Source organism: Cyclobacterium sp. SYSU L10401 (assembly GCF_010993705.1).
Lineage (GTDB): Bacteria > Bacteroidota > Bacteroidia > Cytophagales > Cyclobacteriaceae > Cyclobacterium.
Window position 1 is genome coordinate 659,612 of sequence record NZ_WOFO01000001.1, and the last position, 50,423, is coordinate 710,034.

General features: G+C 42.2%; 44 protein-coding genes and 1 CRISPR repeat array (1 of these 45 cut by a window edge). Of the genes, 21 read left to right on the plus strand and 23 right to left on the minus strand.

Features of this window, described 5'->3' with window-relative positions; all coding sequences use genetic code 11:
• Positions 1-1,131, plus strand: the 3' portion of a protein-coding gene (locus GL182_RS02725) for a Gfo/Idh/MocA family protein (RefSeq protein WP_163378014.1). Its footprint begins 291 nt before the window's first position; only the last 1,131 of its 1,422 coding nucleotides appear in the window; its start codon lies off the left edge, out of view; it ends in the stop codon at positions 1,129-1,131.
• Between the two features lie 252 nt (positions 1,132-1,383).
• Here the strand turns inward: GL182_RS02725 and GL182_RS02730 are convergent, their stop codons facing one another.
• The 3 genes from GL182_RS02730 to GL182_RS02740 are packed head-to-tail and all read right to left on the minus strand — an operon-like array spanning position 1,384 to position 4,190.
• Positions 1,384-2,424, minus strand: a complete 1,041-nt coding sequence (locus tag GL182_RS02730) for a vWA domain-containing protein (RefSeq protein ID WP_163378015.1) — start codon at positions 2,422-2,424, stop codon at positions 1,384-1,386.
• Complete coding sequence (locus tag GL182_RS02735; protein ID WP_163378016.1) at positions 2,417-3,319, minus strand: hypothetical protein; 903 nt, start codon at positions 3,317-3,319, stop codon at positions 2,417-2,419. Before GL182_RS02735 ends, GL182_RS02730 begins: the two co-directional genes overlap by 8 nt.
• Entirely contained in the window at positions 3,312-4,190 is an 879-nt protein-coding gene (locus tag GL182_RS02740) for a DUF58 domain-containing protein (protein ID WP_163378017.1), read from the minus strand. Before GL182_RS02740 ends, GL182_RS02735 begins: the two co-directional genes overlap by 8 nt.
• Before the next feature lie 106 nt (positions 4,191-4,296).
• Here GL182_RS02740 and GL182_RS02745 point away from each other — a divergent pair, with 106 nt between their 5' ends.
• Both GL182_RS02745 and GL182_RS02750 read left to right on the plus strand, forming a co-directional pair.
• The gene (locus GL182_RS02745) at positions 4,297-4,632 is read left to right on the plus strand and encodes a DUF4296 domain-containing protein (RefSeq protein WP_163378018.1); all 336 of its coding nucleotides are present in this window, start codon (positions 4,297-4,299) and stop codon (positions 4,630-4,632) included.
• A gap of 3 nt (positions 4,633-4,635) precedes the next feature.
• Entirely contained in the window at positions 4,636-7,029 is a 2,394-nt protein-coding gene (locus tag GL182_RS02750) for an endonuclease MutS2 (protein WP_163378019.1), read from the plus strand.
• 30 nt (positions 7,030-7,059) lie between these two features.
• Here GL182_RS02750 and GL182_RS02755 read toward each other — a convergent pair whose 3' ends face one another.
• From GL182_RS02755 to GL182_RS02785, 7 genes are read right to left on the minus strand one after another with little or no spacing between them, the layout of a single operon-like run.
• Positions 7,060-7,485: a nuclear transport factor 2 family protein gene (locus GL182_RS02755; RefSeq protein ID WP_163378020.1), complete on the minus strand. Its 426-nt coding sequence runs from the start codon at positions 7,483-7,485 to the stop codon at positions 7,060-7,062.
• Between the two features lie 27 nt (positions 7,486-7,512).
• On the minus strand, positions 7,513-7,995 hold the full coding sequence (locus GL182_RS02760) for a hypothetical protein (protein ID WP_240469539.1): 483 nt from the start codon (positions 7,993-7,995) through the stop codon (positions 7,513-7,515).
• 56 nt (positions 7,996-8,051) lie between these two features.
• The gene (locus GL182_RS02765) at positions 8,052-8,675 is read right to left on the minus strand and encodes an ATP-binding cassette domain-containing protein (protein ID WP_163378021.1); all 624 of its coding nucleotides are present in this window, start codon (positions 8,673-8,675) and stop codon (positions 8,052-8,054) included.
• Position 8,676: 1 nt separating this feature from the next.
• Positions 8,677-9,456 carry an acyl-ACP--UDP-N-acetylglucosamine O-acyltransferase gene (gene lpxA, locus GL182_RS02770; RefSeq protein WP_163378022.1) on the minus strand — a complete coding sequence of 260 codons (780 nt, stop codon included), beginning with the start codon at positions 9,454-9,456 and terminating at the stop codon, positions 8,677-8,679.
• A complete protein-coding gene (locus tag GL182_RS02775) occupies positions 9,453-10,847 on the minus strand; it encodes a bifunctional UDP-3-O-[3-hydroxymyristoyl] N-acetylglucosamine deacetylase/3-hydroxyacyl-ACP dehydratase (RefSeq protein WP_163378023.1) in 1,395 nt (464 codons plus the stop codon). The genes lpxA and GL182_RS02775 overlap by 4 nt, the downstream gene beginning before the upstream one ends.
• Positions 10,848-10,894: 47 nt before the next feature.
• Positions 10,895-11,917: a UDP-3-O-(3-hydroxymyristoyl)glucosamine N-acyltransferase gene (gene lpxD, locus GL182_RS02780; protein WP_163378024.1), complete on the minus strand. Its 1,023-nt coding sequence runs from the start codon at positions 11,915-11,917 to the stop codon at positions 10,895-10,897.
• Positions 11,918-11,933: 16 nt separating this feature from the next.
• Positions 11,934-13,175 (minus strand): HD domain-containing protein, encoded by a 1,242-nt coding sequence (locus GL182_RS02785; protein ID WP_205603566.1) that lies wholly within the window; start codon positions 13,173-13,175, stop codon positions 11,934-11,936.
• Positions 13,176-13,226: 51 nt separating this feature from the next.
• Between GL182_RS02785 and GL182_RS02790 the strand changes: the two genes are divergently transcribed.
• The 3 genes from GL182_RS02790 to GL182_RS02800 are packed head-to-tail and all read left to right on the plus strand — an operon-like array spanning position 13,227 to position 16,433.
• The gene (locus tag GL182_RS02790) at positions 13,227-14,780 is read left to right on the plus strand and encodes a bifunctional response regulator/alkaline phosphatase family protein (RefSeq protein ID WP_163378025.1); all 1,554 of its coding nucleotides are present in this window, start codon (positions 13,227-13,229) and stop codon (positions 14,778-14,780) included.
• Positions 14,781-14,787: 7 nt separating this feature from the next.
• Entirely contained in the window at positions 14,788-15,216 is a 429-nt protein-coding gene (gene tsaE / locus GL182_RS02795; RefSeq protein ID WP_163378026.1) for a tRNA (adenosine(37)-N6)-threonylcarbamoyltransferase complex ATPase subunit type 1 TsaE, read from the plus strand.
• Positions 15,213-16,433, plus strand: coding sequence for an alanine dehydrogenase (locus tag GL182_RS02800; RefSeq protein ID WP_163378027.1), 1,221 nt, complete (start codon positions 15,213-15,215; stop codon positions 16,431-16,433). The genes tsaE and GL182_RS02800 overlap by 4 nt, the downstream gene beginning before the upstream one ends.
• 11 nt (positions 16,434-16,444) lie before the next feature.
• Here the strand turns inward: GL182_RS02800 and GL182_RS02805 are convergent, their stop codons facing one another.
• Positions 16,445-16,909: a response regulator gene (locus tag GL182_RS02805; RefSeq protein ID WP_073097058.1), complete on the minus strand. Its 465-nt coding sequence runs from the start codon at positions 16,907-16,909 to the stop codon at positions 16,445-16,447.
• Positions 16,910-17,170: 261 nt separating this feature from the next.
• Here GL182_RS02805 and GL182_RS02810 point away from each other — a divergent pair, with 261 nt between their 5' ends.
• The 5 genes from GL182_RS02810 to GL182_RS02830 all read left to right on the plus strand — a co-directional run bounded on the left by GL182_RS02810 (position 17,171) and on the right by GL182_RS02830 (position 22,951).
• Positions 17,171-18,280, plus strand: coding sequence for a ThiF family adenylyltransferase (locus tag GL182_RS02810; RefSeq protein WP_163378028.1), 1,110 nt, complete (start codon positions 17,171-17,173; stop codon positions 18,278-18,280).
• Positions 18,270-18,971 carry a hypothetical protein gene (locus tag GL182_RS02815; protein ID WP_163378029.1) on the plus strand — a complete coding sequence of 234 codons (702 nt, stop codon included), beginning with the start codon at positions 18,270-18,272 and terminating at the stop codon, positions 18,969-18,971. Before GL182_RS02810 ends, GL182_RS02815 begins: the two co-directional genes overlap by 11 nt.
• Complete coding sequence (locus GL182_RS02820) at positions 18,968-21,100, plus strand: 7TM diverse intracellular signaling domain-containing protein (protein ID WP_163378030.1); 2,133 nt, start codon at positions 18,968-18,970, stop codon at positions 21,098-21,100. Before GL182_RS02815 ends, GL182_RS02820 begins: the two co-directional genes overlap by 4 nt.
• 6 nt (positions 21,101-21,106) lie before the next feature.
• The gene (locus tag GL182_RS02825; protein ID WP_163378031.1) at positions 21,107-22,195 is read left to right on the plus strand and encodes a hybrid sensor histidine kinase/response regulator; all 1,089 of its coding nucleotides are present in this window, start codon (positions 21,107-21,109) and stop codon (positions 22,193-22,195) included.
• Between the two features lie 210 nt (positions 22,196-22,405).
• Entirely contained in the window at positions 22,406-22,951 is a 546-nt protein-coding gene (locus tag GL182_RS02830) for an inorganic diphosphatase (RefSeq protein WP_163378032.1), read from the plus strand.
• A 314-nt stretch (positions 22,952-23,265) separates the two neighbouring features.
• On the opposite strand, the gene GL182_RS02835 is transcribed toward GL182_RS02830, so the two are convergent.
• From GL182_RS02835 to sppA, 3 genes are all read right to left on the minus strand, one after another.
• Positions 23,266-25,902, minus strand: a complete 2,637-nt coding sequence (locus GL182_RS02835) for a valine--tRNA ligase (protein ID WP_163378033.1) — start codon at positions 25,900-25,902, stop codon at positions 23,266-23,268.
• A 132-nt stretch (positions 25,903-26,034) separates the two neighbouring features.
• On the minus strand, positions 26,035-26,877 hold the full coding sequence (locus GL182_RS02840; protein WP_163378034.1) for an endonuclease/exonuclease/phosphatase family protein: 843 nt from the start codon (positions 26,875-26,877) through the stop codon (positions 26,035-26,037).
• A 75-nt stretch (positions 26,878-26,952) separates the two neighbouring features.
• Entirely contained in the window at positions 26,953-28,710 is a 1,758-nt protein-coding gene (sppA, locus tag GL182_RS02845; protein ID WP_163378035.1) for a signal peptide peptidase SppA, read from the minus strand.
• 79 nt (positions 28,711-28,789) lie between these two features.
• Between sppA and folK the strand changes: the two genes are divergently transcribed.
• Positions 28,790-29,275 carry a 2-amino-4-hydroxy-6-hydroxymethyldihydropteridine diphosphokinase gene (folK, locus tag GL182_RS02850; protein ID WP_163378036.1) on the plus strand — a complete coding sequence of 162 codons (486 nt, stop codon included), beginning with the start codon at positions 28,790-28,792 and terminating at the stop codon, positions 29,273-29,275.
• Positions 29,276-29,286: 11 nt separating this feature from the next.
• On the opposite strand, the gene fabD is transcribed toward folK, so the two are convergent.
• The 4 genes from fabD to GL182_RS02870 form a co-directional block, all read right to left on the minus strand.
• Positions 29,287-30,165: an ACP S-malonyltransferase gene (gene fabD / locus GL182_RS02855; protein WP_163378037.1), complete on the minus strand. Its 879-nt coding sequence runs from the start codon at positions 30,163-30,165 to the stop codon at positions 29,287-29,289.
• Positions 30,166-30,271: 106 nt separating this feature from the next.
• On the minus strand, positions 30,272-30,895 hold the full coding sequence (locus tag GL182_RS02860; RefSeq protein WP_163378038.1) for a carbonic anhydrase family protein: 624 nt from the start codon (positions 30,893-30,895) through the stop codon (positions 30,272-30,274).
• Positions 30,896-30,991: 96 nt separating this feature from the next.
• Positions 30,992-33,769: a gliding motility-associated C-terminal domain-containing protein gene (locus tag GL182_RS02865; protein ID WP_163378039.1), complete on the minus strand. Its 2,778-nt coding sequence runs from the start codon at positions 33,767-33,769 to the stop codon at positions 30,992-30,994.
• Between the two features lie 170 nt (positions 33,770-33,939).
• On the minus strand, positions 33,940-34,098 hold the full coding sequence (locus tag GL182_RS02870; protein ID WP_163378040.1) for a hypothetical protein: 159 nt from the start codon (positions 34,096-34,098) through the stop codon (positions 33,940-33,942).
• Positions 34,099-34,282: 184 nt separating this feature from the next.
• On the opposite strand from GL182_RS02870, the gene GL182_RS02875 reads away from it, so the two are divergent.
• The 7 genes from GL182_RS02875 (at position 34,283) to GL182_RS02905 (ending at position 41,598) form a co-directional block, all read left to right on the plus strand.
• Complete coding sequence (locus GL182_RS02875; RefSeq protein WP_163378041.1) at positions 34,283-34,966, plus strand: succinate dehydrogenase cytochrome b subunit; 684 nt, start codon at positions 34,283-34,285, stop codon at positions 34,964-34,966.
• A 44-nt stretch (positions 34,967-35,010) separates the two neighbouring features.
• Positions 35,011-36,945, plus strand: coding sequence for a fumarate reductase/succinate dehydrogenase flavoprotein subunit (locus GL182_RS02880; RefSeq protein ID WP_163378042.1), 1,935 nt, complete (start codon positions 35,011-35,013; stop codon positions 36,943-36,945).
• Between the two features lie 28 nt (positions 36,946-36,973).
• The gene (locus tag GL182_RS02885; RefSeq protein ID WP_163378043.1) at positions 36,974-37,723 is read left to right on the plus strand and encodes a succinate dehydrogenase/fumarate reductase iron-sulfur subunit; all 750 of its coding nucleotides are present in this window, start codon (positions 36,974-36,976) and stop codon (positions 37,721-37,723) included.
• Between the two features lie 159 nt (positions 37,724-37,882).
• Positions 37,883-39,292, plus strand: coding sequence for a sodium:solute symporter (locus GL182_RS02890; protein WP_163378044.1), 1,410 nt, complete (start codon positions 37,883-37,885; stop codon positions 39,290-39,292).
• A gap of 32 nt (positions 39,293-39,324) precedes the next feature.
• Positions 39,325-39,765, plus strand: a complete 441-nt coding sequence (locus tag GL182_RS02895; protein ID WP_163378045.1) for a GNAT family N-acetyltransferase — start codon at positions 39,325-39,327, stop codon at positions 39,763-39,765.
• Position 39,766: 1 nt separating this feature from the next.
• Positions 39,767-40,837: an alanine racemase gene (locus tag GL182_RS02900; protein ID WP_163378046.1), complete on the plus strand. Its 1,071-nt coding sequence runs from the start codon at positions 39,767-39,769 to the stop codon at positions 40,835-40,837.
• Positions 40,838-40,992: 155 nt separating this feature from the next.
• Positions 40,993-41,598 carry a porin family protein gene (locus GL182_RS02905; protein WP_163378047.1) on the plus strand — a complete coding sequence of 202 codons (606 nt, stop codon included), beginning with the start codon at positions 40,993-40,995 and terminating at the stop codon, positions 41,596-41,598.
• Between the two features lie 71 nt (positions 41,599-41,669).
• Here the strand turns inward: GL182_RS02905 and GL182_RS02910 are convergent, their stop codons facing one another.
• The 3 genes from GL182_RS02910 to GL182_RS02920 all read right to left on the minus strand — a co-directional run bounded on the left by GL182_RS02910 (position 41,670) and on the right by GL182_RS02920 (position 44,704).
• Positions 41,670-42,551 (minus strand): carbohydrate kinase family protein, encoded by an 882-nt coding sequence (locus GL182_RS02910; RefSeq protein WP_163378048.1) that lies wholly within the window; start codon positions 42,549-42,551, stop codon positions 41,670-41,672.
• Positions 42,544-43,887: a sugar porter family MFS transporter gene (locus GL182_RS02915; RefSeq protein WP_163378049.1), complete on the minus strand. Its 1,344-nt coding sequence runs from the start codon at positions 43,885-43,887 to the stop codon at positions 42,544-42,546. Before GL182_RS02915 ends, GL182_RS02910 begins: the two co-directional genes overlap by 8 nt.
• A 130-nt stretch (positions 43,888-44,017) precedes the next feature.
• Positions 44,018-44,704 (minus strand): hypothetical protein, encoded by a 687-nt coding sequence (locus GL182_RS02920; protein WP_163378050.1) that lies wholly within the window; start codon positions 44,702-44,704, stop codon positions 44,018-44,020.
• A gap of 210 nt (positions 44,705-44,914) precedes the next feature.
• Between GL182_RS02920 and moeB the strand changes: the two genes are divergently transcribed.
• Entirely contained in the window at positions 44,915-46,069 is a 1,155-nt protein-coding gene (moeB, locus tag GL182_RS02925) for a molybdopterin-synthase adenylyltransferase MoeB (RefSeq protein ID WP_240469541.1), read from the plus strand.
• A 63-nt stretch (positions 46,070-46,132) separates the two neighbouring features.
• Here the strand turns inward: moeB and GL182_RS02930 are convergent, their stop codons facing one another.
• Positions 46,133-46,648 (minus strand): DUF4494 domain-containing protein, encoded by a 516-nt coding sequence (locus GL182_RS02930; protein ID WP_163378051.1) that lies wholly within the window; start codon positions 46,646-46,648, stop codon positions 46,133-46,135.
• Between the two features lie 627 nt (positions 46,649-47,275).
• Between GL182_RS02930 and GL182_RS02935 the strand changes: the two genes are divergently transcribed.
• Positions 47,276-48,748 (plus strand): SLC13 family permease, encoded by a 1,473-nt coding sequence (locus GL182_RS02935; protein WP_163378052.1) that lies wholly within the window; start codon positions 47,276-47,278, stop codon positions 48,746-48,748.
• Between the two features lie 41 nt (positions 48,749-48,789).
• On the opposite strand, the gene truA is transcribed toward GL182_RS02935, so the two are convergent.
• A complete protein-coding gene (gene truA / locus GL182_RS02940) occupies positions 48,790-49,590 on the minus strand; it encodes a tRNA pseudouridine(38-40) synthase TruA (protein WP_163378053.1) in 801 nt (266 codons plus the stop codon).
• 143 nt (positions 49,591-49,733) lie between these two features.
• A CRISPR array of direct repeats spans positions 49,734-50,422; the repeat unit is 30 nt; unit sequence ATTTCAATTCCTGTATGGTGCGATTAAGGG.
• Position 50,423: the final 1 nt, after the last annotated feature.

Genomic DNA, 50,423 nt, shown 5'->3' on the forward strand with positions numbered 1-50,423 from the left:
GGCCCTGTAAAAAGGATGGTTGAAGATCATTATGAGGACAAGACTGCAAACTACAAACTCAACGAATACCTGGACTTCAGGGAGATGCTGGAAAAGGAGTCCAGTCTGGATGCCATATGCTGTTCTACTCCAGATAATACCCATGCCTTTGTGACCTATGCTGCGATGAAGCTGGGGAAGCATGTTTATTGCGAAAAGCCGCTTACCCATAATATCCGGGAGGCCAGGATGATAAAAAAGTTGACTGAGGAAACCGGGCTGGCCACTCAGATGGGAAATGTAGGCCATAGTACCGATGGTATCCGGCAAACGGTGGAGTACCTGAGGGCTGGAGTGATTGGTGAAGTAAGGGAAACACATTCCTGGGTACCTGCTTCCAGGTGGATTCCTGAAATGAAGGCTTTGCCCACTGCTGCTACCCCAAAACCACATGGATTTGACTGGGATCTTTGGTTGGGGCCATCAGCCAACCGGCCCTATCATGAATGGTATTCACCTGTGACCTGGAGAGACTTCTGGGATTTTGGCTGTGGAGCGTTGGGAGATTTCGGCTGCCATGATATGGATGCGGCTACCTGGGCTTTTGAATTGGGCCATCCGGAAACCATTGAAGTGTTTCCAGCGGGATTTAGCAATCAGAACATTGCTCCCTATGGAGAAATCGGCTATTATCATTTTCCTGACAACAATACCGGTAATCCCATTCAGTTGACCTGGTACTCTGGAGGAGTAAAACCACCCTTACATCCCTCTCTTCCTTCTGGTTATCAGTGGCCTTCCCGGGGAACTTTATTCATTGGGGATAAGGGTATCATTGTAAATGGTGGGGATCGTGTACCACATGTTTTTCCGGAAAGCCTGGCGGATAGCATGAGCAAACCGAACGAAATCATTCCCAGGTCGAAAGGACATTTCAGGGACTGGGTAGATGCCATTAAGGGAGGGCCGACTGCCAGTGCCAATTTTGAATATGGTGCCCATCTTACTGAAATTACGTTGCTGGGCGTTTTATCCCTGCGGATGAAAGGTCAGAAAATTCACTGGGATGCAGCAAACCTGAAAGCTAAAGGGCTGGATGAAGCTGATCCCTACATCAGTGAGCCTGTTAGGTCAGGTTGGGAGATGAGTTGAACCTGATTTAAATATGTTTTTGAAATTCTATTGTAGTCTTTAACTAGCTTAAAATCGGATTTATACTCGCAATAGTCCATTTCATCGAATTGAGGCCATTTTTCAGTTTTCAAATGGCCTTGATTTCTTTCAATAATCAAAATTCACCATAAAACCTGTTAAAAACCGGCTGAAAGGGAAGCTTGGTATAAACCAAAAAAAGTCCACATGAATGAGTGGGCTTTTTTAGTGATGCGGGACCAAAGGTTTCAGTTAATCCAATAGGAAATTGTTGAAAAAGGTACTTTTTAATATCATCCACAGGAACAAAAAAATGATTCCCCAAAATAAATAGGGGCGGTAATAATCCATGGTCTCCTTGTACCTTGATTCTATGATTTCGGCTTTTTCCAGTTCGTCAATTCTTTCAAAAATATTTTCCAAAGCCCTATCATCCGAGGCCCTGAAAAACTCGCCATTCGTAGTTTTTGCAATATTTCTCAAGGTTTCTTCATTCAGGTAACTTTCGATCATTTGGGGTCTTCCAAAAAAATCTGTTCCGTAGGGTACCATCCCATCCTTTCCAACAGCTATCGTATAGGTCTTTATTTCCATGGCTTCGGCCAATTGGGCGGCAAAAACCGGATCCACGTTTCCGGCATTGTTGTCACCATCACTCAACAGGACCATTACCTTTGATTTGGCTTCAGATTCCCGCATCCGATTTGTCGCTGTGGAAACAGCACTTCCAATTGCCGTGCCTTTGGCATCCATCATGTTAAAGGTTATGCTCTCCACCAGGTCGGTTAAAAGTTCATAGTCTGTGGTCAGCGGAGCAAGAGAGAAAGCCTCGCCCGAAAAAATAACTATTCCTATTCGATCTGCTATTCTGCCATTGATAAAATTTATGGCCGTCTCCTTAGCAGCTTCCAGGCGGTTGGGTGTAAAATCCTGTAAATCCATGGATTCGGAAATGTCCAAGACCAACATGATGTCTATTCCTTCGGTATATTGCTCTACTTTTTCATTGGTGCGTTGCGGTCTGGCAAGAGCAATGACCACCATCCACAAGGATAGTAAAAAGAAAAAAGAGGGTATCAACCTCAAATACGTCCATGGGTTATTTCTGGAGATCATTTTGGGTAGCGAAAGTTCAAGTACTGGTTTTTTCAGTAATTTGATAAACTTTCTTATCAATAAAATGAGTGGTATGGCCCAAATAAGGTGCAGCAGAAAGAAATTCTCCCATTCATAAGAACGGAAAGTTTCCTGTGTAAACCAGGTCCATGAGATATAGGAAGAGATGTCATCCATGCTGTCGAATTTTTTCTATTTTTTCTTCCAGTTGCTGTTTTGAAACCTGAAGCAAGCTATCACAAGCTTCCCGGATATGCTCATCAATCCTATTGGCATAGATGATCAGCTCGATTTTTCTAAAATCTTTGACAATTTCCGGATTTCCCAGGTATTCCGAGATTTCAGTTGCCGTCCATTCCTTGTAAGGTAATCCGGTGATGTTTTCAAGGTATCCTTTCCATAGTCCCAGAAGTTCGTCAGCCTCTTGAATTTCAGGTTTGTTTACCAAAGTTTGCATGGAGTGATCCCAATTTTTCAGGAAATGCTTCCATTTCTTTTTTTCCCGATAGATCTTCCAGCGTTTCCTGAGCCCTCCCCCAAAGAAATAAATGGCCAAAGCAAGTATAATCACCAAAGCCAGTAATCCCAAAATCAGATAAGGGTAATTGAACGCAGTAGGAATGTTCAGGTAACTGTCATTTTGCTGAAATGCCAGGTCTTCTGGCATTTCGTCTATGGTGAGGTTCAGTATCAGGGGTGCCGCCTCTGCAAAATGGCTGATACTGTCGTAGCGCAAGACTTCAAAAACCGGCAGTCGGAGAAGTTGAACGGAATCCAGCGAAAAATTGGATAGCCAATACACGGCACTATCCAATGTGGTACTGTCTGTGGTAAAAGACTCGAAGGCTTGTTTTTCCAGAAGCTCAAATGACCCGAAATTATAAGTCGAGTCAGGGAATAGTACGGGAAGTTCGCTAGGGTAATTTGCCTTCAGCACATAGCCCACTCTTTCCCCCAACATGGCAGAATCCTGTAAAAAGTAGCCTTCCACAGCCACATCCTGACCTTTTACTCCGGCAGAAAGCGAAAGCAAAAAACTCATAAACAAAAATAGTTTTGCTATTCTATCCACGCTTCATGGTTTTATTTCTCAACTTAAATAACTCCATTAAAGGTAGAACAATGTCCTGTTGGGTGTCTATTTTTAAGTAATTAATTTGGTTTTTTTTGCAAAAATCTTTTAATTTAACACGGTCACTGGAAAAAGAGGTCGATATTTTTCTTGAAAACCCACCAAATGCAGTGTTTACCCAGGTTGTTTTTCCGCCTTCTTTATCAAATACAGGAATGATACCAAGAGAAGGGAGAGCAGATTCAATGGGATCTGTCATTTGAAGTACGACCAGATCGTGCTTATTGGCCAAAGCTTTCAAGGGTTTTTCGTAATTTTCGTCTATAAAGTCAGAAATGACAATGATGACGCTTCTCTTTTTAATCAGATTGAGACAAAAAGTAAACATGCCATACAGGTCAGTACCTAAGGATTTATTTTTATGATTAAAAATTCCTTTGATGATTTTCACAGCCTGCCTGCTTCCTTTTCCGGGAAGAATAATTTTTTCCTTTTCATCTGAGTAGCTCACCAAGCCTACTTGTGAGCCTTCATGTATGCCAGCCAGTGTTAAAACCCCTGCTATTTCTCTGCCAAGATCTATTTTTTTTCTGTCTTTGCTGCCGATATCCTGGGATCCACTGATATCCAATAGAAAATAAACGGCCTGGTCTTTGTCTTCTTTGAAGGTTTTGACGAAGGTTCCATGTCCCTTTGCAGATACTTTCCATTCGATGGTCCGGATATCGTCCCCGTATTGGTAGGGGCGAAGGTCGTCAAATTCCAACCCAGCTCCTTTAAAAATGGATTGGTGATCACCCTGAAGGTGGCTGTTGGCCACTTTTCTCATCGTGATTTCATACCTTCTGAGTTTTTTTATTAGCTGGTTCATTTTTCAGTCTCAATGAGAGGCCTAATTTAGCAGTCTCTATTGAATAATAAAACGACTTTGCCTTTACTTATTGTCAATTTTCAAATGAAATAGGTAATTTTGGATCGTGAAATATATTTATGTAGCATTTGCTTTTATTTTTGCCTTCGCTTCCTGCCACGAAAAGGATGAACCCGAAAACGTTTTATCAGAAGATCAAATGGTTGAAATTTTGGTAGAGATTCATTTGGCAGAAGGCTTTGTCCAATCCCTTTCCATCCCATACGACTCCTCGAAGGTATTGTATCCGATTTTGGAGAAACAAATCTTTGATAAATATGGTATTCCTGACAGTGTTTACATCCAAAGTCTGGAATACTATTTGAGAGATGTGGCAAAAATGGAGTATCTATATGGGCGGACCATTGATTCATTGACCTTAAGAGAGAAAAATGTACAGTAGTAAATGAGTTTGTATCCTTCAAACATGGAAGAAAAGATCAATTTTGATAAAATCAAGGAATTGATCAGGGCAGAATGTACCAGTAGTCTGGGAGTAGATTTCGTCAGAAAGGTAAGCTTTTCCAAAGACAGAAAGTTGTTGGTCAAACTTTTGGAGCAAACCGATGAGTTCAGGCAGATACTGGTGTCCGGGGAGCCCTTTCCTGCATCCAATTTTATTAACATTTACCCATTCCTGGACAAAGCGAAAATAGAGGGCACTTTTCTTTTTGAGGATGAATTTCATGAGCTCAGATTGGGATTGAAAACCCTGGATGGCTGTGTTTCCTTTTTCCACAAGTTCCATGAAAATTATCCGCAATTGCACCAGCTGCTCGGCATGGTGGAAGAAAATACCCCGCTGGAAAAAAGTATTGGCAGGGTGCTGGATGAAAAGGGGAAAATAAAAAACAATGCATCTCAGGAGTTGAACCTTATCCGTACCCAACTTGCCTATGAAGAAAACAGGATAAGGAAGGTTCTGGATCACATATACCGCTCGGTCAAAGCTCAGGGATTTACCCCGGAAGATGCCTCTGTTACGGTTAGGGGAGGCAGGATGGTAATCCCTGTTTTAGCAGAATACAAAAGGCGCATCAAAGGCTTCATTCACGACGAATCAGCCACAGGACAGACAGTGTACCTGGAGCCGGCAGAGGTTTTGGATATCAACAATGAAATCAAGGACCTGGAATATATGGAAAGGAGGGAGGTGCAGAAAATCCTCACCAAGTTAACAGATGAACTCAGGGAATATATTCCGGTACTCCGGAGGGCATTTTATTTTTTGGGCATGATAGATTTTATTCGTGCCAAGGCCAGGTTTGCATTGAAAATCAACGCAGTTAACCCGGGAATGGGTAAAGGCAAGGAGTTGTCCTGGGTAAAAGCACGGCACCCTCTCCTGGAAATGGCCCTGTCTCAGCAGCAAAAGTCCATAGTTCCGGTGACCCTACAGCTCGATCCCAATCACCGGCTGTTGGTGATCTCAGGACCCAATGCCGGTGGTAAATCTGTAACGCTAAAAACGGTAGCCCTGGTGCAGTACATGTACCAATGCGGACTTCTCGTACCCATGGAGCCCAATTCCAAATGCTGTATTTTTGATCAGGTTTTTATCGATATAGGAGACGAGCAAAACATAGAAAATGACCTGAGTACCTATAGTTCCCACCTGATGAACATGAAGTATTTCACGCTTCATGCCAATAAAAACACCTTGTTTTTTATTGATGAGTTTGGAACGGGCACCGAACCCCAATTTGGTGGGGCCATTGCAGAAGCCATCCTGATTGCCCTGAATAAGTCAGGTGCCTTTGGAATTGTCACTACCCATTACGGAAACCTCAAGCAGTTGGCTTCAAAAAGCCAGGGGATGGTAAACGGGGCCATGCGGTATGATGTGGACCGGTTGGAACCCTTGTATGAATTAGAAATCGGCAAACCCGGAAGCTCATTTGCGTTTGAAATAGCCGGTAAAATAGGAATTCCAAAAGAAATAATCCTTCATGCAAAGGCACAGGTCGGAGATACCAGGGTAAGGTATGAAAAACTCCTGCTAAAGGTCGAGAGCGAAAAGAATAAATATGAAAGCCTGATGGCAGAGACCCAAAGAAAAGACCGGCTGTTGGGCCAAAGACTTCAGGAATACAATTCTCTGAAGGCCACCTTGGATGAGCAGCAAAAAAACATCATCAACGAGGCAAAAACCCAGGCGAGACTTTTGATGGATGATGCCAATAAAAAAATCGAAAATACCATTCGTTCCATCAAGGAATCTCAGGCGGACCAGGCAGCCACCCGGCAATTGAGAAAGGATCTTGATGCGCACAAGGCGGCTATCAAGCCAGAAAAGCCTGCAGTTCCACAGCAAAAAACAATTCAAGTGGTAGATGGGGCTATCGCTATTGGGGATCAGGTAAGGCTGAAAGACAACGGAGCGCTGGCCGAGGTTATGGATATCAAGGGCAAACAGGCCAGCATCCTTATTGGAGACCTTAAATCCAATGTGAAGCTAAGCCGCCTTGAGAAAATTTCAAATACCTCTCTGAAGAAGGAAAAAAAGGCCATAGGTAAGCGAATGACCTATGATACGACCCATAAAATGGCAGCATTCTCACCCAATCTGGATATCCGTGGAAAAAGGGGCGAAGAGGTCATTCAGCTGATCCAGAATTTTATAGATGAGGGGTATATGCTTGGGATGAATGACCTAAAAGTCATCCATGGCAAAGGGGATGGTATATTGAGGGAACTTACCAGAAACCTTATCAGGAAGATGTCTTCCGTGACCAGCTTCTCCGATGAACATGCAGATAGGGGTGGATCTGGGGTGACCCTTGTGCAGCTCAAACAATAAGGTACTCGCAAAACCAGAAGGTTAAGGTGCCTATCTTTTGTAGGCCTGACGAGCCAGAAGTAACCAGTTTTTTCCTTTTTTTTGCCAAACCGTTAATACGCCAAGGTTGACCGGGGCAGGCTCACTGTCTTTATTGTGCGTTTGACCGATCAGAAAATGCCTGACCAGCGCAATATTGCCTGAAATATCTACCGTCTGATTTTCTATATTGATTTCAGTAAAGTTGGATATGCCTGAAGTAAGGGCCTGGATGAATGCGGTTTGATTTTCGATTAAACCATTTGAATGTCCATAGGTCAACTGAGGATCGGTAAGTTTTCTGAGTTGCTTTTCATCAGCAGCCACCATGGCTGAAGTCAGTTCTTTAACGGCATTTTCTACGGCGGAAACCTGTTTGTTCTGAGCAAACAATACTGTAGTGGATAAAAAGCAAATGATAAACAGGTATTTGAGCATGGGTTTATGGGGTTAATTGAAACTTTTTTATTCCATTAATATCAGATCGAAAACATAAAATCCTGCTAAAGCCTTCACTCTGGCATTCTGCGGAGCTGGCACCACCCATTCCAATCTCAGGTTATTTTGATTTCTGGTAAAGGAAATTTCTTTATTGGCAGCAGGTTGGATGCCGGAGAGAATGATTTTGTCAAAGTTATCTCCTTCAAATGCCCAATTACCATTGGTGTCAAACAAGAGGTTGCTGTTTTCGGTAATGTACGTTTTACCGGTATTGTTGGACATAAACCGGATTTCAAAATCTGCAAATTCGGCTGTCTGAGGTGTTCCGTCTTTGGTGACCGAACCACCATTGTTTACCGTCCAGGTCTGGCTACCTGATGGTCCGGAAAGTCTTTCTATGGCTTGCTCTTCAGGTGTTTTTTCTGGTTCCCCATTTTCTCCTCCATTACAAGCTGAAAAGCCCAGCAGGAGCAGGCAGGCCCAAAAATAATTCATTAATACTTTCATACTTTTCAAACTAGGGCAGTAAAATTAATCAATTCCAATGTTTATCAAATAAATCTTCACAATTTATAATCCTCCAGGCGGAGTATTTGTTCACAAAAATTATATTCTCTTGGGTCATTGGAAGCTATTACGATGCATTTATTTTTTCCAAAACGGTATATCATTTCCCTGTACCAACCTATGCCTTTCTCGTCGAGATTCGAAGTGGGTTCGTCCAGAAGTACAAAAGGGGATTGAGAAAAAAAACATATGCCTAGTTTTAATCGCTGCTTCATTCCTGAGGAAAAGAAGGAAATGGGTTTGTTGATGGCGTTTTCCAGGTATAACAACTTCAAAAGAGTTGCGGTATTGATATTGTCTTCCGGTTTTTTGAATTGAAAATGGAATTCCAAAAACTCTTTGAGGGTGAATTCTTCTGGCAGTTCTACGTAGGGAGCACTGATGACCAGGTGCTTGTAAATTTCTTCTGGAGATACCATTTTCTGGTCCAGGAAAAATGTCATTTCCCCTTCCGTAAGGGGCATTTGAGCAGACAAACATTTGATGAGGGTAGACTTACCGGAGCCATTATTTCCGGTAATGGCCATTTTTATACCGTTTTCAAGGTTGAGGTCCAGTTTTTTAAAGATCCAATCTCTTTGAAACCTTTTTCCTGCGCCTTTTAACTTAACGGCCAGCATATCACTGAATATAACCTTTCATTACTCCTCTTTCAGACGAACGGATAAAGTTGACTATTTCATCCCGCTCTCGTGTGGCAGGAAGGTTGATTTCAATCTCTTCCAGGGCTTTGCTGTTGTTCCAGCTGTTTAAAAATAAATACCGGTATACTTCCTGGATTTCACTAATGGTTTTGCCTTCAAACCCTCTTCTTCTCAAACCAAGAGAATTCACCCCGGCATAGCTCAATGGCTCTCGGGCGGCTTTGGTAAATGGGGGAACATCCTTTCTGACCAGAGATCCGCCTGAAATCATGCTGTGCATGCCTATTTTGACAAATTGGTGTATGGCACTGCTACCACCTACAAATGCCCAGTCATCGATGGTGACATGTCCGGCCACCTGAACCGAATTGGCGATGATCACGCGATCATGGATCAAACAATCGTGAGCAATATGTACATAAGCCATCAAAAGACAATCATTGCCTATTTTTGTGGTCTTTTTATCTGCCGTTCCTCTGTTAATGGTTACAAATTCCCTGATAGTTGTATTGTTTCCTATCTCTACCAAAGAGTCTTCTCCTTTAAATTTCAGATCCTGAGGAATGGCTGATATAACAGCTCCCGGAAAAATCCTGCAGTTTTTTCCAATTCTTGCTCCTGGATAAATGGTAACATTCGAGCCTATCCATGTACCTGCTCCGATTTCCACATCAGAATGGATGGAGGTGAATGCTTCAACTGAAACATTTTCCCCCAATCGGGCTTTTTCATTTATTTCGGATAATTTGCTGATCATGTGTCTTTTCTTACAATGCTGGCAGTCATTATGGCTTCACAAACCAAGGCATTTCCTACAAAAGCCTCCCCCTTCATTTTTGCGATTCCTCTCCGGATGGGATTGAGAAGTTCACATTTGAAAATCAATGTGTCACCAGGTAACACCATTTTTCTAAACTTGCAGTTTTCTATGCTAAGGAAATAGGTCCAGTAATTTTCAGGATCTTCCACCGTGCTTAGAACCAATATTCCTCCCGTTTGGGCCATCGCCTCTACCTGTAATACTCCAGGCATCACAGGATTGTTGGGAAAGTGCCCCATAAAAAAGGGCTCGTTGATAGTAACATTTTTTACGCCAGCCACTAATTTGTCATCAAGATAGATGATTTTGTCCAGTAGCTGAAACGGATACCTGTGGGGAAGGATGTTGCTGATTTGGTTGATATCCAAAACAGGAGGCAGCTTGGGATCATAGTAAGGGATATTCATTGAACCCGACTTTTCCATTGCCCTCTTTATTTTTTTTGCAAAGGCTACATTGGCAGCATGCCCGGGCCTGGCTGCAAGTATCTGTGCTTTCAAGGGTCTGCCCACAAGGGCAAGGTCTCCAATGACATCCAATAATTTGTGTCGGGCCGGTTCGTTTTTGTACCTAAGCTCCACATTGTTCAGAATGCCTTCTTTTTGTACTTCCACCTTTTGTTTATTAAACATTTTGGCCAGACTGGACAACTCAGCTTCTTCTACAACCCGGTCTACCACGACTATGGCGTTATTCAGGTCTCCCCCTTTTATCAGGTTGTTTTTGTAAAGCATTTCCAGCTCGTGAAGAAAACAAAATGTCCTGCAGGAGGCAATTTCATGCCTGAATTGACTGATATCTGTGATGGAGGCATGCTGGCTTCCAAGTACAGGGGAGTTGTAATCCACCATGACGGTTACTCTGAAGTCGTCCAGGGGGAGGGCAGCCATCTCGACTTCTCTGCCACTGTCTTTGTAATGAATGCTTTCAGGTACTTCAAAAAACCTGCGTAGTGCATTTTGTTCCTCCAAACCCGCATCCTCCAGGATCTCAATGAATTGAATGCTACTTCCATCCAGAATAGGAGGCTCAGGTCCACTCAGTTGTATCAGAACATTATCTATTTCCATACCTACCAGTGCTGCCAAAACATGTTCGACCGTAAATACCCTGGCACCGCTCTGTTCCAGCGTAGTGCCCCTGGATACATCCACCACATTGTCTACATCCGCATCGATGATGGGCTGGCCTTCCAAATCCATTCTTTGAAATTTATAACCATGGTTTGGGTTGGCAGGCAAAAATGTCATATTGGCTTCTATACCTGTATGTAATCCGACTCCGGATAGGGTGACCTGTTTTTTTATGGTATGTTGTTTTACTTTCATTAAAATAAATAACTAAATAGCTGTGAAGTCCTGATCAACTGACAAATTTATAGTTTTTTTTCCAGCTCTCTCAATTTGTTATGAAGTAAAGGTAATTTTCTAAATATAGAGTAGGATTTTAAAAAATCTTTTATGTCAAATCCAATGTATCCAAAAATTGTTTTTCCCGGTTCGGTTACCGATTTCATAATGCCGGTATTTGCGCCCACGGTGGTGTTGTCAGCTATGTCAATATGGCCCACTATCCCACATTTACCAGCCAATACGCAGTTTTTGCCCACACTGGTGGAGCCGGAAATTCCTGCCTGGGAAGCAACTACCGTGTTTTCTCCTAAAATAACATTGTGGGCTATCTGAACCTGGTTGTCAATTTTAACCCCCCTTCCTATATGGGTAGACCCCATTGTAGCGCAATCAATGGTGGTATTGGCTCCTATACTTACACCGTCTTCCAATACCACGTTGCCTAATTGCGGGATGTTTTTGTAGGTTCCATCAGCCTGGGGGGCAAAGCCAAATCCATCAGCACCAAGTATACTACCGGAATGAATTTCACAGTCATTACCAATAATGGTCCTTGAATAGATTTTGACACCCGGGTAGAAGGTGCAATCATCCCCTATGATTACATCGTCCCCAATATAGACTTGTGGATAAATCTTTACATTATTACCAATCTTGCAATTTTTTCCTACATAGGAAAATGCACCCCTGTAGCAGTTTGGGCCGATGGTACTGCTTTCATGAAAGTAAGTGGGCTCTTCTATACCAGAAATATCGGATTTTACCATCTTGGAATAAGCTTCCAAAAGTTTGGTGAAACCTGTATAGGGGTCTTTCACCCTGATTAGAGTGGTTTTGAATGCCTTCTGAGGTTTAAAATCTTCTCCTACAATGATCGCTGAACAGGCGGTGTCGTAGAGGTATTTTTCATACTTGAGGTTAGATAGAAATCCAATGCTTCCAGCTTTTCCCTCCTGTATTTTTTCAAGGCGATTGATTTTCTGAGAACCATCTCCTTCCACGCTTCCATCCAAAAGTAGTGCAATTTCATCGATGGTAAATTCCATTTATTTCTTAGTTGTTTTACCGTAAAGTTAAATTTTTAGCATGACAAGCATAATATTTTTTTACTATTTTGCTCATGGCTTTGATATTTGGAAGGTCAGCAGCCATGGCCACATCCATGACTTCCCCTTTTTTAGTCAGGATCCAAATCTTGTCCCTGGCCAGGTAACCATAATTACTTATTTCACCGCAGGAAAAGAAATACTGCAAATCCCGAGTGGACAAGGAATGTTTGCTTTGTACCTTTTGCTTCATTTTTTTTATCTCCTCAATGGAAAACGGCTGATTGACCAAATGGATTTTAAACAAGTTGCGCATCAAAAACATGTGGGAAATTTGTCGAAGCACAAAGTCATCTTCATTTTTCCAGAGCTTGATGGCACCCCAGACATCAAAGTCGTCCAATTGAGAAAATTCGTCGAGCCATTCAGGTTGGCCATGCAGCATACCTGTAGGAGGATCTTTTTTCAGAAAAAGTAGGAGTTCAGCAGAGCCGGGTAAATTTATGCCAGCATTTTCCAGTTCTTTGGCCCTTAAAATCAGATTGATCAACATTTTTTCAGCGCAGACGGTCGTTTTATGAAGGTATACCTGCCAATACATCAATCTTCTGGCGCTCAGAAAATTCTCAATACTGTAAATGCCCTTTTCTTCGATGACCACCTGGTCATTCACGATGGTCATCATTTTAATTATTCGGTCTGCCCCAATAGTTCCTTCTGATACACCTGTGAAAAAACAATCCCGCTGCAAGTAATCCAGACGATCAATATCTAGTTGACTGGAGACCAGTTGGTGAAAGAAATTTCTTTCGTAACTTCCCACAAAAATTTGCCTGGCCAAAGAAAGTTGGCCGTGAAATTGCTTATTTAAAGCATCAAAGAACAGCAGGGAAATGGTTTCATGATGCAGACCTTTGAGAAGAATAGATTCAAGCGCATGAGAAAAAGGCCCATGACCAATGTCATGCAGTAATATTGCCAGCAGTGCCGCTTCATATTCCTGTTCAGATATTTCAATGCCTTTATTGCGCAAGTGGTCTAAGGTAATGCTCATCAGGTGCATGGCTCCTATGGCATGGTGAAACCGGGTATGTAGGGCTCCCGGGTAGACCATATCTGTCAAACCTAATTGTTTGATTCTGCGTAACCTTTGGAAATAGGGGTGATCTATTACGGCAAAAATCAATTCACTGGGAATATTGATGAACCCATACACGGGGTCATTGATAATTTTATGGCTTTTCAATGTCCTGTTCATAAAGGCGACTTGCCAAAAGTAATTAATCTAAAAAGAATTAAACCAATTGATATGGAAAATTTCAAAATATTATGGGCTGATGACGAGATCGATCTCCTGAAACCGCATATACTGTTTTTAGAACAAAAGGGATACGATATAGTGACCGTAAACAGTGGGCTCGATGCGGTAGAAAAGGTAGAAGAGGAAAACTATGATGTAATATTCCTGGATGAGATGATGCCGGGGATGACGGGTTTGGAAACCCTGCAGCAGATCAAAAGTCTGAAACCTCAAATTCCTGTGGTCATGATTACCAAGAGTGAGGAGGAGCATATCATGGACGATGCCATTGGGGGAAAGATTGCCGATTACCTGATCAAGCCCATAAATCCAAATCAGATTTTGCTTTCCGTAAAAAAAATTCTTCAAAACAAACAATTGATCAGCGAAAAGACAAACCTCTCTTATCAACAGGATTTCAGAAACATCAGCATGGCATATAATGATGCCATAGATCATGAGGAATGGGCAGATATTTTCAAGAAACTAACCTACTGGGAATTGGAGATCGATGAAACTGAAAATAAAAGCATGCAGGAGGTATTGGAAACGCAGAAAGTGGAAGCCAATGCTAACTTTGCCAGGTTCATCAAGGAAAATTACCTTGATTGGCTGAACATTCCCAATATAAGTAAGCCAGTAATGTCTCACCAGGTGATGAAGGAACATGTTTTTCCAAAGTTGAAAGAGGGAAAACCCTTGTTTTTTATAGTGATTGACAACCTGCGACTCGATCAATGGGAAATGATTGAGAATCAGTTGAGAGATTATTTTGTGGTAAATGAAGACAAAACGTATTATAGTATTTTACCCACGACCACCGCTTTTTCAAGAAATGCCCTGTTTAGCGGAATGATGCCCATGGATATGGCCCGGCACCATCCTGACCTTTGGGAAGGAGAAGAAACGGATGAAGGTAAAAACAACCATGAGGCGGAATTTTTGAAAATAAATCTAAAGAAAAACAGGCTCTCCATCCGGTCGAGCTATCATAAAATTTTGCAGACCAATCAGGGCAAGGCCATACTGGAACAATTCCCTAATTTGATGAAAAATGATCTGAATGTTTTGGTTTATAATTTTGTAGACATGATGTCACATGCCAGAACCGACATGAAAATGATACGTGAACTTGCTCCGGATGAGTCCGCTTATCGTTCTTTGACGACCAGTTGGTTTTTACATAGCTCCCTTTTTGAACTTTTCAAAAAAATCAGTTTGGCCGGTGCGGATGTGATTGTGACCACCGATCATGGTACAAAGCGGGTAAACAAGCCATACAAGATTGTTGGAGACCGGAATGTGACCACCAACCTAAGGTACAAACAAGGGAAAAATCTTAATTTTGAATCGGGTAAAGTTTTTGAAATCAAAAAGCCAGATGAAGCCAAACTTCCCCAGATGAACATCTCTTCAAGTTATGTTTTTGCTGTAGAAGATTATTTCTTCGCCTATCCCAACAACTACAATTATTATGTAAACTTCTACAAAGATACCTTCCAACATGGTGGAGTTTCGTTGGAGGAAATGATCATTCCTATTGTACATTTGCAGCCAAAATAATCCATTTTTGAAAACGATACATTGCAATCACTTAAATCAAATTTCAAATTCCGCAGAATTAATCATAGATTTATGCAGGGATTTAGATGTGTGGGTGTTTAAGGGAGAGATGGGAGCTGGAAAAACCACCCTGATCAAGGCCATCTGTAACTTACTTGAAGTCAGGGACCCGGTAAGTAGCCCTACATTTTCAATAGTCAATGAATATGCTACTGACAAGGCTGGTATCATTTATCACTTTGACTTTTACAGGCTGGAAGACCCTGTGGAAGCCATTGAAATAGGGGTTGAAGAGTATTTTCATAGTGGGAATTATTGTTTTGTAGAATGGGCAGAAAAAATCCCCTCATTTTTGCCCGAGGATTTTGCCTTGATTGAAATTGAAAAGAGGGAAGAAGAAATTAGACATATAAGCGTAAAATTAATCCATCAATGATAGGGGGATCAGGATTTTCTGAAATTGCCAAGGAAACAGGAGTATTCACACAGGAAGCTGTGGCCAGGGTGAAAAAAAAAGGTTCGCAGGTGTTGATTGGTATACCTCGGGAAACAGCCGAGCAGGAAAAAAGAGTGTTATTGACACCTGAAGCGGTTGCTCTTCTGGTGAATAATGGGCAGCGTGTCAAGATAGAATCCAATGCAGGTACCCTATCCAAATTTTCTGACAGGGACTATTCTGATGCGGGTGCATCGGTGGTTTATTCCAGTAAGGAGGTTTTTGATGCAGATGTGATTTTAAAGGTGGAGCCACCTGTGGCTGAAGAGATTGGTTACATGCGCCAGGGATCCTGTCTGATATCAGCTCTCCAACTGGGCAAACAGAAAGCTGCTTTTATTCAGCAGTTGAATCAAAAAAAAATTACAGCAGTTGCTTTCGAACACCTGGAAGACAAAGTAGGAGGGATGCCTGTGGTAAGGGCAATGAGCGAAATAGCAGGTAGTACGGTGATGCTGATTGCTGCTGAATACCTGAGCAGTGTGAATGAGGGGAAGGGTATGATCCTGGGTGGGATCACAGGAGTGCCTCCCACTCAGGTAGTAATTATCGGCGCAGGGACGGTTGCAGAGTATGCGGCAAGAACAGCCATAGGTTTAGGCGCTACCATCAAGATTTTTGACAACCATATTTATAAGTTAAGGAGAATTAAACAAGTGCTGGGACAGCAGGTTTTTACTTCAACGATTGATAATTATGTGTTGGGGCAAGCCCTGAAGGAAGCAGATGTGGTTATTGGAGCCCTTAGAGCAGAAAAAGGGAGGCCGAAGGTGGTAGTTACTGAGGAAATGGTTTCCCAAATGATGGAAGACAGTATCGTGATTGATGTAAGCATTGATCAGGGAGGCTGTATAGAAACAGCGGAAATGACGAGTCACAGTGAACCGGTTTATAAAAAGCACGGAGTGATTCATTACTGTGTACCCAATATTGCTTCCAGAGTATCCAGAACCGCCTCCTATTCATTAAGCAATATTTTCACACCTATATTGTTGCAGATGGCAGATCTGGGAGGAGCGGAAGAGATGATTTTCAATTACAAATGGTTTATGAAAGGGGTTTATACCTATAGGGGCAGCCTGACCAATGCCCACCTGGGCAGGAAGTTTCAAATGGCCCACAAAGAATTACAGCTTTTATTGGCAGCAAGGTACTGACAGGAAAAATATCAGGAAAGCAGATTTTGCCTAAGCAGAAATTCCAATTGGTCATTGGCTTTCAGCAAACTATCGGTTAGCTGTTTGTTCTCTCTTCTTAAGGAATACACTTCAAAAGCATTTTTTACTACTGTTCTCAGGTAATCTTCCTCCCAGGGCTTAGTCAGGTAATGGTATACCTTTCCCTTATTGATGGCATCAATTACGGCCTGAATATCCGTATAACCTGTCAATAAAATTCTCATTGGGTCAGGATGCATGGGAATGATAGACTCTAAAAAATCCACCCCATTTTCCTTGGGCATCCTTTGGTCGGTAATGATGATATCTATGTCCTCCTGAAGCAAAATATCTCTCCCTTCATCGGCAGACTCAGCCAGAAATATTTTGTAATCTCTCCTAAAAGTAGCTTTAAAAGCTTTAAGGTTATTGACTTCATCATCTACATAAAGTATCCTAATCTTATCTTTTTCCATGCCTTAAATATCGTAATAACCTTTTGATTTGTTAAGAATAAGAAATTGAATTTTAATTTTAAATAAAATATCGTTCTTTTTCAATTAATATTCATTAGTTTAATCGTATTATATTTATATTCAAAAGTTTATTTTATAAATTAAAGAATTAAACCTTAAATACAAAAAAAAATATAACAAATTAATTCTGTATTTTTGATTGTTTATTACTACAAAAATATAACTTTACCAATATTATCACCTTTTTTAGGCAGTAAAATTATGGAAAACTCAAATAACAAATCTGAGTTTAAGCATTCTTATAAACCCTTGATCTTTTCTCCTCAACTTCAGGAGGATAGGGATGTCATGGGAAAATTGAAGGAAACAGGTAAAGTTTTGTTTTTTGACACCTTTGAACTCCAGTTGACGGAACTCATTAAAATGGAGAATCCGAAAAGAAAACTAACTTTGGAGGAGTTGTCAGAAAAAAAAGCAGATTATTACGCAGCTTCAGAAAAAAATTCCTCAGAAAATGGCAATTGGATTTATTATCCCTGGAGAAATACGGTAGTCCGGATTTTGGAGGAGAAAGAGTTTATCAGGTTGCGCACGGTGAGGAACCGGTACAAAATTACCGAAAAAGAGCAGGAGCAGCTACAAAAGCAAATCATCGGGGTTATTGGTCTTTCTGTTGGGCAAAGCGTAGCGCTGAGCCTGGCGATGGAAAGATGCTTTGGGGAGCTTAGGATAGCTGATTTTGACACCTTGGATTTAAGTAACATGAACAGGATCAGGACGGGATTATATAATCTCGGCATAAAAAAATCATGGATTGTTGCGAGAGAGATAGCAGAAATTGACCCTTACCTGAAAGTCACCTTGTATGATGAGGGGGTTACTGAATCCAATATGGATGATTTTTTAATGAAAGGTGGAAAGATGGATCTTTTGATTGAAGAATGTGATAGTTTGCCGATTAAGATTTTGAGTAGACTTAAGGCCAGGAGCTTGGGCATCCCGGTGATGATGGATACTAGTGACAGGGGAATGATGGACATTGAGAGGTTTGACCTGGAACCTGGGAGACCAATTTTTCACGGATTATTGTCAGATTATGGTGAAGAAAAAGAATTGTTAAATATACTCCCTGAAAAAGGAAGAGAAATAATGATTTCTCTTTTACAGTTTGAAAATTTGTCCGATAGGGTTAAATACAGTTTTGGAGAATTAGGTAAAACCATTACCTCATGGCCACAACTCGCATCTTCTGTTTTGCTGGGAGGAGCCGCCTGTTGCCATTATGCCAGAATGTTACTTCTAGGGCAGGAAGTCAATTCAGGTAGATTTTATGTTGATTTGGACAAGATACTCAATTTGAATGAAGGTTAGAGTTAGGATAGTTAGGGCTATCGATGATATTGATGCCACAGAAAAGTATATTTTTGGGCACCATAAGGTACTTGAATCTTATGGCATTACGAAAGTGACTTCTGCGGACCGTTCCTGGGCCCTTAATCCACATGTTTACTTGATTTTATTTGAGTCAGTAGAGGATTTAAGGATTTTAGGGGGAGGAAGAATACAGCTCAGAACCGAAAACTTTCCTCTTCCTTTTGAGTTAGCCATCAAGGAAATAGATCCCAAAATCATAGATTACATGGCTGATTTCAAGGACCTGGAAGTAGCCGAATATTGTGGACTTTGGAATAGCAGGGAGGTAGCAGGTTATGGGATAGGTAGTATTTATCTGGTAAGGGTAGGAATCGCTATACTTCCACAGTTGAATTTGAAGAAACTTTTCGGTTTAAGTTCTCCGGTGACTTTGAGTATTTCCAAAAGCGTAGGGTACCAGGTAATCTCGATTTTAGGAGACAACGGTTCATTCTACTATCCGAAGGAGGGGCTCATAGCCACGGCTTTGGAAATAAATGATATCAATGACCTTTCTCATGCCCAGACAGCTGAGAGAGATTATATTTTTGATTTAAGAAAGAAAATCAATTTCAATACCGTTGAAAGTGGACCAAAGGGAGAGATGGAACTTCAGTTTGAACTTCAAATACCAAAACCGGATAAATGAAAAACCTGTACATGTACTTAAGAAGCATAGGCTTGTCCCTGTTTTTGATTTTATTTGTTACCCTGCCCATCATTTACTATTTGGGTGTTTTCAGTCAGGATGAAGGTTTAAGGTTTGATACATATGATTATTTTATTTCCGAAGAAGCACTGCCTGTCGGAAATTTGAATCCCAGTCATTTTAAAAATGAATCGCTTCAAAAGATTGATCTAGGTGTTATTGACGAGGATTTGTACGTCAAGGTGGATTTGAATGACTTGGAGGGCTTGGGTAAGGATAGCCTGTTTATTGTCGAATTGAGCAACCCTTCTTTTAGGGAGGTAGACCTGATGCGCTTCAATAAAGCAGGAGATTTAGTTTCCAAACAAACCTCAGGAACTGCATTTTCAAAGACCAACCCCCTGAAGAACCCTAATCCCTTCTTCAGGATCCAGGTAGGTGATGAATTCAACTCCATTTTGGTGTTCAGAATAAAATCAAAAGTTCCGATTGAATTTGATGCCGCTATCTCTCCTTCCAATTCTTTTTTTCAAAACTACAGCCTGAGACTGATTATTATCAGTGCCTATTTTGGTATCATGATTGCGCTGTTTTTATACAATTTCATACTTTATTTTTCCGTAAAAGATAAAGTGTATCTTTTTTATTGTTTTTACATTCTTTTTATTGCCCTGGCTCAACTTTCTCTTTCGGGCTATTCCTATTTTTTCCTGATGGAAAATGCCTATCTGTATGAGGTAAGTATCATTGGTTTCACCACCCTTTCAAGCATCTTTGTAATTCCGTTTATTCAACTATTCTTAAAGACCAAGGTCTACGTACCAAAATATGACCAATGGCTATACCTCATACCCGTTTCCTATGTGATTACCCTGATTTTTAGAGTTTCAGGATTTGTGGAGTTGAGTTACTCCCTGACAGATTTAAATGGAATGGTTTTGGCCATTTGCTTTTTCACCATAGGGATCATTGCTGCAAAAAAAGGATATAGATCAGCCTATTTTTTCCTTTTGGCATGGAGTTTTTTACTGTTTGGCTTGGTAGTCTACATTTTACACAATCAGCGGATTATCGACCTGGGTTCCTATGCAAATTTTCCTTTATTGGCAGGAACGGCCATTGAAGCCTTGTTACTTTCTTTTGCATTGGCTGATAAAATCAATATATTGAAGCGGGAAAAAGAAAGGGAGCAACTGGATAAACTGGATGCCCTAAAGGAAAATGAAAGGTTGATAAAGGAGCAGAATCTCCATTTGGAAGATATGGTCAGGTCAAGGACTGAGGAACTTGAAATGACCTTGAAAAATCTTCAAAACACGCAAACCCAGTTGGTCAATCAGGAAAAAATGGCTTCCCTGGGTCAACTGACAGCGGGAATTGCCCATGAGATCAATAACCCCATCAATTTTGTCAGTTCTAATATTTCTCCTCTCAAAAGAGATCTGAAGGATATTCTTGAGTTGATGGAGGTATATAGAGAAAAAGGCAAGGAGGAATTCACTGAAGATAGCCTGTCAGAAATTGAGGAGATGGAGGAGGATATTGAAATTGATTATTTGTTGGAAGAGGTAGAACAGCTGCTGAATGGAATGGAAGATGGAGCCAAAAGAACTGTTGAGATTGTCCGTGGGTTGAAATTATTTTCGAGGGTAGATGAGCAGGATGTCAAAAAAGTAGATATCCATGATGGCATTGACAGTACATTAATTCTGCTCAATAGTACCATGTCGGGTAGAATAAAATTGACCAAAAATTATGGATCCATTCCCCAAGTGGAATGTTTGGCAGGTAAGATGAATCAGGTGTTTATGAATATCATCAGCAACGCCATTCATGCACTTATCGATCACCCTATAGAAGGAAGGGAGCCTGAATTGACGATAGCCACATTTTTACAAAATGAGCGCGTTGTCGTTAAAATTGGGGATAACGGTCCGGGCATGCCAACTTCGGTCAGGGAAAAGATTTTTGAGCCCTTTTTTACCACCAAACCGGTAGGTAAAGGTACCGGGTTAGGTTTATCTATAGTTTATACCATCATTGAAAATCATAAAGGGACAATTGAAGTGGATTCGGAGGATCAAAAGGGTACCACTTTTACCATTGATTTACCGATCAATCAAAATTAACAGCTAATGACTAAGAAAATCAATGTGCTGTATATTGATGATGAGGATAATAACCTCAACTCATTTAAGGCAGCATTGCGGAGGGATTTCAAGGTGTATACCGCCTTGGATGCTGAGGAAGGATTAAGTATTGCGAAAACCAGGGAATTTGAAGTTGTCATTGCCGACCAGAGAATGCCGGGAATTACTGGAGTGGAGTTTTTTGAAAGGTTGGTAAAAATCAACCCTGATCCTATCCGCATTTTGCTTACCGGATATTCTGATATTTCCAGCGTGATAGATGCGATTAACAGGGGGGAGGTATACCGCTTTATTGATAAACCCTGGAACCTGGAGCAAATCAAAAATGCGATCATCAATGCCGCAGAAATATATTATGCCAGAAAAGAACTAAAGGAGAAAAACGAGCGCCTGGAAAAACTGCATACGGAGATGAACCAGTTTGTATACAGTTTATCGCACGAACTCAGAGGGCCATTGATGAGCATTTCAGGAATTTCTAAGTTGGCCAAGATGGAGGTGAGTGAACCCGGAATCGTTGAGTATTTTGATATGATAGATTCAGCTACCCTGAAACTCGACGATTTTATTTACAAAATGCTTGATTTTTACCGATCTACCAAAATTGAAAATAAAGTTGTAGCGATTGATTTCCAGGGAATCTTTGACCAGTTAATTAAAGACTATAAGCTCAAATGGGATTTGAGTACAATTGACCTGAGTTTTGACGTTTCCCAGGACGAACCATTTTTTTCTGATGAATCAAAGATTCGGGTGATTATCAATAACCTTTTCAGTAATGCATATAAGTTTCAGAAGGAGGCAGGAAGCCGTTGGATCCGCATTTGCATAAAGACCAATGGCAATAAGGCCTATTTGGAAATCGCTGATAATGGCATTGGAATAGAAGAAAAACACCAGTCTGACGTGTTTAATCTTTTTCACAGGGCCACCCAAAGGAATGTAGGTTCGGGCCTTGGACTGTACATGGTGAAGGAATCAGTAGAACAGTTGAAAGGCAATGTGGTGTTAAAATCGGATGTAGGGATAGGAACTACCATTCAGGTAAATCTCCCTGATCTAAGTAGTAATTGACTGTTTTTTCATTTTTTTGAAAGCAATGGTATTCCCAATGTGGACATGTTGGTTTTACCTTTTCGCCGGCTATGCACGCATCTACCCCATTTGGCAGGCCAAAGACCTAGACAGTTATACCTGATCCAAAAATTTCCTTTAATTACTTTGTTGAGATATAAAATGGAGGTAATTTGCACTTCAATTAATGGTAATTAAAATGTTTTTTATATGATTAATCCTTGGCATGATGTGAGCATTGGGGATAATTTACCTGATTATGTAATGGGGATAATAGAAATCCCCAAAGGAAGTAAGGGTAAATATGAACTTGACAAGAAATCCGGTATGCTACTCCTGGACAGGGTGCTGTTTTCCGCTGTACATTATCCGGCAAATTATGGGTTTATTCCCCAAACTTTTTGTGAAGACCACGATCCATTGGATATATTGATCATATCCCAAATAGACATCCCCTCCATGACTTTGGTAAAAGCCAAAGTGATTGGTGTAATGAGGATGGTAGACGGAGGGGAGGCTGATGACAAAATCATTGCAGTAGCAGCAGATGATCAATCCGTCAATTATATTGAAGATATAGCCGAACTTCCTCCTCACCTGATGAAAGAAACCCACCGTTTTTTTGAGGACTACAAAAAGCTCGAGAACAAAGAAGTTAAAGTGGAGGATTTTTTGGGAAAAGAAGATGCCATTAGAATCATAAACGAGGCAATTGAACTCTATGACAAAACCTTCCGAACTTTAAAGCAAAAATAAGGAGGTTCAGCAAATCTGATTTAATCCAATATAAGGGGTTAAATGATGCCTTCTGGAAGCTTTGACCTGAGCAGCTGTTTTTTCGAAAAAGGAGAGATCCTGGGGAAAGGGGTTTTGCTTCAAAAAGGGATATGACCTGTCTCGACTTTGGAGCCTGGATGAAGTTGCCATATAACCAGGAAGTCTATAGAAACCGGTGAAGTCGATCACCAGCACTAACTCCCCGATTTTATTACCTCCAGAATCTGGGGGCAATTAAATCAGTGTAGCTTGTTATGAATTAAATACCTAAGGGATGATCATACACCTTCAGATTATGAGGATTGATCAAGCTTTTTTAGGTTTTCTTCAAGGGCATTCATTTTTGCCTGAGCGTCAGCCATTTTTTTCTTTTCCAGGAGCACAACTGCTTCTGGGGCATTGCTTACAAATCTTTCATTTTCCAGCTTTTTCGATACTGCCTTTAAAAAGCCTCTGGTATATTCCAATTCCTTTCTTAGGGTTTCTTTTTCCTGTTCTGGATCAATTTTCTCTTCAATAGGAATAAAAACTTCATCAGCCTTTGCCACAAAGCTCAGGGCGTTGTCTTCTTTTTCACCAAAGCGTATCGACTCGATATTGGCCAGCTTTTTAATGACTCCATCAAATTTGATGTAAATTCCCTGATTTTGAGTATTGATGGTCATGTCCAGGCTTTCCTTTGGCGAAATACCTTTTGATGCCCTGATGTTTCTGATTTGTGAGACCACTTCAAATACCTGTTGTGCTTCAGAGATGATGCTTGCGTCAAATGCTTTCATTTTAGGCCAATCTGCAAGCATCAATGCATCGCCCTCGGCTCTTTTTTGGACTTGCTGCCACAATTCTTCGGTGATGAAAGGCATGAAAGGATGAAGTATTTTCATCAATTCTTCAAAAAATCGGGTGGTCCGCATCTTGGTCAACTGGTCTACAGGTTTTTGATAGTCAGGTTTGACCATTTCCAGGTACCAGGAGCAAAAGTCATCCCATATCAATTTGTAGAGCGTCATCAATGCGTCTGAAATCCGGAATTTCTCAAAATGGTCCGTTAGTTCTGACAGCGATTGGTGGAACCTGCTTTCAAACCAGGCAATGGCGGTTTTATTAGCTTCCTCAGTGCTTTCTTTTACTTCCCAGCTTTCTATTAACCGATAAGCATTCCATATTTTATTACTAAAATTACGGCCCTGTTCGACCAGTTTTTCATCAAAGGGGAGGTCATTTCCGGCGGGACTACTGAAGAGCATACCTGTCCTTACCCCGTCTGCACCGTAGGTTTCAATTAAAGCCAGCGGGTCAGGGGAGTTGCCAAGGGATTTGGACATTTTCCTACCCAGTTTATCTCTTACAATACCGGTTAGGTAAACATTTCTGAAGGGCTTTTCACCAGTATATTCATAGCCTGCGATGATCATTCTTGCTACCCAGAAAAAAAGAATCTCCGGGGCAGTTACCAAATCATTGGTGGGATAATAATAGCTCAAGTCTTTGTTTTTCTTTCCAGTTTTAAAAAAATCCGGATCGAAAACAGAAATGGGCCAGAGCCAGGATGAAAACCAGGTGTCCAAAACATCTTCGTCTTGTTTCAGGTCCTTAGCCGTGTATTGTTCGTTGTGCTGCCGGTTAGCCAGCTGGACGGCCTCATCCAGGGAAGCTGCCACAACATGGGCACCATTGGGTAGATAATAAGCAGGAATACGGTGGCCCCACCAAAGTTGCCGGGAAATGCACCAGTCGCGTACATTTTCCATCCAGCTTCTGTACATGTTTTTAAACTTGGGAGGAAATAGCCGAACGGTGTCATCCATTACAGCCCGGAGTGCTGGTTGGGTAATATCCTCCATTTTTAAAAACCATTGCATGGACAGCCTTGGCTCAATGATGGCGTCGGTTCTTTCGGAATGCCCCACATTGGAGGCATATTCCTCTTCCTTTGGTAGTTGCCCCGCTTCCCTGAGCAGTTTTGCTATTTTTTTTCTGGCAATGAAGCGGTCTTCACCTATCAGGATTTCGGCTTTTTCGTTTAAGGTACCATCATCGTTCAGAATATCGATTACCTCAAGTTGGTGTCTTTGACCGATTTCGTAATCGTTGATGTCATGCGCAGGAGTGATCTTCAGGCAGCCTGTACCAAAGCTCATATCTACGTAGCTATCCGCAATAATAGGGATGGATTTATTGATCAAAGGGATTAATGCCTTTTTACCCTTCAGATGAGCATATCTGGGGTCCTCCGGGTGCACGCATATGGCAACATCTGCCATGATGGTTTCCGGCCTGGTAGTAGCAATGGTAAGCGTTTCTTCAGTTCCTTCAATTTTGTAGGCAATGTGATAAAGTTTGGATGCCACTTCCTTAAAGACAACCTCATCATCTGAAAGGGCTGTTTTCCCTTTGGGGTCCCAGTTGACCATGCGAATGCCCCGGTATATTTTACCTTTATTGTGTAGGTCCACAAAAACCTGAATCACAGCTTCACTCAAGTCTTTGTCCATGGTAAACCTGGTCCTGTCCCAGTCGCAGGAGGCCCCCAGTTTTTTGAGTTGTTCCAGGATGATGCCCCCATATTTTTCTTTCCATTCCCAGGAGTATTCCAGAAAGGCCTCCCGGCTAATGGATTTTTTATCTATGCCTTTTTCTTTCAGCATAGCGACCACCTTGGCCTCTGTAGCAATGGACGCATGATCAGTACCAGGTACCCAGCAGGCATTTTTGCCCTCCATCCTCGCTTTTCTTACCAGAATATCCTGAATGGTATTGTTCAACATGTGTCCCATGTGCAGGACGCCGGTGACATTGGGTGGAGGAATGACGATAGAGTAGGCTTCCTTTTGATCATCAGGTTCTGAATGGAACATGCCATGTTTCATCCAATATTGGTACCATTTGGATTCAGTGATTTGGGGGTTGTATTTGGTAGAGCGTGCCATGCTATTTTTAAATTTGAAGGGCAAAATTAATACAATATGGCTGAAGGTATACTTTTTGAGCCACGGAATTAGAAAAATTATCCATTCTCCCACCAAAGCGGGCAGTTGCAAGTAGAAGAGGTCAAAAATTTACTACTGGAACATCAATCGAACCATTACCGGAAAATGATCTGAAGGATATTTTTTTCCGTAATTGTCGGTAAGGGTAGCGTGATGGCTAATCGCAAGACCATCACTGACAAAAATATAATCAATTCTCCTGTCAGGAAACAAATCCCAATTAAATGCATTAAAAGTACCAGGAGTACCATGAGAGGGTGTTTTGGAAGCATCTTTACTGTCTTTCAGTCTACCATCTTTCAGGAGTTCCTTGTAGGCCGGGTTATCATTTTCCACATTAAAGTCCCCGGTAACTATACAGGGCAGGTTTTCTGTATTGATTTCTTTGATTTTCTGCAAAAGTAATTTACTGCTTTCTTCTCTGGCCTTTTGTCCAATATGGTCATAATGCACATTGAAAACATAAAATTCTTTTCCATCTGCGGTTTGAAGTTTTCCCCAGGAACAAATGCGGTTAAGGGCAGCATCCCAACCTTTGGATGGTTTTTCAGGGGTAGGAGAAAGCCAAAAAGTATTTTTATCCAGAAGTTGAAATTTTTCAGGATTGTAAAATACGGCACTGAATTCCCCTTCATTTCCTCCTGTGTCCCTGCCCACTCCGATATAGGGATATTGCAGGTCCTTACTGATATCTTCCAATTGGGTGTATAAACCTTCCTGAGTCCCGATAATATCCATTTCATGAAAACGAATCAGGTTAATCAAATGAGGGGACCGGTCTTTCCAAAGGTTGCCCTCATCTCCCGGGTTATCAAACCGGATATTATAGGTGGCGATATTGTAGGAGTCCTGGGCGAACAGCTCGGTTTTTAAGGGGAAAATAAAAAAAGAGAATATAATTAAGTACCGTTTCATTAATGCATCCATTGAGCAATATTTGTAATAAATTCCGATATAAAATTCGTGAATTTTATATTTATTTTCAAATCATTAATCAATTTCCAACTGAAAGGGTAAAATGGCCATTTTCCCTTGAAGCCTTTGGAGTTTTTCCAAGGTTTTATATAGCTCATAGGAATGCCCCATTTTAATCCGTTGGTAGCTGCCTTCTACATCGGCCCCAAAGTCTGATAGCAATTGTTCCAGCATACTTTTCTGCTTGGGGTACATGACCACCCGGTAATCCTCTTCCACGCCTGCTTTTATGGCAGCAATACTGATGGCATCTTCAAAATCCCCCAGGACATCTACCAGACCCACTTCCTTTGCCCGTTTTCCTGACCAAACCCTGCCTCCAGCAATTTCTATTACCGCATCCCGACTCATTCCCCTTCCTGCTGCAACCCGGCTGATGAAGGTGTCGTACACTTCTTCTACTTTACCTTGCATGATGGCTTTTTCGCTTTCAGGCATGTCCCTGGTGGGATTCAGAAAATCAGAATAGGTGCCCGTGCTGACAGCATCTGTGGTGATGCCCAATTTATTGTTCAATAAGCCACGGGTATTAAACATGAGACCAAACACGCCTATTGAACCAGTGATCGTATTGGGTTGAGCCACAATGGTATCTGCCGGAGCAGCGATATAATAGCCTCCGGAGGCGGCATAATTGGACATGGAGGCGATCAATGGCTTTTCTTTTTGGGCCTCTAAAAGCTCTCTCCAGATGACCTCGGATGCAACCGCCGATCCTCCAGGGGAATTGATCCGAAGTACGATAGCTTTGACAGATTCATTTTTTCTGGCTTTTCGTATTTCTTTTAAGAAGACGTCAGAACTGATTTGGTTAGGTGAATTACCTCCAACGATTTCCCCATCAGCCATGATCACGGCGATTTGATTTCGGGATAATCGGTTCTTTTCGCTGGTTGTTTTGTTGAGGCCCGTGACATTGATGCTATTGATGTCCTCATCCTCATCCAACCCCAATTTCTCCCTTAGTTTATCCTTCACCTGATCATCATACCAGAGGGCATCTATCAATCCTAAATCTACGGCATCCTGATTGGTCCTGACCAGCATATTGTCATTTATTTCCTGGACTTTTTCCTCCGGTATTGACCTGCTCCTGGCTACCTCTGAAATCAAAATCTGATTCAGGTCTTCCAGATAAACCCTGGTTTGAAGCCGGTTTTCTTCACTCATTTTGTCCAGGATAAAGGGCTCAATGGCACTTTTAAACTCCCCAACCCGAAAAATTATTGGCTCGACTTCGATTTTTTCGAATAGACCTTTTAAAAAAACACTGTTCGCAACAAAACCATTGAATTCCAGGTCACCAATTGGATTAAGATAAATTTCGTCGGCTACTGAACATAGAAAATAACCGGATTCGGTGAAATACTCCCCGTAAGCCAGTATGAATTTCCCACTTTCTTTAAAATCTTCCAGGGCCATTCTGATTTCAAGAATATGTGACTGACCGGCAGCAATCAAGCCACTCTCCAGATAAATGCCCTTAATATCCTCATTTTCTTTTGCTGCTTGTATGGCTTTTATGATTTGGTTTAGCCCCACATTGGACACTTCACCTAAAAAAGGTAAAGGTGGCAAGGATAAATCATCTTCAGGAGCCCTTTCTACGATATTAACGCCATTTAAATTAATGTGCAGGAGGGAGTTTTCCTTTACTGTCACTTCCTGAGATCCGGCACTGATAGCAATAATTCCTGCAATCAGAAAAAATGCAAGCACCCAGAAAACGAGTAATCCTACAATTACCGCCAAAACGTTGCTCAAAAATTTCATAAATAATATCAGTTTTATTAAGTTTCAAAATTAACCTATTTTTAATAAAACCGTTGGATTCGGTACAATAAAATTAGCTATGCACAGGGTTGTATTAAGTTTGGGGGGAAATGTTGGGGACAGGCTCGCTTTGTTGAAGCAGGCATTGAATTTATTGGTACCGCAAATGCAACTGATCCATGCTTCGGGAATTTATGAAACAGCAGCCTGGGGAGGGAATTCCCAGGCACCCTTTCTCAACCAGGTGCTGGTGATGCAAACTACCATGGAAGCAGAACAAACCCTGGATTTTATTCAAAACATAGAAGATGTACTGGGAAGAAAAAGGGTTTTGAAATGGGGTGACAGGACCATGGATATTGATATCTTATATTTTGACCGCAGTATCATACATACTGACCGGCTCCAGGTACCGCATGGACAAATGCTTTCGAGAAATTTTATTTTGATTCCATTAACAGAGGTTTTGCCTGAAGAGAAACATCCCCAAATACCATTAACGCATCGTGAATTACTAAAAAGATGTGAAGACAGATTATCCGTCAGACCCTGGTCTGACGGATAATTGGCAGGTAATCAGTTCAACGATTGTACTTCTGCTTCCCTGTTTATTTTTTTAACCAAACCCTGAAGCACTTTGCCTGGCCCGCATTCTATAAATGTTACCGCTCCAGCTTTTGACATATTCTGGACCGACTGTGTCCATTTTACTGGAGCAGTCAATTGGGCTTTCAGGTTTTTTTTGATTGTTTCTACATCTACGACTGCTTCACTGCTGACGTTTTGATAAATCGGACAAATGGGTGAGCCGAATGAAGTGCTGTTGATGGCGGCTTCCAGTTTTACCCTGGCAGGTTCCATGAGCGGAGAATGGAAGGCACCACCCACTGGTAAGGGGAGAGCTCTTTTTGCTCCTGCGGCTATCATTTTGTCACAGGCGATTTGTATGCCTTCCAGGCTTCCCGATATGACCAATTGTCCCGGACAATTGTAATTGGCGGGGACCACTATCTGATCCTGGATGGAAGCACAAATGGTTTCCACCTGTCCATCTTCCAGTCCCAGGATCGCTGCCATGGTAGAAGGGTTGATTTCACATGCCTCCTGCATGGCCAGGGCCCTTTGGTGCACCAATTGCAAAGCATCTTCAAATTTCAATACCCCATTGGCTACCAAGGCAGAAAATTCTCCCAAAGAATGCCCGGCTACCATATCTGGTCGGAATTCCTCAGATGTGAGTGCAGCGATCACGGAGTGTAGAAATACAGCAGGTTGGGTGACATTCGTTTGCTTCAGGGCTTCCGGACTACCTTCAAACATGATGTCAGTTATTTTAAAGCCTAAGATTTCATCGGCCTGATCAAATAATTTTTTAGCCTCAGACCTATTTTGGTAAAGGTCTTTTCCCATACCGGAAAATTGGGCTCCCTGGCCCGGAAATATGTAAGCTACCATGATAAAAAGATTTTTTTGTTGGTTTGATCTTCAAATATACGCAAAAAAATAAGGCAGGTGAACCCTAAGGGACAGCCTGCCTTATCAATTACCTTCTCTAGAGGCCTTAATCTTCGTAAAATGTAACCTCGCCGGTTTCTACATCATAAACGGCACCTACTACTTTTATTTTCCCCTCTTTTTCAAGGCCATCTATAATTGTACTCCTTTCTCTGATTTCATCCATCGCTTCAAATACATTCAGTTCCGCTACTTTTTCAATAAACTCCGGATCATCTGACGGGGCCTGAGTTGTTTTAGAGGCCTTTTCGATAGCAGGTTTTATTTTATGCAACAATGCGGTAATGTTCCCGTCTTTGACATTTTTACAGGCGCTGGTTACTGCACCACACTTGGTGTGTCCAAGGACCAGCACCAATTTTGATCCAGCATACTTAACTGCATACTCCATACTGCCTAAAATATCTTCATTGACTACATTCCCGGCTACACGTGCACTGAAAATATCCCCCAAACCCTGGTCAAAGATCAATTCAGCCGAGGTTCGCGAGTCAATACAACTTAAGACCACTGCAAATGGCCATTGTCCATCCCTGGTTTCATTGACCATTTCAAGCAAATTTCGGTTGGACCTGAGGTTTTTAATAAATCGCTGGTTGCCTTCTTTTAAAATAGTCAGTGCCTCTTCCGGGTTTAGGCTTTCTTGGGTCGCTTTTGTGTGGGCTTTCATAATTAAAATTTATTATTTTATTCACTTAAATTTTTTTCAAAAATTCTTCACTTCCGGTTCTGCTGTATTCCTATTTCTTCCAGGGGTACCGTGACATCATTTCATCAATTGAATGGTCCCTTTTAACTTTCTTTGCCGCAGGTTTTCATCGAGAACATTAAACCGAACCGTGGCTTCATAGTAGTAAGTTCCTGCCGGAAGCGCATTGCCTTCTGTATCTCTGCCGTCCCAATTGATGTATATGTTATTCTCAGCAGCAAGGGTACTGTTGTACTGGTGTACCAACACCCCCCAACGGTTGTAGATATTGATGTCTACAGCTTCTACGAACCTGGGACACTTGTCATATGGATTGTCGAAAGCCTGGAAAGTTTCATTGATATTGTCTCCATCCGGAGTGAATACATTGGGTAGTTCATAATTGGGACAATTATCTACACAAACGATATTGCTAGGATCACTTTCGTTGCCAGACCTGTCTATGGCCGTAATGTAATAGCACCCCTTCAATTCCAATAATCCATCAATACGGGTCTCCGTGTTGATTACCGAAACATTGCTTACCAGGTTAAAGGTTCCTTCCTCCCCAGTTTCAGAAAAATAGATGCGGTAACCATTGAGTTCGGTATCACAGTCTCCTGAGAAATCCGGTTCCCAACTCAGATCATGATAGAAATCGCTGAAGTTGCACGGTTTATCCGCCAGGAAGGCCTCACATTCAGGCCCTTCATATGTCAGTACAGGCGGACAGGGAAGGCGGTCATCGTCAGGTCTGGCACAGACAATCTGGGATTTGTTTGCCAGCGGATAGGTCAGAATATCCAGGTTATAGTTGCCATTGGTGATGATGTAATAACAATATTCCTTTTCTGTATCGAGTGGAACGCCGTTATGACTTCCGTCATCCAGATATACAAATCCATCCTGGGTGACATCTACTTCTGCTATCAGGCTGAAATTTTCGGTGTCATTGGCCCCTGGATCTGTTCTGTTTCTATACACCAAATGGGGAAATGAGGCGACTTCGTTGTTCCAGGGTACATTGAAACTCCAACTGAGCTCAATGGCTTCATTGATAATGGTAGGGTCAACCCTTACTGAAGAGGCAATGCTACTGGTGTCGATTTTTTCACCCTCCGAAATCAGGATAACTTTATAATTATAGACCAGATTTTCAGTGTTCAAATCAGTATCTGTAAAAACGGTATCGGTCGTTGTAACCAGCGAAGAAGTATTGCTTTGACCCATAAATCCCTGGTTTCGGATCAATTCGTAGGAGTAGGGTCCCGGGTACAGTTCGGTATCAATATCATAGGGTGGGGTCCAGCGAACGAGCATTTCTCCTGACTCAGAATCTGTGTTTTCTACACTTACATTGGTAATGATGGGAACATCCACATCTACGGTAATGCAAATTTCTTCCGAAACATAGCTTTCTCCACTTCTCGGAGCGGGAAATCCAGCCACCAGACGATAACAATAGGTATTTCCAGGACTCAGCCCCATGCCATCGTTGGTGTCTGCAAAACTGATTTCATCCATAGCGGTGGTGCCGACCAATTCATATCCTGGTCGAATTCCGGTTTCGCAGGAATCAGGCTCGTAGGGGTCACTATTGATCCTTCGCCATACCTGCATGGCATCCGCTGTGTTGGAGCAGACATAGGGGTCCCATTCCAATTCAGCGGATCTTCCCTGTTGTTGCTCAATATTATATGGCACGGGGGGTGGTGCCACTACAGTAATATTCCAGGTCTGTATGTCTACCAGAGACGGACCAGTTTCAGGTTGGTCACGTATACGAACCCTTACCTGATAATTTCTTGCCCGGACATGGCTGCAAATGGTTTGCCATTCAAAATTAACGATGCCTGGCGAATTTTGAAATACTGATTCCGGATTATAGGAAGCCGGTGAAGAAGTAATTTCAATGGGATCCCCAAACACTTCTATCATGATGGGGTCCCCATCAGGATCAACACCTTGGAATATCTCTGAAATATTGGTTCCTGCTTCCACACAAATATCCTCAGGCATGATCAATTCCGGCCTGCGATTGTCGGTGTTTTCAATAATGATTTGCATGTCCCGCAATACATACCCTATGCGGACCCATTCTCCTGCTACCTGTCTCCATTCTTCAATCCGAAAGGCCACATTGTACTGCCCTGCAATTCCGGGCGCATCCCATATCAGGTCTCCGGTGACAGGGTCAAGTTCAAGAAATGGCGGGGTAGTGCCATCCTGGCGGGTAAAGCTAAATTCTCCGGTAGCGGGGCTTCTGTAATTGTTTACTTCTCTTTGAAAAGCCTGCTTTGGGACATCCAACACATAGGCAAGGCTATCCCCATCCGGGTCGTAAGCCCCGGGGTTATGGATATAAGTTTGATTGACTGCGCCATTATCTACGGGGGCAATGGTCAGGATGGGAGAATTATTGACGCCAAGAAATGGATCAATGCTGATCATGGTCTCTATGTAAAAAGGAGTATCAACGGACTGATCCATGTTAAGGGTATTGGCGTTCCGGTTAAACTCCATAAAGCGAATAGTGTAGTTTCCAGGCCCCTGATAGGTATGTGTAATCACGAAAATATTCTTTTCAATATTGTCTCCAAGGCTTTCGGTTGTATTGAAATCACTTTCAGTATTCAAAACCTCTGTCCTGCCATCTCCGAAATCAATTTCCCCGGGACCAAAAACTACAGTGGATCGGGTATCGGTATATCCCACTACAGTGATTTTATAAGTCAGGGTTTGGGTTGAGATTCTTTCAGCAATAATCTCCCCCGCTCTGATGTGGGTAGCCCACGAGGTGGAAGCAGAGGCGATCATGATGCCCAATAACCCCAATAGAAAACAGCAATATTTCATATTTCCGGTGTGTTTCAGCCTTTTGATCCAAAATAAATCTCAGATCAATGTGTCAAGTTTGTAATCAGCCTGTACGAATGGGTAAAGACCTAAGAACAAAACGTTATTATTTTTTCAATGGTTACCCTAAATTATATCTTTATCAGGAATATTTCATTTTCTTTGAAAATTTATTTAGGTGGATAGCTTTCATGAGGACCTTTATCAACTGTAAACGCATCCAGCCTCCAACTATTTTTATATTTATCTTTTTTTTGTTCCTCCTCCTTAACAAAATCCTTGATGCCTGTTGTACGCACACCACTACTTTTTAATTTCACTTTAAACATGTTCATGTATTTTGTTAAACAATGGCAAAGGTGTTTCGGTTAAACTTGTCGATGTAAGATCGGATTTATTTAGAACTGTTTAAAATAAGAGCATTGGTTATGGTTTGATTGTTTGCTATTGATTCCAAATGTAAATTTGGCCTTATTAAATAATATTGATCAAACCGTAATAACGAAAAATTATATGAGTTGGGTATTCAAAACCTTGAATAGTACACTGGGCAAAAAATTACTGATGGCCCTTACCGGATTATTTCTTATTTTATTTTTGGTGGTTCATTTGGCTGGGAATCTACAATTGTTATTACCAGATGAGGGGAGGTCTTTCAATATTTATGCCGAAACAATGGCTAGTAATCCTTTGATCAGGGTAGTGGGTATTTTAAATTTTGGTTTTATAGCCCTGCATGCCATCTATTCAATTATTTTGACCAGGCACAATAAGAAATCCCGCCCGGTAGCTTATGCTGTAAGTAAAGCTTCAGCCAATAGCACATGGAGTTCCAGAAATATGGGCATTCTGGGCACGTTGATTTTGATTTTTATTTTAATCCACTTGAGGGGTTTTTGGTATGAATTTAAGTTTGGTGAAATCCCTTACGTGACCTATGATGGAGAAACCTATAAAAATGGATATGCAGTTGTTGCTGCGGCCTTTGAAAATATTGCCTATGTGATCATTTACGTTGTCAGTATGGCTGTGCTGGCTTTTCACTTATCGCATGGATTTTCAAGTGCATTTCAATCTTTAGGACTGAATCATAAAAAGTATACCCCCTTTATCCAAAAGCTGGGTATAGGTTTTGCCATTGTTGTCCCGGCATTGTTTGCACTGATACCCATAGTCATGTTTTTACAAAGCAATTGACCTGACTAAAAATAAAATTAAAGGGAATTTAAATTTGAATATTGATGAAACTTGATTCAAAAATACCCAGTGGTCCTTTGGCTGAGAAATGGACCAAACACAAGTTTAATGTAAAATTGGTCAATCCGGCCAACAAGAGAAAATATGAGATCATTGTCGTAGGAACAGGTTTGGCAGGAGCTTCTGCAGCTGCATCACTTGCTGAGCTGGGATACAATGTCAAGGCTTTTTGCTTCCAGGACAGCCCTAGAAGGGCGCATTCCATAGCTGCACAGGGAGGAATCAATGCAGCTAAAAATTACCAGAATGATGGTGATTCGGTTTTCCGATTGTTTTATGACACCATTAAAGGAGGAGATTACCGTTCCAGAGAAGGCAATGTTTTCAGGTTAGCTGAGGTATCTGTAAATATTATTGATCAGTGTGTGGCCCAGGGAGTTCCCTTTGCCAGGGAATACGGTGGACTGCTGGCCAACCGGTCATTTGGAGGTGCACAGGTTTCCAGGACTTTTTACGCCAGGGGACAAACCGGTCAGCAATTGTTGTTGGGTGCCTATTCAGCCTTGAGCAGACAGGTAGCTAATGGTAAAGTGAAACTTTACCCCAGGACAGAGATGATGGATGTGGTGGTTGCAGATGGGAAGGCTAGGGGAATTATCACCCGAAATCTCATTACCGGCGCCATAGAATCTCACAGTGCCCATGCCGTCCTGCTATGCACTGGCGGATATGGCAATGTGTTTTTCCTTTCTACCAATGCGATGGGGTCCAATGTTACAGCGGCTTGGAGGGCACATAAAAAAGGCGCCTTTTTCAGCAATCCCTGTTATACCCAGATTCATCCTACCTGTATTCCAGTGTCGGGTGACCACCAGTCAAAGTTGACACTGATGTCGGAATCGCTCAGAAATGATGGAAGGGTTTGGGTTCCCAAGACCAAGGAAACAGCGGAAAAACTGAGGAAAAGAGAAATAGCTCCCAGAGATATCAAAGAGGAAGACCGGGATTATTATTTGGAAACAAAATACCCTTCTTTCGGTAACCTTGTACCAAGAGATGTGGCTTCCCGAAATGCCAAATACGTTTGTGATGAGGGTCGGGGGGTGAATGAAACCGGAGAGGCGGTGTTTTTGGATTTTCGTGATGCCATCAAACGGGATGGAGAAGATGCTGTAAGGGGTAAGTATGGTAACCTGTTTGACATGTATGAGAAAATCACCGGGGAAAATCCCTACCAGACCCCGATGATGATCTATCCTGCGGTGCACTATACCATGGGAGGTCTTTGGGTAGATTATAATTTAATGACTACCGTTCCAGGATTGTATGCACTTGGAGAGGCTAATTTTTCTGACCATGGGGCCAACCGCCTTGGTGCTTCTGCACTGATGCAAGGATTGGCTGATGGATATTTTGTAGCTCCTTATACTGTAGGAGATTACCTGGCGAATTTGCCTTATGAAAAAATTGCTGAGGATCATCCTGAGTTCAGAAAAGCCGAAGAGGAGGTAAAAGAGAGGGTGGAAAAGCTGCTTTCTATCAATGGTACCAAGACAGTAGATCATTTTCATAAAAAGCTGGGTAAGATCATGTGGAACCATTGCGGGATGGCCAGAAATGCCGCAGGACTAACCAAAGCCAAAGAAATGATCCGCTCCCTGAAAGAAGAATTCTGGTCCAATGTAAAAGTACTTGGCACTGGGGAAGAATTAAACTTATCCCTTGAGAAGGCGCACAGGGTAGCCGATTTTCTGGAGTTGGGTGAATTGATGATAGACGATGCTTTGCACCGAAATGAATCCTGTGGGGGACATTTCAGGGATGAATACCAGACCCCGGAGGGGGAAGCCTTGCGGGATGACGAAAACTTTGCTTATGTAGCTGCCTGGGAATACCTCGGAGACGGTAAAGAGGAGGCGCTTCACAAAGAAGAACTGGTGTTTGAAAATGTGAAGCTAACGCAAAGAAGCTACAAATAATTGATAGATACTTAAAATTCATAAAGAGATGAATCTGACATTAAAAGTTTGGAGACAAAAAAATCCATCTGAAAAAGGTGGTTTTAAAACATATAAATTAAGTGGGATTTCTGCTGATATGTCCTTTTTGGAAATGTTGGATGTATTGAATGAAGATCTTTCCGAAAAAGGTGAGGATCCGGTACATTTTGACCATGACTGTCGTGAAGGAATTTGTGGGATGTGTTCACTTTATATCAATGGTCAACCTCATGGACCCCATCAAACGACCACTTGTCAGTTACACATGCGCTCCTTTAAAGATGGCGATATCATCACCATTGAGCCCTGGAGAGCAAGTGCCTTTCCTATAGTGAAAGATTTGGTAGTGGATAGAAGTTCTTTTGACAGAATCATTCAATCGGGAGGTTTTGTATCGGTCAACACCGGGGGAGTACCAGATGCCAATGAAATACCTATTCCAAAAGTAATAGCAGACGAATCTTTCGATTCAGCTACCTGCATCGGGTGCGGAGCTTGTGTGGCGGCCTGTAAAAATGCCTCCGCCATGCTGTTTGTGTCCGCAAAAATTTCCCAATTGGCCTTGTTGCCTCAAGGAAAAGTGGAAAAGAGAGAAAGGGCTGAAAAAATGGTGGCTCAAATGGATGCAGAAGGTTTTGGTGCCTGTACCAATACGGGAGCCTGTTCTGCTGAATGTCCGAAAGAAATCAAGCTGAGTAATATTGCCAGGATGAACAGGGAGTATTTCTCGGCATCTCTCAGTACGGAAAATATTTAAGGCCAACAACATATTATTAAAGACCGGGTTTCCGGTCTTTTTTTTTGCCCATTCTGCGGACTCAAAGGCTTCAATATTGATATCAATTTACCCAGGATTAGGATTTTCAATAATTTATTGTTTTTATAAGAAGCGATTTATCGACTTAACCAATTAAAAATGTCTTTTATAGATTTATCTATTTTCATTATTTACATGATTCTGATGCTTGGAGTAGGCTTTTACTTCATGAGGAGAAATTCCGGCCAGGACGATTACTACGTCGGCGGAAGAAATATAGGGAGCTGGCACATAGGGCTTTCCGTTGTTGCCACCGATGTGGGGGGAGGTTTTTCTGTAGGGCTTGGCGGTTTAGGTTTTTTGATGGGGCTGTCAGGGAGCTGGATGTTGTTTACCGGTCTTTTGGGAGCCTGGTTGGCAGCAGTATTCTTGATCCCCAGGGTTAAATCCAACCCTGACTTCGAAAAATTTTATACACTTCCTCAGATTTTCCAGCACATTTTTGACAGGAAGGTAGGCATACTGGCTGCCATCATCTGTTTTGTTGGTTATTTGGGTTTTACATCCTCCCAGCTTTTGGCAGGAGCCAAGTTAGCCGCTGGAACCTTCAAGCCGCTGGACCTGAATGTAGCACTACTGATCATGGGAATTATTGCGGTGGTTTATACTGTATTAGGAGGGCTTAAAGCCGTTATCTATACCGATACGGTTCAGTGGATTGTGCTGATGGCAGGATTTATTTTTATTGGTTTACCGGTTTCTTATTATCACGTTGGAGGCTGGGAATCTATCAGGGAAACATTACCTGCTGAATATTTTTCTTTGACGAATTTGCGTTGGCAGGATCTGGCCAACTGGGGGATTACCATTTTACCGATCTGGTTTGTTGGGATGACGTTGTACCAGCGGATTTTTGCGAGCACAGACGTTAAGTCCGCCAAAAAGGCCTGGTTTATAGCAGGCTTATTCGAATGGCCCATCATGGCCTTTATGGGGGTTTCGTTGGGCTTATTGGCAAAGGTAGCTTTTGAGCAGGGGCTCATTGCTGTCAGCCAGGAGGACCTGGATCCTGAGATGGGGCTTCCCATTTTACTGAGCACCGTCTTGCCTCCTGGAATTATGGGATTGATGATGTCCGCTTATTTTTCTGCGGTACTTTCTACAGCCGATTCCTGCCTGATGGCCGCTTCAGGAAACCTTACGACAGATATCTTTGGAAGGTATTTGAAAGACAAAAAAGATCGATTTGTCATGCGTATGAGCCAGTTGTTCACCTTGATTATTGGTTCTCTGGCACTGGTTATTGCCATTCAAATGACAAATGTTCTGGACTTGATGTTGTATTCTTATGCTTTTATGGTGTCCGGGCTGCTGGTACCGATTATTGCCGGGCTTTTCTGGAACATGCGATCGCCTCTTGCTGCCATGACTTCGATGATTATTGGGGGAGTTGTCACAGCAGGCTTATCTATGCTTGACTTAAACCTGCCATTTGGTCTGGATCCCAACTTTTTTGGGGTATTTTCATCTTTAGCAGTGTTTTTGCTTGTTTATAGGCTACAAAAGTAATATGCAAATTAAACAAACAAAATATAAGGTAAATGTCTACTATAGAAACACTTTCTGCCATTGATAATGCTACCTATTTGCAAAAAAACGAAGTAGCAGATTTTTTATTTGAACACCTGGATCAATACGGAGACCCCAAAGCCCACATCATGCGTTGCCTGGACTATGCCCTGGATCAGGCCGGAGACAAAGGAGGTTTTGTCGTACTGGCCAGAGAGGAGGGCAAGATCGTTGGTACGGTAGTCGTAAATAAAACCGGCATGTCAGGCTATATTCCAGAAAATATTTTGGTTTACATAGCAGTTGATGCTTCTCAAAGAGGTAAAGGATTAGGAAAAAAACTGATGCAAACTGCGATAGATATGGCGCATGGTGACATAGCCTTGCATGTGGAGCCGGATAATCCCGCTAGATTTCTTTATGAGAAATTGGGGTTTACCAACAAATATCTTGAAATGAGACTAAAAAAATAACATGGCGTTTTTAAACCTATATCGCGATAAATTAAGAGAAAATTTTGAATTCTTGAAAAAAGAGTTTGCTGCGAACGATGTGTCCTGGGGGGTGGTTTCAAAAATTCTCTGTGGTAATCGTAAGTACATCAAGGAATTGATAGATATGGGGGCCGATGAAATACATGACTCCCGGATCAGCAATCTTGCAAAAGTAAAGGAAATCAACCCCAATGTACAGACTGTTTATATCAAACCACCTTCCAAGAGAAATATTTCGGACATGGTCCGGTATGCCGATGTAAGTTTAAACAGCGAACTCAATACCATCCGTTGGATCAGTGAGGAAGCTGTCAGGCAAGATAAAAAACATAAAATCATCATCATGGTAGAAACAGGAGACCTCCGGGAAGGGGTCATGGGAGACCATTTGATTGATTTTTATGCCAAGGTTTTTGACCTGCCCAACCTGGAAGTAATAGGATTGGGCACCAATCTCAATTGCCTGAATGGGGTAATGCCTTCAGCAGACAAGTTGATTCAACTATCGCTTTATAAGCAAATCATAGAATTGAAGTTCAATAAGGAAATTCCATGGGTATCTGCAGGGACCTCTGTGACCATCCCTTTGATGCTGCACCAGCAACTTCCCAAGGGAGTCAATCATTTCAGGGTAGGCGAGACCTTGTATTTTGGAGCCGACCTTTTTGAAGAAAAGACCATTGAAGGAATGAATCCCAATGTTTTCGAATTGTTTACGGAGATCATCGAAATGCAGGAGAAACCATTATTGCCTACAGGAAGCCTGGCCAACAATCCCCAGGGGGAAGTGGCAGAGATAGATGAATCACTCTATGGTAAATCTTCTTTCAGAGCAATTCTGGACTTGGGCCTCTTGGATGTAGATCCTAAATATCTGATTGCCGGCGACGGGGATTTTGAGATTTTAGGGGCCAGTTCGGACATGATAGTCATTAACCTGGGAGAAAACCCGAAAAATTATAAAGTGGGCGATTTGATCAAATTTCACTTGAAATACATGGGAGCTTTGGCCATACTCAATTCCAGTTATATTGAAAAAAGGGTGGTCTAAGCCCCAAAAAATTCAAGTCCTAACCTATCTTTCTATTTTAAAAATCCATATAAAATGCTCATTGCCAGATAGTTCATGATTGGTTGCTTAGTACTCTGATTTTTGGCATCAAATTGGTTTTAATTGAAATAGATTTAACCAACTTATTATTTGCCATGAGAAAAATCACATTAACGTTAATGGTGTTGTTAACGGCCACATTCACCGCAGTGGCGCAAGACAATTCAAATGAACCTTCATCCAAGTCAGGCTTTGGCATTCGTGGAGGAGCCAGTTTTTTTAACTGGAGTGGATCAGATATCAGTAGCAACGAATACACCAATCGGGTCGGTTTCCATGCAGGGGTTTTTGGGAATTCTTTCCTGGGAGAAAGATTTTCAATAGAACCGGGAGTGTATTATGCCGTGAAGGGTACCCAAAATGACGATATGGTTAATTCCAGGGCCATATTGAATTATTTGGACTTTCCGGTTTTGTTCCGTTTTTATGCGACGGAAGGAGTAAACTTTTTTGTGGGCCCTCAGGCTTCCCTGCTATTAAAATCCACTTTTGAAGCCGACGCTTTGGGGAATACATTTGGATGGGAAACGGAAAATATCAATGACCTGGATGCAGGATTGGTTTTGGGTCTGGGATATAACCTGCCGGTGGGTCTGAACCTTCAGGCCAGTTACGACCTGGGTTTAACTCCTGTTTTTAAGGATTCCAATGCCGATGTATACAATAGGGGCTTTAAGTTATCGGTAGGAATAAGCTTCTAATGATCAGATCTACATGCCATTAGCTCCAGAAAGCAACTTTGCTAGTAAAGTTGCTTTCTTTTTATTATTGATCACAGGTTTTTTATCCGAAGGATATCCTCTTCGTTGTATTGTGGGGTGCCCCCACTGAAGGTAGCTACAAGAGCCCCGAGTGCACAGGCAAAATCCAGGATTTTTTCCGGGGATTCTTTGGAAAGGTATTTGCTTACGAAGCCTGCCAAAAAAGCATCGCCTGCACCTACGGTGTCTTTCACGGCAACTGGATATCCTGGGTGATTGATGATTTCACCTTCCTGATAGATGGCTGCCCCTTTGCTGCCTAAAGTGATGCATATCAGATCAAATTCAAATAGCTCGCTCAATTTTTCTAGGGCAGCTTCCATCTTACTGGGAAGGTCATAGAAATCTGCCAATAGGGTAAGTTCCTCTTCATTGATTTTAAGAATATCAGCCCTTCTCAGGAGGTTGTCCAATAAGTCTGCAGAATAAAATGGTGGTCTCAGGTTGATGTCAAAAATTTTCAGTACAGGTATTTCCAATAATTTTTCAAGGGTAGCTTTGCTTACCTCATTTCTGGCAGCAAGTGTACCAAAAATAAAAGCGTCTGCGTTTCGGACGGACTTATCCATGTCCTCTGACCATTTGATATGATCCCAGGCCGCAGGTTTGACAATCTCATAATTGATGTTTTCCTTGTCGCCATCATCTACCTTTACTGTACCAGTAGGGAATTCCTCATTGATTTGAATTAATTCATCAGGAAGCCCATATTTTTTTACAAATGCCAATAGTTTTTTCCCCAATTTATCCTCGCCAACACTAGAAATCATTTTTACATCCACCCCAAGGTGTACGAGGTGAAGTGCTACATTCATGGGGGCACCGCCTGCGATACTTTCCTTCGGAAATATATCCCAGAGCATTTCACCGAAGCAGATTACTTTATTATCCATTTTTTGAAATAAAATCTTTTTGAATTTCTTCCAAAGACCTGCCTTTGGTTTCCGGCATTTTAAATGCTACCCATAGCAACTGCAGGACCATCATCAGGGCAAAGAAACCAAATATGACCACCGGGCCGAATTGATTGGCCAGGAAAGGGAATACATTGGCAATAATGGCCGCTAATATCCAGTGGGTGAAGCTTCCGATAGATTGTCCGTAGGCCCTCAGCTCATTGGGGAAAATTTCGGAAATAAACACCCATATCACTGCCCCCTGTCCTATGGCATGGGAGGCGATGAACATGAACACAAAAATGGGTAAAAAACTACTACTGATCTGACCACCCGAAAAGGAATAGGCAATCAGGAGCAAAGAAATGATGTAGCCTATAGAACCCATGTACATGAGTTTTTTCCTTCCGATGCGGTCTATTAAATAAAGCCCCACCAGGGTAGCCACCATATTTACTGCCCCAATACCCACCGTAGACAGCAAAGCACTTTCAGCACTGATGCCGGCCATCTCAAAAACCCTGGGTGCAAAATAAATGATGGCATTGATTCCGGATAATTGATTGAATAAGGCGATCAAAACAGCTAAAATGGTGATCCGGATGTATTTGGAATGGAACAAGGCGAGGAAACCAACTTTAACTTTTGTCAGTTTTTTCTCTTCCAGTGCCAACTTAATGGCCTCCTCAACTCCTTCAGGGTCGGTCCTTTGCAAGATCTTTTCTGCGGTTTCGAAATCATCTTTTTTTGCAATCAGCCATCTGGGGCTTTGCGGTACTTTTACTACCAGGAGTGTGTAGATCAGGGCAGGTATGGCTTCTACCCCCAACATCCAGCGCCAACTATTGACAGCTATGCTACTATCGATCAGGTAATTGGAGAAATAGGCTACCAAAATGCCGAAAACGAGGTTAAACTGAAATAGTGCTACCAATTGCCCCCTGTTTTTGGCGGGAGAAATTTCACTGATGTACATGGGGGCCACTACCGATGAGGCACCGACTCCAATTCCTCCAATGAAACGAAAAAACATGAAAGAATTAATCTCAGGAGCGATAGCAGATCCCAGGGCAGAAATAAAATACAGTATACCTATCCAAATCAGTGATTTTCTGCGGCCATACCTGTCTGCTGGTATTCCACCAAAAAGGGCTCCGATCACCGTGCCATAAAGGGCTATGGCTACCGCAAGCCCATGACTCCAATCACTTAAATTCCAAACTTCCTGGATTTGCCTCTCGGCACCGGAAATTACAGCAGTATCAAAACCGAATAAAAATCCTCCCAAAGCCGCAACCACGGAAAGAAATAACACATAACTGTTGATTTTCATAAAGTAATCGCTTAACCAAATAAGCTTTAAATCTAAACAGATATGCGCTTTTTAAAAAGTTTAAGCGAAAATTAAATGGGAATTGGTAATTTTTCAACCCTATCAGCGAGTCCCTGGGAGGAGAGCCGACTTATTTTCCAATATAAATCCGATAGTAAAACTGGAGTTGCACCAACATATCCGATTTAAACATCTTCTTCTGCTGATCATTTCCCTCCATTTCGGAAAAGGGACTTATAATCAATGAGCCTTCAACGCCAATCTCTGCATCAGATGGAAGATTTTTATAAATACCCACCCTTACTGGGAAATAAATGCCAGAGTCACTTGCAGGATAGGTTTCAGTTCTGTTACCAGTATCATTTAGGATAAGTTTTTCGTCGGTTCTATTGGATTGGAAATAACCTATACCCAATCCAGTATACACTTTAATCAGCGCCGGAAGATATCCACTTTGGTCGGGGTTAAAATGGTAGATAGGCATTACGTCACCATACAAGATATGGCCACTGAATGCATGCGGAAGGTCTGCAGCAGCAATCTTAGTAATTTGTGAAGGAAAAAGAAAATCCCCACTATTGACTATCTGATAGCCGAAGGTGGCCTTTACATCAAAAAAAGTTTCAATTTTTTTGTTATAATCCAGGGAAATGACCGGTAGTACTTTGTATTTTAATTTTCTAAGTTTACCAGTATTGTCACCATACAAGATAGAAGGTCCAATGCCAATTCCTAACCTGTCTGGCCTGTTGTCCTGGGCCAAAGTAGAAAAAGCAATGAAAAAAAAGCCGATTATGAAGAGCAAAAATGTTTTCATTTGATAATTTGGTTTCAGCTTGCAAGTTAATAAAATGACTTTATGTATAAAAGAATATGTTATTTAAACCCATTAATCTGAATTAGAGCGTAAATTGAGAGGAGTGTTCCACACATCCTTTTTTTAGGATAATTACGTGAAAGAACGATAAATGGATCTATATAGTTTGGAAATAGGTGAGTAAAGGTACTAAAACGAAACGGTAAAATAATGGATCAGGAAAAAATGATGGAGCAGGTCTTTACTGAAGGAGAGCAAGAGCTGTATGACCGGCATTTTTCTTTGCGTGGTTTTGGGGAAGAGGCACAGGGGAAACTTAAAAAAGGCAAAGTACTGGTAGTAGGGGCCGGAGGTCTTGGGAGTCCCTTGCTGCTTTACCTGGCTGCAGCCGGGGTGGGACAGATTGGGATAATTGACTTTGACAAAGTGGATGCATCAAACCTGCACCGACAGGTTATTTTTGATGAAAAGCAAGTGGGGATGCCAAAAGTACAGGCCGCCAAAAAGCGGTTGCAAGGTATCAATCCTTTTATAGAAATTGAAACTTATGAAGAACGTTTGACCACCGGTAATGCGATGGAGATCATCCGGCAATATGAGGTGGTAGCGGATGGTTCTGACAATTTCCCTACCCGTTACCTGGTAAATGATGCCTGTGTATTGGCTGGAAAACCCAATGTCTATGGCTCTATTTTTCAATTTGAAGGTCAGGTATCGGTTTTCAACTATAAGGATCAAGATGGAAAATGGGGGCCAAATTACAGGGATCTCTATCCCAGTCCCCCACCGGCTGGCCTGGTGCCCAATTGTGCTGAAACCGGAGTCTTGGGGGTTTTGCCTGGAATTATTGGCAGCATGCAGGCATTGGAAGTGATCAAGGTCCTGACTGGAATAGGAACGGTGATGGGAGGTAAAATGTGGCTTTTTGATGCCCTTGCTTTTGAATCCAGGGTCTTTAAGATCAAGAGAAAACCTGACAACCCGCTAAACGGAAATCATCCCAGCATTAGTGAATTAATTGATTATGAAGCATTTTGCGGGCTAAAGCAGGAGTCTGGCGTGAAAAGCATATCGGTGGAAGGTTTACAGGACCTGAAAAATGCGAATGAGGACTTTCTATTGGTCGATGTGCGCGAAGTCCATGAGTTTAGGAGAAAAAATATGGGAGGCAAGCTCATGCCCCTTTCCGAATTAGATGAGTTTCAAGTACAAATTCCCAAACATAAGAAAGTGATCATTCACTGCGAAACCGGGGTCCGAAGCGAAGCAGCCATCAACCACTTAGAGAAGCAATACGGGTTTACCAACCTGTTCAATCTGAAGGGCGGTATAAAGGCTTATTTGTCCAAATTTACAGCTAGCTAATGCCTGGCAGGATATTTTTATTTTGAAAAGGAAAAATTATGTGTCATTTTCCTGCTGATGCTTTCATTGATTTTCTTCCTCCTGCTCTCCGGGATGGTTACTTTCTACTGGCTTGAGGTTGTCGGGAATAGCCGGGTTTAGTTCTTCATCGTCTTTTTCATAAGGAAATATCTCCACAATAGGGCTTTCTGTAACTTCCGGTACATTAAAACTGACCAACATGTTGTTCAGGCTTTCATAGATCCTTTCATAAGCTTCCTTGACATGATGGGCGGTAACCAACATGTATTGGGTCACCTTTTTTTCCTTTCCGCTATCTGCATCTGCCACGATATAGGTAATCTTGCACTTGTGCCATACATCCACATCCTCATAAAAAAACACATCCACAATGTTGCTTTTGCCAATGCTGGTCACCTGAAAGTCTCCCCTGATCACACTGCCCAGCATATCGTATATTCTTGCCTCGGCTTCGGTGAAGGAAACCGCATCGACCAGATATTGCTCGGATACATTTTTGAGCAGGCCCTGCTCATTTTCTTTGGCATACTTTACTTTACACAAAAACCAGGTTCTCATAGTGCTAATACCTCTTTATTCAGTGAAGCCACGAAGGTAAGCTGAAATCACTAAAACAAAAAAGCTTTTGGATAAATCAGTCTTTGGAAATGAGGATCGGTTCCCTGCCTGTCGTAGGTATGAGCTTGACCGGATTTCTGTTAAAAACAGTCAAAACCATCTCTTCGAAACTTTTTGTCCAGATCGTGGGAGGAGAAAGGGTGTGGCAGTCTCTTTACGTTTTACATCATCACGGTTTCCACTGCTCAAACCTGGCCTTGAGATGAGGATTTTTTGAATTGTTACATACCGAACTCAGGTTGTCGGGGAATTGATTAGGGAGCATATTGAGGTAAAAATTTCAAAATTCTTGATAATTCCTCTTATTTTAGGGTTTTCCCACCAGCCAGTACCATGAAATCGAGCATGACGCAGTCGTCACACAAAGGGATAATTATAAATCATGCGAAGATTCCACCCCGATAAATCGGGACAAGTTCTGACCGAAAAAAATGAAATTATAAACACATGAAATCGAGCATGACCTACCCGTCACACACCGGGATGATTATAAACCATGCGAGATTCTCCCGATTAAGGATCGGGACAGGCTATGTGGCCATTAAAAATCAATTATAAACACATGAAATGAACCAGGTGATAAGTAAAAATGAAAGGAAAACCTCCGCTATCTTAGGACTTTTTTTAGGTCCTGTTGTTTTCTCAGTGGTATTATACCTTGCTTTTCTGCTCACCGGGGAAATGGGGCCTGCTTCCAAGGTGATGGCACTGGCGGCCTGGATGCTTTGCTGGTGGGTGACAGAGGCGGTTCCTATCCCTGTGACCGCTCTTTTACCCATGGTCTTTTTTCCCTTATTGGGTATTTTCGATATGGGAGCCGCCACAGCACCTTATTCCAACCCGATCATTTATCTCTTTATGGGGGGATTCATCATTGCCCTGGCCATGGAGAAAAATAAGTTGCACCTGCGCATTGCTCTAAACCTGATAACTATCACGGGCACCAGACCGGACGGTATCATATTGGGATTCTATCTGGCTACTGTATTCCTGAGCATGTGGATCAGCAATACCGCCACAGCCGTGATGATGTTGCCCATTGCCATGTCCATTGTTCAATTGATCCAAGCCAACAACCCTGCACTGACAAAGGAAAAGGGGTTTTCCAATTTTGCCTTTGCCCTGATGCTGGGGATCGCTTACGCAGCTAATATTGGAGGGGTAATCACCATAATAGGGACCCCACCAAATGTGGTTTTGGTAGGCTACATGCAGGAACTGTATGACTATCCCCTTGACTTTAACCGTTGGCTTTTGGTGGGAGTGCCGGTTGCAGCTGTCATGTTGCTTTTGATGTATTTGTTGTTGGTGAAAATATTGTACCCCAGTAATCTCGGCAGGCTTGCCGGATCTGCGGAGGTGATTCGGGATCAGCTACAGGCATTAGGCCCCATTCGTTCAGGGGAAACCCGAACGGCCGGTGTCCTGGTTTTGACGGCTTTGTTGTGGATATTCAGAAATCCGGTCAATCAAATGTTGCCTTCCCCCCTGTTAAACGACACGCTGATTGCCATGTCAGGTGGAATACTGATGTTTTTAGTGCCTGCTGCACATTTAAATGGGCCGAAATTACTGGATTGGAAAAGCATGCAGCGGCTGCCATGGGGTATTTTGCTTCTGTTTGGAGGAGGAATGACGCTGGCCAAGGGCATGGAGACAGCTGGGATCATCCAGCAAATCGGAAGTTATATTGCCGATAACCAGCTGTTGTCTGTCTCGCTTTTGGTGTTAGCCTTGACGGCGGTTTCATTATTTTTGACAGAAGTGATGAGCAATGTGGCATTGGTGACCATTTTCCTCCCCGTAGTTATGGCCATTGCAGAGGGCATGGGAGAGCAGGTATTGGTGTTTGCCATTCCTGTCACCATGGCCAGTAGCTTTGCCTTTATGCTACCCATTTCTACCCCACCCAATGCGATTTTGTTTTCCAGTGGTTTTATCCGCATCAAAGATATGATGAGGGTAGGGATATGGTTGAACCTGATCGCCATCCTTTTGCTTTGGTTGGCAGCATATTCTCTCATCAAATGGGTCTATTGAATCGGTGATTGCTAACTTGTAAGGCTTACAGAAATTTAATTTTAGTCTTGGGAGAACATATTCCTATTGAACGAAATGCTTTCGAGCACCAATCCATTTGCCGGAGCTTTAGGACTTAAAGGGCTTCGATCATCACTGTTCAGGGCCTGTTTCAGCTCGTCCAGACTGATCAAGCCTTCCCCCAGGAGAAAGAGAGCGGCCACCATCCTACGGACCTGGTGCATGAGGAATCCCTTTCCCCTGACCCTGAATACCCAAACCCTTTCTCCCGCCAGGAAGGGAAGCTCAGCTTCAGCCGGGCAAATGTCCGCACAGTGGATGGTCCGGACAAAATCACCGGTGTTTTTTCCCTGGCTGCAAAACCTTCGGAAATCATGTTCCCCTTCAAAAACAGCGGCTCCCTGTGTCATGGATGTTATATCCAGCGCTCTTCCTACATAGGCCAGGTTTCCTGCCAGAAAAGGATGGGGTTTTTCACCATTAGCGAAATAATAGCCGTACTGCTTTTCCCGCACATCCTGAATGATGTTGAAATCAACGGGTACTGCCTGACCAGTCAATAGGCGGATATCTGTTGGCAGATAGGTATTGACTTCGGAAATAAAGGGTAAAATATCCAGGGGTTGTCTGAGGAATAATTCAAAGGCACCATCCAGACAGGAAACCCCACTATCGGTTCGGCTGGCTCCCAGAACATTAAAATCTTCATGTCCTAAAACGAACCTGATGCATTTTTCCAGGGTTCCTTGCACGGTTTTCACTCCTTTCTGCACCTGCCATCCATGGTAGCGCAGGCCCAGGTATTGGATGCGAATCAGGTAGGTAAAAGGACGGGTTTTCATGGCGCAAAGGTAAAAAAGTTGAAGGAGATTGGAAGGAAGAAATCAATTTATGCGCTGGCCCTTCCACCCGGCCTCCCGATTCGCTATGTTACTCGGGACAGGCTCTCGGTAAAAAGCCTCACTGGGGCTTTTTTTAACGCTCGGTCCTAATTCCTGTATGGTGCGATTAAGGGTAAAAAAGAAGGATTTGAAATAGAATCCTATTGTGGATTTCAATTCCTGTATGGTGCGATTAAGGGTTTTCCAATTCTGGTGTTAATTCCCCCTCTTCAAGTATTTCAATTCCTGTATGGTGCGATTAAGGGGTTTTTCTTCCTGCTAAAATCCATTTCTACCTGATAATTTCAATTCCTGTATGGTGCGATTAAGGGATCGTTCGGCTCTAATGGCCCTATTGATGGTGGGTTATTTCAATTCCTGTATGGTGCGATTAAGGGAAACATGCTTTCACGTACATGATCCATCGAAATAAATTTCAATTCCTGTATGGTGCGATTAAGGGGCCAATGGGGAGGATCAACACTTATTCAGCTATACAATTTCAATTCCTGTATGGTGCGATTAAGGGAAGGTATCTAATTTGAATAGTAAACCATTTTGCAATATTTCAATTCCTGTATGGTGCGATTAAGGGACTGGAAGTAGGTCAAATCCTTCGTGTCGCAGATATATTTCAATTCCTGTATGGTGCGATTAAGGGTTGACGAGTTTTCCGCAGTATTCGATCCGCCGGAATATTTCAATTCCTGTATGGTGCGATTAAGGGATAGGAAGAGATATTTATGGTGTTAGTAGTTCCGTAATTTCAATTCCTGTATGGTGCGATTAAGGGG

What these genes read in the sequence shown, in the direction of transcription:
- GL182_RS02765 (WP_163378021.1), bottom strand. Translation starts at nt 8,675, where the DNA reads ATGCTGGCCGTTAAGTTAAAAGGCGCAGGAAAAAGGTTTCAAAGAGAT.
- GL182_RS02750 (WP_163378019.1), top strand. Translation starts at nt 4,636, where the DNA reads ATGAGTTTGTATCCTTCAAACATGGAAGAAAAGATCAATTTTGATAAA.
- GL182_RS02805 (WP_073097058.1), bottom strand. Translation starts at nt 16,909, where the DNA reads ATGGAAAAAGATAAGATTAGGATACTTTATGTAGATGATGAAGTCAAT.
- folK (WP_163378036.1), top strand. Translation starts at nt 28,790, where the DNA reads ATGCACAGGGTTGTATTAAGTTTGGGGGGAAATGTTGGGGACAGGCTC.
- GL182_RS02840 (WP_163378034.1), bottom strand. Translation starts at nt 26,877, where the DNA reads ATGAAACGGTACTTAATTATATTCTCTTTTTTTATTTTCCCCTTAAAA.
- GL182_RS02755 (WP_163378020.1), bottom strand. Translation starts at nt 7,485, where the DNA reads ATGCTCAAATACCTGTTTATCATTTGCTTTTTATCCACTACAGTATTG.
- GL182_RS02895 (WP_163378045.1), top strand. Translation starts at nt 39,325, where the DNA reads ATGTCTACTATAGAAACACTTTCTGCCATTGATAATGCTACCTATTTG.
- fabD (WP_163378037.1), bottom strand. Translation starts at nt 30,165, where the DNA reads ATGGTAGCTTACATATTTCCGGGCCAGGGAGCCCAATTTTCCGGTATG.
- GL182_RS02760 (WP_240469539.1), bottom strand. Translation starts at nt 7,995, where the DNA reads ATGAAAGTATTAATGAATTATTTTTGGGCCTGCCTGCTCCTGCTGGGC.
- truA (WP_163378053.1), bottom strand. Translation starts at nt 49,590, where the DNA reads ATGAAAACCCGTCCTTTTACCTACCTGATTCGCATCCAATACCTGGGC.
- GL182_RS02830 (WP_163378032.1), top strand. Translation starts at nt 22,406, where the DNA reads ATGATTAATCCTTGGCATGATGTGAGCATTGGGGATAATTTACCTGAT.
- GL182_RS02810 (WP_163378028.1), top strand. Translation starts at nt 17,171, where the DNA reads ATGGAAAACTCAAATAACAAATCTGAGTTTAAGCATTCTTATAAACCC.
- GL182_RS02860 (WP_163378038.1), bottom strand. Translation starts at nt 30,895, where the DNA reads ATGAAAGCCCACACAAAAGCGACCCAAGAAAGCCTAAACCCGGAAGAG.
- GL182_RS02825 (WP_163378031.1), top strand. Translation starts at nt 21,107, where the DNA reads ATGACTAAGAAAATCAATGTGCTGTATATTGATGATGAGGATAATAAC.
- GL182_RS02905 (WP_163378047.1), top strand. Translation starts at nt 40,993, where the DNA reads ATGAGAAAAATCACATTAACGTTAATGGTGTTGTTAACGGCCACATTC.
- moeB (WP_240469541.1), top strand. Translation starts at nt 44,915, where the DNA reads ATGGATCAGGAAAAAATGATGGAGCAGGTCTTTACTGAAGGAGAGCAA.
- GL182_RS02915 (WP_163378049.1), bottom strand. Translation starts at nt 43,887, where the DNA reads ATGAAAATCAACAGTTATGTGTTATTTCTTTCCGTGGTTGCGGCTTTG.
- GL182_RS02880 (WP_163378042.1), top strand. Translation starts at nt 35,011, where the DNA reads ATGAAACTTGATTCAAAAATACCCAGTGGTCCTTTGGCTGAGAAATGG.
- GL182_RS02885 (WP_163378043.1), top strand. Translation starts at nt 36,974, where the DNA reads ATGAATCTGACATTAAAAGTTTGGAGACAAAAAAATCCATCTGAAAAA.
- GL182_RS02730 (WP_163378015.1), bottom strand. Translation starts at nt 2,424, where the DNA reads ATGGATGACATCTCTTCCTATATCTCATGGACCTGGTTTACACAGGAA.
- GL182_RS02835 (WP_163378033.1), bottom strand. Translation starts at nt 25,902, where the DNA reads ATGGCACGCTCTACCAAATACAACCCCCAAATCACTGAATCCAAATGG.
- GL182_RS02785 (WP_205603566.1), bottom strand. Translation starts at nt 13,175, where the DNA reads ATGAACAGGACATTGAAAAGCCATAAAATTATCAATGACCCCGTGTAT.
- lpxA (WP_163378022.1), bottom strand. Translation starts at nt 9,456, where the DNA reads ATGATCAGCAAATTATCCGAAATAAATGAAAAAGCCCGATTGGGGGAA.
- GL182_RS02800 (WP_163378027.1), top strand. Translation starts at nt 15,213, where the DNA reads ATGATAGGGGGATCAGGATTTTCTGAAATTGCCAAGGAAACAGGAGTA.
- GL182_RS02910 (WP_163378048.1), bottom strand. Translation starts at nt 42,551, where the DNA reads ATGGATAATAAAGTAATCTGCTTCGGTGAAATGCTCTGGGATATATTT.
- GL182_RS02900 (WP_163378046.1), top strand. Translation starts at nt 39,767, where the DNA reads ATGGCGTTTTTAAACCTATATCGCGATAAATTAAGAGAAAATTTTGAA.
- sppA (WP_163378035.1), bottom strand. Translation starts at nt 28,710, where the DNA reads ATGAAATTTTTGAGCAACGTTTTGGCGGTAATTGTAGGATTACTCGTT.
- GL182_RS02890 (WP_163378044.1), top strand. Translation starts at nt 37,883, where the DNA reads ATGTCTTTTATAGATTTATCTATTTTCATTATTTACATGATTCTGATG.
- GL182_RS02870 (WP_163378040.1), bottom strand. Translation starts at nt 34,098, where the DNA reads ATGTTTAAAGTGAAATTAAAAAGTAGTGGTGTGCGTACAACAGGCATC.
- GL182_RS02865 (WP_163378039.1), bottom strand. Translation starts at nt 33,769, where the DNA reads ATGAAATATTGCTGTTTTCTATTGGGGTTATTGGGCATCATGATCGCC.
- lpxD (WP_163378024.1), bottom strand. Translation starts at nt 11,917, where the DNA reads ATGGAATTTACCATCGATGAAATTGCACTACTTTTGGATGGAAGCGTG.
- GL182_RS02935 (WP_163378052.1), top strand. Translation starts at nt 47,276, where the DNA reads ATGAACCAGGTGATAAGTAAAAATGAAAGGAAAACCTCCGCTATCTTA.
- GL182_RS02790 (WP_163378025.1), top strand. Translation starts at nt 13,227, where the DNA reads ATGGAAAATTTCAAAATATTATGGGCTGATGACGAGATCGATCTCCTG.
- GL182_RS02875 (WP_163378041.1), top strand. Translation starts at nt 34,283, where the DNA reads ATGAGTTGGGTATTCAAAACCTTGAATAGTACACTGGGCAAAAAATTA.
- GL182_RS02740 (WP_163378017.1), bottom strand. Translation starts at nt 4,190, where the DNA reads ATGAACCAGCTAATAAAAAAACTCAGAAGGTATGAAATCACGATGAGA.
- GL182_RS02815 (WP_163378029.1), top strand. Translation starts at nt 18,270, where the DNA reads ATGAAGGTTAGAGTTAGGATAGTTAGGGCTATCGATGATATTGATGCC.
- GL182_RS02920 (WP_163378050.1), bottom strand. Translation starts at nt 44,704, where the DNA reads ATGAAAACATTTTTGCTCTTCATAATCGGCTTTTTTTTCATTGCTTTT.
- GL182_RS02775 (WP_163378023.1), bottom strand. Translation starts at nt 10,847, where the DNA reads ATGAAAGTAAAACAACATACCATAAAAAAACAGGTCACCCTATCCGGA.
- GL182_RS02930 (WP_163378051.1), bottom strand. Translation starts at nt 46,648, where the DNA reads ATGAGAACCTGGTTTTTGTGTAAAGTAAAGTATGCCAAAGAAAATGAG.
- GL182_RS02820 (WP_163378030.1), top strand. Translation starts at nt 18,968, where the DNA reads ATGAAAAACCTGTACATGTACTTAAGAAGCATAGGCTTGTCCCTGTTT.